We start from the raw sequence: 56022 nt of genomic DNA on the forward strand, positions 1-56022 counted from the left end.
CGGGGCTGCCGCATTGATCTGCGTGCGCAGCGCCAGCAGCGCATCGAGCTCGCAGTCGAGCGTCAGGTAGAAATGCGGAATGGTGGTCTTGGCCTCGACCAGGCGGCGCGCAATGGTCTTGCGCATATTGTCATGCGGGACGAGGTCGTAGGAGCCCTGTTCGAACAGTTTCAGCACCTGATCGTCCGACATCGCCTTTACCGGCGCGGCAGGAGCAGCAGCGGGCACGCCAGCCGGAGCCTTGGCGGCAGGCGCCGCCTGGGCGCCGCCACCGGCAATCGCCGCGTCGACATCCGCCTTCACCACCCGGCCATGCGGACCGGTGCCGGTCACGGCAGACACATCGACACCGGCTTCCTTGGCTATGCGACGTGCGAGCGGCGACGCGAAGGTGCGTCCTTCCGGCGACTGGCTGATCTCCCCCCTTGTGGGAGAGATGGCCGGCAGGCCAGAGGGGGGCGTCTCGCGCTGAGAGGACGGCGGGACAGCGCCCCCCTCTGTCGACTTCGTCGACATCTCCCCCACGGGTGGGGAGATTGGCGCCTTGTCCTGCTTGGCCTCGGCTTTCGCTGGAGCAGCATCGCCCCCGCTTTTCGCGGCAGCGCCTGCATCCTCACCTTCGGCAGCGAGCACGGCGATCAGAGCGTTGACCTTGACGCCTTCGGTGCCGGCGGGAACGACGAGCTTTGCGACCGTGCCCTCATCGACAGCCTCGACTTCCATCGTCGCCTTGTCGGTCTCGATCTCGGCAATGACATCGCCCGGCGAAACCTTGTCGCCTTCCTTGACGAGCCACTTGGACAGATTGCCCTCTTCCATCGTGGGCGACAGGGCCGGCATGGTGATGTTGATTGGCATTTTGTCCTCCCGCCCGGTTCAGCGATATGTGACGGCTTTGACCGCCTCGATGACTTCGCCGACGTTCGGCAAAGCCAGTTTCTCGAGGTTGGCGGCATAGGGCATCGGCACATCCTTGCCGGCGATGGTGATGACCGGCGCGTCGAGGAAATCGAAGGCGCGCTGCGACACCTGGTTGGCGATATGGTCGCCGACCGAGTTCTGCGGATATCCCTCTTCGACAACGATCAGCCGGTTGGTCTTCTTGACCGAGGCGATGATGGTGTCGAGATCGAGCGGCCGGATCGTGCGCAAGTCGATGATCTCGGCATCGATGCCCAAGCCGCGCAGCTCGGCTTCCGCCTTGACCGCATAGGTCATGCCGATGCCGAAAGAGACGATGGTGACGTCCTTGCCGGTCTTGTGGATGCGCGCCTTGCCGATCGGCAGCACGAAATCATCCAGCTTCGGCACGTCGAAGGACTGGCCATAGAGGATCTCATTCTCGAGGAAGATGATCGGATTGGGATCGCGGATCGCCGCCTTCAACAAGCCCTTGGCGTCGGCGGCGGTGTAGGGCATCACCACTTTCAGGCCCGGAATGTGGCTATACCAGGCGGCGTAGCACTGCGAGTGCTGCGCGGCGACGCGTGCGGCAGCGCCGTTCGGTCCACGGAAAACGATCGGCGCACCCATCTGGCCGCCCGACATGTAGAGCGTCTTGGCGGCGGAGTTGATGATCTGGTCGATCGCCTGCATGGCGAAGTTGAAGGTCATGAACTCGACGATCGGCTTCAGGCCGGCCATCGCCGCGCCGACGCCGACGCCGGCAAAGCCATGCTCGGTGATCGGCGTGTCGACGACGCGCCGCGGCCCGAATTCCTGCAGCAGCCCTTGCGTGATCTTGTAGGCGCCCTGGTATTCGGCGACCTCCTCGCCCATGACGAAGACATCGCCGTCGCGGCGCATTTCCTCGGCCATCGCATCGCGCAGCGCTTCGCGTACCGTGGTCGAGACCATCTCTGTGCCGGCCGGAATGTCCGGATCGGCGGCGATTTCCGTCTTCGGTGCAGCAGCCACCGGCGCGGCAGCCGGTTTTGCGGCCTCCGCCTTGTCCTCCGCCGCGGCTGGAGCCTCTGCCTTTGCCGGTGATTCCGCCTTGGCGGGAGCCGAGGACTTGCCGATATCGCCGGCACTTTCGCCGTCCTGCAGCAAAACGGCAATCGGTGTGTTGACCTTGACGCCTTCGGTGCCGGCGGCGATCAGGATCTTGCCAAGCGTGCCTTCGTCGACGGCCTCGACTTCCATCGTCGCCTTGTCGGTTTCGATCTCGGCGATGACGTCGCCGGCGACGACCTTGTCGCCCTCATTCTTCAACCACTTGGAAAGATTGCCCTCTTCCATGGTCGGCGAGAGAGAGGGCATGAGAATTTCGATCGGCATGTCCTTGCCCTCCCGTTACAATACGATATCGGTCCAGAGCTCGGACGGATCCGGCTCTGCATCGTTCTGGGCAAATTCGGCGGCGTCAGCGACGATGTCGCGGACCTCCTTGTCGATGGCCTTAAGCTCGTCCTCGGTTGCCCACTTCTTCTCGATCAGCCGCGCCTTGACCTGTTCGATCGGGTCATGGTCGGAGCGCATCTTCTGCACTTCTTCCTTTGAGCGGTATTTCGCCGGATCGGACATCGAGTGACCGCGATAGCGATAGGTCTGCATTTCGAGAATGATCGGCCCGTTGCCGGCGCGGCACCATTCGGTCGCCTGGTCGCCGGCGGCCTTGACAGCGCGCACGTCCATGCCGTCGACCTGGATGCCGGGAATCTTGAACGAAGCGCCACGGTGCGAAAAATTGGTTTCCGCCGAAGAGCGCGACACCGAGGTGCCCATGGCATACCGGTTGTTCTCGATGATGTAGATCACCGGCAGCTTCCACAGCGAGGCCATGTTGAAGCTTTCATAGACCTGGCCCTGGTTGGCCGCACCGTCGCCGAAATAGGTCAGCGAGACATTGTTGTTGTCGCGGTAGCGGTTGGCGAAGGCCAAGCCCGTGCCGAGCGACACCTGCGCGCCGACGATGCCGTGGCCGCCATAAAAGTGCTTTTCCTTGGAGAACATGTGCATGGAGCCACCCTTGCCCCGTGACAGGCCGCCGCGACGCCCGGTCAGCTCGGCCATGACGCCGCGCGGCGACAGCTCCATCGCCAGCATGTGGCCGTGGTCGCGATAGGCGGTGATCATCTGATCGCCGTCGATCAGCGCCATCTTCATGCCGGTGACGACCGCTTCCTGGCCGATATAGAGGTGGCAGAAGCCGCCGATGAAACCCATGCCGTAGAGCTGGCCGGCCTTTTCCTCGAAACGACGGATGAGCAGCATGTGCCGGTAAGCGGCAAGCTCTTCGTCCTTGGTGAATTCGACAGGTTTGGGGGTCGAAAGCCCCGATTTGCCGTCGGATTTGGATTTGGCAGGCGCTTTTCTGGCGGCGGTGGCCATGCATCACTCCCTGTTGGCGTCTCTTCGTGGACATTAGAGCAGGATGAAATCTGCTCTGGGGAGATCAGCTCCTCCCCACCGATTTTAGGGAGGCTAACACGCGTCAAAGCGTTGCGCCATGCCGAATTTGCATAGCTGGCATGCGCCTAAGCGATTAAAATCATTGAAAATATTGGTGATTAACTTGAAATCAGTTATTTCGCCGAGGTCGGCAACATAATGGTGATTTCGTCAGCTTGGGACAGATTGAGCGCCTTGCGCGCCTGCTCATCGAGCATGTCCTTCTCGAGCGTGCCTTCATGCATCAGCCGAACGCGGCGCTCGAGCTCCATGCGGCGCGCCTTGATCGCATCGAGCTGGCCTTGCAGCGCAACCGTCTGGGCTTCCAGCTGATATTTCGAGTAGATACCGAATTCGCCGTGATAGGCATGAAAGCCGAAATAGGCCAGGAACGCCACGCAAAGCGAGGGAATGATCAGCCGGCCGGTGTTTCTCTGCTTGTGCTGACGCGTCCACATCGCCCGATTCCTCTAGAGCATGATGCCGAAAAGTGTGAAGCGGTTTTCGGACGACATCATGCTCTATCTCTTTGATTTAGAGTCGGATTCAGATTTCAGGTCGAACAGACCTGAGATCATCCGGCTCTAGCCCGCGAACTCAGGCGGCTCACGATCTTTCTCGCCCGATTGTGCTTAACGGACGGTTACGGGTGACCTGTTTGGCGGCGCCGAAACGAAAAAGGGCGGGAATGCTCCCGCCCTTTTGTCCGGTATCGATGAGCCGGTGTTTCCGGATCAGCCCTTGACCACCGACTTGCCGGCGTAGCTTGCCTGCTTGCCGAGCTCTTCCTCGATGCGGATCAGCTGATTGTACTTGGCCATGCGGTCCGAGCGCGACAGCGAGCCGGTCTTGATCTGTCCGCAATTGGTGGCGACGGCGAGATCGGCAATGGTCGAATCCTCGGTTTCGCCCGAGCGGTGCGACATCACGGCGGTGTAGCCGGCCTTGTGCGCGGTCTCGACGGCGTCGAGCGTTTCCGTAAGCGAGCCGATCTGGTTGACCTTAACCAGGATCGAGTTGGCAACCCCCATGCGGATGCCGTCGCGCAGCCGCGCCGTGTTGGTGACGAACAAATCGTCGCCAACCAGCTGCGTCTTCTTGCCGATCAGGTCGGTCAGGTACTTCCAGCCTTCCCAATCGTCCTCGGCAAGACCGTCCTCGATCGAGATGATCGGATAGTCGGCGGCAAGCTTGGCCAGGTATTTGGCCTGGGCCTTGGGATCGCGCGTCTTTTTCTCGCCTTCATAGACGTAGTTGCCGTCCTTGAAGAACTCGGTCGCGGCGCAATCGAGGCCGAGCGCGATCTCGTCGCCCGGCTTGAAGCCGGCCTGCTCGATCGATTCCATGATGAAATCGAGCGCCACCGGAGCGCTTTTCAGGTTCGGGGCAAAGCCGCCCTCGTCGCCGACATTGGTGTTGTGGCCGGCATCCTTCAGTTTCTTGCGCAGCGTATGGAAGATTTCCGAACCCCAGCGGACACCTTCGCGCAGCGTCGGCGCGCCGATCGGCAGGATCATGAATTCCTGGAAATCGATCGGGTTGTCGGCATGCGCGCCGCCATTGATGATGTTCATCATCGGTACCGGCAGGAGATGCGCCTTGGTGCCTCCGACATAACGGTAGAGCGGCAGGCCGGCGGCATCAGCGGCCGCCTTGGCCACCGCCAGCGAAACGCCGAGAATGGCGTTGGCGCCAAGCCGGCTCTTGTTGGGCGTGCCGTCGAGCTCGATCATGGTCTGGTCGATATGAATCTGGTTTTCGGCTTCCATGCCGCCGATGGCCTCGAACAGCTCGCCGTTCACCGCCTCGACGGCTTTGAGCACGCCTTTGCCGAGATAGCGGGCGCCGCCGTCGCGCAGTTCGACGGCCTCGTGGGCACCGGTCGAAGCACCCGACGGCACCGCCGCGCGGCCCATCGAGCCGTCTTCGAGAATGACATCGACCTCGACGGTCGGATTTCCACGGCTGTCCAGGATTTCACGCCCGACAATGTCGACGATGGCGGTCATTTGCGATGTCCTCGATTGATCTGAAGAATGCCGCACGTCTTAGCCAAAGTGCTGCAAAAGGCAATCGGCCCGCTGGCAATTGTTGCCGCGGCAACAGCGTCCGAACGATTCACGAAGCGCAAATCGCTGTCATCATAAGTCATGTACGGTCGGCTGACTTCCGGTTAAGGTGCAGCGCGCGGGGCGAAACAGGAGGAGTTTCGCCATGTCTCAGTTGAGCGGTATCGTGAGTCTGTTTCTGATCGCGGCGGCATTCCTGACGTCATGCGACAATCAGCAGTCGCCGCCGAAGGCGATGGCCCCCTTACACGTCAGCGAATAAGCCGGAATCCAAAGCGGCCCCGTCTCTCTCGACGGGGCCGCTTTGTCGTTGTTGTTAATGCCAGTAAGGCGTGACCTTGTAATAATTGTAGGATTCGTCGCGCGCCGCCTCGCCATCGGCACCGGTCAGTTCGTTGATCGAATAGGCCGGTGCCGCCATGAGTTGTTCCTTGGAAAACGGCACGACATAACCGCCCTTGTCCTCATCATAGTCGAGGCTTGCCCAGGGAATGGCGTGATATTTCTCGCCGATGCCAAGGAAGCCGCCAAAACCGATGACCGCGAACATGATCCCGTTCGTCATCTTGTCGAGCATCACATCCTCTATGCTGCCGATGCTTGTGCCTTCGGTGTTGTAGACCGATGTGCCGATGACCCGCGAAGCGGCAATGGCTTGGGTGTGGCCAGTCTGGGTTGCCATGATTGTGCTCCTCATTGTGGTTTCGAACCATAATTGGACAATGAGGGGCGCGGGCGAAGGTTCCCGACTTTTTCGGCGTCGACCGATCACTCCGCGAGGATGAAGGTAACCTTCATGTTGACGCGATAAGCAACGATCTTGCCGTCCTGGACGACGATCTTCTGGTCCTGGATCCAGGCGCCCTCGACGTTCTTCAGCGTTTTGGATGCGCGCGCAATTCCCTGTTCGATGGCGTCCTGAAAGCTCTTCTTCGACGACGATGTGATTTCGGTGACGCGGGCGACAGACATGGCTTCCTCCTGCCAAAACGCTCATTTGCCGGTAGAGCGTACAGGCGGCTTGCGCCGTCCACAAGCATCGGCGGTCGACAGAGGATATTGTCCGGCCTAGAGACCCTTGGCGATGCGGTCGAATGCCATCAGCCGCTCGAGTAGAGCGGGCATGTCCTTCAACGGCAGCATGTTGGGGCCGTCGGAAGAGGTCGAGTTGCCAGGATCCTGATGGGTCTCGATGAAGACGCCGGCAACGCCGACAGCGACGGCCGCGCGCGCCAGCGTCTCGACAAAACGACGTTCACCGCCCGAGGAACCGCCCTGCCCGCCCGGCTGCTGCACCGAATGGGTCGCATCGAAGATCACCGGCGCGCCGATCTCTGCCATGACAGGCAAAGCGCGCATGTCGGAGACCAGCGTGTTGTAGCCGAAAGAAGCACCGCGCTCGGTGGTCAGCACATTGGCATTGCCGGATCCGGTGATCTTGGCGACGACGTTCTTCATGTCCCAGGGGGCAAGGAACTGTCCCTTCTTCACGTTGATGACCTTGCCGGTTTTCGCCGCGGCGACCAGCATGTCGGTCTGGCGCGACAGGAAAGCCGGAATCTGCAGGACATCGACATGCGGCGCCACGATGGCGCACTGCTCCTCGGTGTGGACATCGGTCAGCACCGGGAGCGAAAATTCCTTGCGCAGTTCGTCGAAGACGGGAAGTGCCGCGTCCATGCCGGCGCCGCGCGTCGCCGACAGCGAGGTGCGGTTGGCCTTGTCGTAGCTGGTCTTGTAGACGAGGCCTATTCCGAGCCTGCCGGTCAGTTCCTTCAGCGCGCCGGCCATGTCGAAAGCGTGCTGACGCGACTCGAACTGGCACGGGCCGGCGATCAGCGACAGAGCCGCCTTGTTGTCGAAGACGACATTGCCGACAATTACCGCTGAATTGGGCGCGACGGGCTTGTTCATTTGGTCTCCCGGAAGATGAAAGCCGCGCCCTGTCCGGGTGCAGGCTGCACGACAATATCATTGCCCGCTATATCGTGTTGGATGGAATTGGCCGCAAGCAGCCTCGATGTCACATTGGCGTTCCGAACCGAAAAGACCACCGCTGCGAAGCGTAGATCTGTCGGCGCGCCGGCCGGCAGGCCAAAGCGCGCGGTGAAAGCCGCGCGGTCAAGCACGCTCAAATCTGCATTCGGCAGGGAAAACATGCCGCCCTGCCTTTCGGCGGCCGGATTATCCACCGAGATAGAAATCAACTCATGCTGCTTTCCAGGCGCATCGCTGACCGCCAAGATCTCGACAATTCCGGTCGCGCCGTTGGCGTGGGCCTGCAAAGCCGCGCGGTCGACATCAGGCGCGTTGACCCGCTCGCAGGCAAACAGGAAGGCGTCCGTGGCTTTGGCTCCGGCCGCGAAAGCGAGCTTGAACGATGCGATGTCGCTCTTGCCGGCCGGGTCGGTGAAAGCGCGCGAAAAACCCAGCATGTCTCCCGCCGAGATGCCGGCATCGACATAGCGTGCATGGTCGGCATCGGCATTGCCCGTACCTAGAACAATGGCGGAAAACCCCTCGTCGCCGTTGCTGTCGCGATAGGCGCGATCACGCGTGACGAAGACATTGCCGTCCGCGATAGCCTTTGCCGCCACCTGCTCGTCGCCGACCGCCAGCGGTTCGAGATACGTGCCGTCGGCCAGGAAAACACAGCAGTTTTCCGTTCCGAAGGGATGGATGCCGGTCGGGGCCACGACGAAGCCAAGCGCGGCGAGCCGGGCTCGCGCCACCTCAAGGCTCTGCGTTGGCAGCACCAGGTGATCGAGCGGATGAGTGCCAGTGATGGTTCGGGTCATGCAGCCGCGATGTGCATCATTCCGCAAATCGGTTCAAGACTTGATCGCAATCCCGGCCATTTCGCCCCCGCCAGTTCACCGGACGTCGAAAAAGGCACCAGTTGGGACAAAGCCTCGATCAGCTTCCGGCAATGACATCGGCGGAATAGCGCAGTTCGCGCATCGGTTTGACCTTGCTGGTGGTCTGCGCATAGAGCGGGTGCGCCTTGTAGGCGGCCAGCGCGGCGTCATCGGCGAACTCCGCATAGACGACCACGTCGACCTCGTCCGACAGCGGATCCACCTTGGTGTTGAGCGTGACCTCGAACAGGCTGGAATGAGGAATGTTGCCGAGCGCCAGCAAGCCGGTGCGCACAGCCTCGACATCCTCTTTTCGCCGCGCGCTGAAGAAAACGATATGCCGGATCAACCCCGCCTCCTCGATCAAAATGCTGGGGTCTTTTGTGACGGCAGGACGTTGGCGTCAATCGACTAGGATGTCGCGGCTGCCGCCACTGGAGTTAAGCTCTGCCGGTAACATATCGCACAACATGGCTAAGCTCTCTCACTGTTGTGTCGAGATAGCGGCCCTGATTGTACATGCCATCCCAGATCAGGAAAAACGCGATGGCGGCAATGACGATTACATAACGCATGGCTAGATCTATCGCACGAGCAATTCTGCGACCATAGGCGTTTTTTGCGCGCTCGGCCTTTGCTGTGCAAAAAAGCGGATTCTCGCTGGCGCAAGCATTCCGCGTGGCACAGCCCCGCTTGCGGCCTGCCTCTTGAAGTTTCGCCGCATGACGTGGAAGATCGCCGCAGGGATTCACTGGGAAGCGCTAAAGCTCTGGTAAAAGAGCGCGTGTTTCATTCGAGCCCGCCCGTCACTGAGCCGGTCAGCGCCCGGGACCGGCAACGGCGTTCGAAGCTGGCGAATGATCCAAGAGAACCGTGGCTCGGCAATCTGCCCCGACACCGCGGAAATCCAGGGGGCACGAGATGGCACAAAAGGAACTTTTTGGCGCAGCATTGAGCGACGCGGTCAGGCTCGATGAGTTCAATTTCGCCGAGATCGTCAAAGGTCTGCCGGCGAAAGCGCGCATGGTGCTGTCGGCGGCGATGAACCTGCCGCGCGGTTCGCTCAAGGTGAGGCTGCCGGACGGCCGCGCCGTCCTCGTCGGCGGCAAGGGACCTGGCCCAGATGCCGAACTGGTGCTGAAGAATTGGCGCTTGCCCGGCCGCGCCTTTTCCGGCGGCACGATCGGCGTAGCCGAATCCTACATGGACGGCGATTGGGAAAGCCCTGATGTGACCAGCTTCCTGGAGCTGTTCGTGGTCAATTCGGTCATTGGCGAGCGTATCGCGGGCGGCACCAGTTGGCTGATCAACACCGTCCAGCGCATCCGCCACTGGTTCAACCAGAACACCCGCACCGGTTCGAAGCGCAATATCTCGGCGCATTACGACCTCGGCAACGCCTTTTACAAGCAATGGCTCGATCCGAGCATGACCTATTCCTCGGCGCTCTACACGACCGGCGCCAACGACCTGGAAAGCGCCCAGGCCGCCAAATATCGCGCGCTGGCGAAAGACACAGGGATCGGCCCGAAGGACCATGTGCTGGAAATCGGCTGCGGCTGGGGCGGCTTCGCCGAATTCGCCGCGCGCGAGATCGGCTGCCGCGTCACCGGGTTGACGATCAGCCGCGAGCAGCACGATTTTGCAACGGCTCGCATCGCCAAGGCTGGCCTTGCCGAAAAGGTCGACATCAAGCTGCAGGACTATCGCGACGAAACCGGCACCTATGACCGCATCGCCTCGATCGAGATGTTCGAGGCGGTCGGCGAGAAATACTGGCCGGTGTTTTTCGGCAAGATGAAGGCTTGCCTGAGACCCGGCGGCACCGCCGGCCTGCAGATCATCACCATCAACGAAGCCGCCTACGACACGTATCGCGCAAGGCCGGATTTCATCCAGCGCTATGTTTTCCCGGGTGGCATGCTGCCGACACCGTCGATCCTGAAGACACTGGGCAAGGATCATGGCCTTGCCCATCTGCGCGAGCGCGTGTTTCCGGATGACTATGCGCGCACGCTTGCCGAATGGCGCCACCGGTTCTGGGCGTCATGGGAGAAGATCGTCCCGCTCGGCTTCGACGACCGCTTCAAGAAGCTCTGGGAGTTCTACCTGCACTATTGCGAGGCCGGATTCCGCGCCAGCTACATCGACGTGCGCCAGGTGGTCTACAAGGCGTAAGTCGACACGTTCTTCGATTTCATTGCCGCCGACCAGGCGATATCGAGGATGATCTCGATGTCGCCGCCCGGTCGCCGTCAAAAAGTCCGATCGCAAAGCAGGATGCCGCGCAGGACGGACGAATCGGAAATCACTTGATGCGCAAACGGACGATCTTCTTCGGCATCATCGTTGTCGCCGCGGCGGGCATCTGGCTCAACAACACCTCGCTGTTGTCGAGCCGCCCCGCCGGCAAGCCGGAAGTGCTTGCCCATCGCGGCCTTGCCCAGGACTACGCACGGGAAGGCATGACGGGTGAGACGTGCACGGCCAGTCGCATGTTGCCGCCGCGCCATGCCTACCTCGAAAACACGATCCCCTCGATGGAAGCAGCCTTCGCGCTGGACGCTGACGCGCTCGAACTAGATGTTCACCCGACGACAGACGGCAATTTCGCCGTCTTCCACGACTGGACGCTGGATTGCCGCACGGAAGGCAAGGGAGAAACACGCAACCATTCCATGGCCGAGTTGAAGACCCTCGATGTCGGCTATGGCTATACGGCGGATGGCGGCAAGACCTTTCCGTTTCGCGGCAAGGGTATCGGCATGATGCCGTCGCTGGATGAGGTTCTGGCGCACTTCCCGGCCCGCCGCTTCAACATCAACGTCAAGAGCAACGATCCAGGCGAAGGCGAAAAGCTGGCCGCACGGCTTGCCATGCTATCGCCGAACGAGCGCTTCTATCTCTCGGTCTATGGCGGCGACAAGCCGATTGCCGCAGTCAAGGCAGCACTGCCGGACATGCATACGCTGAGCCGCGCGTCGCTGACGCAATGCATTCTGCGCTATGCCGCGCTTGGCTGGAGCGGCTATGTTCCAGATGCCTGCCGAAAAGGTACCTTGCTCATTCCCGTCAACATCGCGAAATGGATGTGGGGTTGGCCGAACCGGTTTCTCGATCGCATGCAAGGCGTCGACAGCCGCGTCTATCTGCTCGGCCCGTACACCGGCGGCGACTTTTCGCAAGGGCTGGACGATCCCGAACTGATCAAGCAGCTGCCGAACGGTTATTCCGGCGGCATTTCCACCGATGCGCTGGATCTCGTCATGCCTGACATCAAGGAACGTTTCACCCAGCCGGCTCAATCCACGCCATAAGGCCGGGACTCGAGCCGACCCGAACCACCTTCAAAGCAGGATGCGGTATTTCGCGAAACCTGCCTCGCCCTCGCCTGCCGGCTCGATCTTCAGCGATTTCAGCTGCGCAATGAAATCCTTCGCCTTGGCGCCGGTTTCGAACACGGCGCTGGTTCCAGGCAGCGGCGCGAACGACCAGTTGTCGTCCGCGGACGGGTTGATTGTACCCTCGCTGACGATGTAGCGGACGATGACGTCGCGATTGGTGTCCGGCGCTTCATAGATGATCTTCGAGGCATTGATGTCGGGGAAATTGCCGCCGCCACCGGCCCGGTAGTTGTTGGTCGCGACGACGAATTTCTGTTTGGGGTCAATTGGTTTTCCATCGAAACTCAGGTCGACGATGCGATTGGCGCCAGCGTTAGCCAGCCCGCCCTTGGCATCGTATTTCGGCGGCTGCGACAGGTCTATTTTATAGGTGACGCCGTCGATGACGTCGAAATTGTAGGACGGAAAATCGGTGTTGATGAGGGCCTGGTCGGCCTTCCCTGGCTCGATCCGGTTGAAGATCCCGGCCGACATTTCCAGCCATTCCTTGACCTGCCCACCGGTGATTTCGACCGCACGCACGGTGTTGGGATAGAGATAGAGGTCGGCGACGTTCTTGATGGCGATATCGCCGGCGGGCACGTCGGTATAGTAGTCGGCGCCGTTGCGTCCGCCGGCCTTGAACGGAGCGGCCGCCGACAGCAGCGGCACATCCTTCCATTGCGTATTCTTCAGAATATCCCTGAGGTACCAGGTCTGCGCCTGGCTGACGACCTGCACCGACGGATCGTCGGCGACCAGCGCGAAATAGGAATAGAGCGGCGCGGAGGTCTTGCCGACGGGGCGGCGCACATAGGCCAGTGTTGCCTGGTGGTCCTGCTCAAGGGCCGCGATGATGCGCTTGTCGTCCGGGACAGTCGGTTTATTCTTGTTGTCGACGCGTTCGAAGATCGGCCGCGCCTCGGAAGTGGCGGAAACGACCTTCCATTTCGACCCGTCACGCTCCAGCATCAGGTCGATCAGCCCCATATGCGAGCCCCAGAAACCGCCCATGACGGCGGGTTTGCCCTGCAGCGTGCCCTTTTGCGTGTCGACACCATCGAGCGACTGGAAATCCTTCTTGCCGGGGAACACCAGATGCTGGTGCCCGGTGAACACCGCGTCGATGCCGGCGACGCCGGCGACGAAGAACGAGGCGTTCTCCATCATGTCGCCGTGCTTCACGTCGATGCCGGAATGCGACAGCGCAATGACGATGTCGGCGCCCGCCTCCTTCATCTGCGGCACCCAGGCCTTGGCCGCCTCGACGATGTCGCGCGTCTTGACGTTGCCTTCGAGGTTCTTGAGATCCCAGACCATGATCTGCGGCGGCACGAAGCCGATGATGCCGATCCTGATCGGCTGCTCGGCGCCCGAACCGTCCTTGATCTTCTTGTCGAGGATGACATAGGGCTTGAGATAGAGCTTGTCGTCGCGCGGGTTCGCGGCAAGCTCCGTGCCGCGGATCAGATTGGCGCAGACGAAGGGAAAATTGGCGCCGGCCAGCACCTTGTCCAGGAACGACAGGCCATAGTTGAACTCGTGGTTGCCCAGCGTCGAGCACTCGTAGCCGAGCAGGTTCATACCCTTCATGATCGGATGCAGGTCGCCGTCCTTCAGGCCCTTCTCATAGGCGATGTAGTCGCCCATCGGATTGCCCTGCAGCAGGTCGCCATTGTCGATCAGCATCGAATTCACCGCTTCCTTGCGCACGGCGTCGATCAGGGAGGCCGTGCGCGACAAGCCCAGCGTGTCGTTCGCTTTGTCGGCGTAATAATCGTAAGGCAGCACGTTCACATGGATGTCGGTGGTCTCCATGATCCGGAGATGCGCCTGGTTGGCCTGTGCGCGAGCGGAGAAGGGATGAAGCACGATCAGCGCCCCTGTAGCTGCGGTGCCAGCGAGGAAATCGCGGCGGGAGACGGGATGGAGCAGTTGCGACATGTTTTCTCCTTATCGACAACGTGACACGCCCTGCCCCGAAGCGAACTTCGCGCCGAAATCGGCTCAAGTCCATTCAAGAAGTTGCGTGCATCGGAAGGTCAGTCGACCAGCAACAGATGACGTGCGGATGAACGGTGCCGGTGAAGAAATCAGCCCTTGTCGTCGTCGCCCTGGGTGATCAGCCGCGCGCTGCGTTGCCCCGTCGCGTAGATCCATAGCCAGCTCAGCGAAACAGCAAGCCGGTTGCGAAAGCCGATCAGGAAATAGATGTGAGCCACTCCCCACAGCCACCAGGCGAGCCAGCCGGTGAGCTTGATCCAGCCGAAATCGATGGCGGCGGCGCGTTTGCCGATCGTCGCCAGATCGCCGGCATGCCTGTAGTGGAAAGGACGCGCGGTCGTGTCGCCGCCGAGCCTGGCCTTGATGGTAGCCGCAACATGTCGGCCCTCCTGCTTGGCGGAAGGCGCCACGCCGGGAACCGGCCGCCCGTCTGGCCGCAGCACATGAGCGGCGTCGCCGATGACGAAGATCTCCGGGCTGCCACGCACACTTAGATCGGGCTCGACCAGCACCCTGCCCGCGCGGTCCGCCTTCGCTCCCAGCCATTCAGCGGCTGGCGAAGCGGCAACGCCGGCTGCCCACAGGATCGTTCGGGCGGCCAGTTGCTTATCGCCAAACACGACACCTTCGGCGTCGCAGCGCGTGACGGCCCGCCCGAGCTCGACCGTCACGCCGAGCCGCTCGAGCGCTTTGTTGGCGTAGTCGGAAAGTTTCGGTGCGAAATTGGCCAGAATGCGGTCGCCGGCCTCGATCAGCACCACGCGCGTCTGCCGCGTGTCGATGTTGCGGAACTCGCCGCGCAGCGTGTCATGCGCCAGCTCGACGATGGTGCCGGCAAGCTCGACGCCGGTCGGCCCGCCACCGACGATCGCAATGGTCAGCAGCGCCTGGCGCTTGGCGGGATCAGCCTCCCGCTCGGCCTGTTCGAAGGCCAGGAGAATTCGCCGCCGAATGGTGGTGGCGTCCTCCAGCGTCTTCAGGCCAGGCGCGAACGGCTCCCATTCGTCATGGCCGAAATAGGCGTGGCGGGCACCGGTGGCGAGCAGCAGCGTGTCGTAGGCGACCGCGCTGCCGTCATCGAGCAGCACGCGCTTGCCGGCGCGGTCGACACCGGTGACATTGGCGAGCAGCGTCGTCACATCCTTGCGCTTGCGCAGGAGGTGGCGGATCGGCCAGGCAACCTCGGAGGTGGCCAGCGCCGTCGTCGCCACCTGGTAGAGCAGCGGCTGGAAGAGGTGATGGTTGCGCTTGTCTATCATGGTGATGCGCACGGGAGCGCCGGCAAGCGCACGGGTGAACTCGAGGCCGCCGAACCCCGCGCCGACAACGACGACATGATGCCTGGCTTCGTTCATTTCGTTCACCTTGTTAGCAAGATTGCCTGTCCTGCATGTAGGTATTTTTGTGCAATGCAACAACAGATGGCCAGTGCCCGAGACTCGTCGTTGCATGTCGTGAATGCACATGTTGTATCGTATCGCGAGGTATAGCGTCATCGAACACGCGATGAGGTGAGGCATGGCCAACGATCGTGACGACGATGCTCCGGCGCAGTATTCTTCGCCGCCCTGTTTCATGCACGAACTCGATACGGAATTCCGTGCGCCTTCGAGCGACTGGACCGATGTGAGACGCTGGCGCAAGGCTGAGCGCGAACGCCTGATCGCCGCGCGTCTTGCTGTTTCGGCCGACGCGCGAACGGTAATGTCGCAACACATCGCCGATGGCCTCGACGCGGTAATCGGCGAGATCGCCGGCCGCATGGTCAGTCTCTACTGGCCGTTTCGCGGCGAGCCGGATTTGCGGCCTTGGATGACGTCCATAAACGAACGCGGCGGCCGCACCGCCCTGCCCATCGTCATCGAGAAGGGGCAGCCGCTGATCTTCCGCGCCTACAAAGCAGGCGACCGGCTGGAGAAAGGTGTCTGGAATATCCCGATCCCGGCCGAGGGCGATCCGGTGCTGCCGGACATCGTCATCTCGCCGATCGTCGGCATCGATCCCCTGAACTACCGCCTGGGTTATGGCGGCGGTTTCTTCGACCGTACGCTGGCAGCGATGCCGTTCAAGCCACTGGTCATCGGCGTCGGCTACGAGCTGCAGCGCATCGCGACCATCTACCCGCAGCCGCACGACATTCCGATGGATCGGGTGGTAACGGAGGCCTAGGCCATTTCCGGCTTCATGCCCATGGCGGTCCTGTCGACGATTTCGCGTAGCGCAAAGGACGAATTGATCTTGGTCACATGCGGCATCGCCGACAGCCATTCCTTGTGGATGCGCTCATAGTCGACGAGATCCTTCGCCGCGATCCGCAGGATGTAGTCGTATTCGCCCGACATCAGGTGACAGGACAGCACGTTCGGGCAGCGCTTGATCGCCGCCTCGAAATCCGACAGCGTCTTCTCGAACTGCCCCGACAGCGATATGTGCACGATCGCCGTCATCTGGTGGCCAAGTGCCGCATTGGAAAGCCGGGCGTGGTAGCCGCGAATGGTTCCGGATTTCTCCAGATTGTCGAGCCGGCGCGAACAGGCCGACTGCGACAGGCCGACCTTCTCGGCCAGCGCCGCATTGGGTATCCTGCCATCCTTCTGCAAAGCCTCGAGAATGGCGATATCGATCCTGTCGAGCGGCATTATTCGTGAATCCTGCGAATATCTTGCTGTTTCGCGCAACAATTATCGAAACCGGCCGGTGGGCGCAAGCGCATTCGCAAACACCTGCGCAACGATTCGTGGTTCACTCCAGCCATACAGGGAACGAGCCCAAAAGGGCCGGATCAGGAGAAGAAAATGCGCGTCGGCTGCCCCAAGGAAATCAAGAACCACGAATACCGCGTCGGCCTCACCCCCGGCTCGGTCCGCGAATATGTCGCCCATGGCCACGAAGTGCTGGTCGAGACCGGGGCCGGTGCCGGCATCGGCGCCGATGACAACGCCTATCGCGCCGCCGGCGCCACGATTGCCAAGACGGCCGCCGAGGTGTTCGCCAAGTCGGACATGATCGTCAAGGTCAAGGAGCCGCAGCCCAGCGAATGGGCGCAGCTTCGCGAAGGCCAGATCCTGTATACCTACCTCCACCTTGCTCCGGATCCGGAGCAGACCAAGGGCCTGCTTGCGTCCGGCGTGACGGCAATCGCCTACGAGACCGTGACCGACGACCGTGGCGGCCTGCCGCTGCTGGCGCCGATGTCGGAAGTTGCCGGACGCCTGTCGATCCAGGCCGGCGCCACGGCGCTGCAGAAGGCCAATGGCGGCCGCGGCGTGCTGCTGGGCGGCGTGCCCGGCGTGCTGCCCGGCAAGGTCACCGTGCTCGGCGGTGGCGTCGTCGGCCTGCACGCGGCCAGGATGGCGGCCGGCCTTGGCGCCGACGTCACCATCATCGACCGCTCGATCCCGAGATTGCGCCAGCTCGACGATCTCTTCGCCGGCCGCGTCCACACCCGTTACTCGACTGTCGAGGCGCTGGAAGAAGAGTGTTTTTCAGCCGACATCGTCGTCGGCGCGGTGCTGATCCCGGGTGCCGCGGCGCCAAAACTGGTTTCGCGCGAAATGCTGTCGGGCATGAAGAAAGGCTCGGTGCTGGTCGATGTCGCCATCGACCAGGGCGGCTGCTTCGAGACCTCGCACGCCACCACCCATGCCGACCCGACCTATGAGGTCGACGGCGTCATCCACTATTGCGTCGCCAACATGCCGGGTGCCGTGCCCGTCACGTCGGCCCACGCGCTCAACAACGCGACGCTTCACTACGGCCTGCAGCTCGCCGACAAGGGCCTGAAGGCGCTGGTCGACGATCATCACCTGCGCAACGGCCTCAATGTCCACAAGGGCAAGATCACCAACCGCGCAGTCGCCGAGGCGCTCGGCTACGAACTGGTCGAGCCGAAAGCGGTACTCGCCGCCTGATTTTCGCGAAAAACAGCTCCTTTCAATCCAGCCCGCCGGTTCCATGCCGGCGGGTTTTTTCTTGCGAGCCTGTTTTTCAGGCAAAGCATGGCGCCGAAAGATGTGACGCAACGGCACTTTGCTCATCATTGTTGCATATTTGTCATTCCCGTGCCGGCCGGTTCCCTGCTAGAGACATTCTGGGTTTACTCATGGGGTACGGGCATATGTTCATTCGCACATCCGCGAAATCTTTTCTTCTTGGTGCTGTTTCTGCTGTGGCTTTGATATCTGCTGCTCACGCAGCAGACGTCGTGCAGCCGGTAGAAGAAGCTGCCGGCTTTAACTGGAGCGGTCTATACGTTGGTTTTGGCGTCGGCGCCGGTGCCAACGTACACAAGCTCAGCAGCGATTTTATTCCAGTCTCGCTGAACGGCATTGGTGGCGAAGGCGTCTACGGTGAGCTGACGGTTGGCTATGACTATATGGTCGCGCCGCGGTTCCTCATCGGTGGTCTGCTGGACGCTCACGTCGGCAACATCGGGACCACGCTGGACATTACGGGATTCGACGCTTCGATCAAGGAAACCTACGGTTTCGACGCTGGCCTGCGTCTCGGCTATCTCTTGACGCCAAACACTCTGGGATACGTGCTGGGTGGCTATTCCTGGCAGAAGTACAAGCTCGATACGAACGCTGGCTTCGACTTTGATTGGGATCAGAGCGGGTATTTTGTCGGAGGTGGCATCGAAACGGCCATCAACAGCAATTGGACGATCAAGACTGAGTATCGCTATACGGGCTTCGGGACCAAGGACGATCTTCTTTCCGAGGCTGGCATCGTCGGGGTTCCGGACGGTCTCCTCAATCTTGACACCTCGCGCCATACTTTCCAGATCGCAGCCAATTACCGTTTCGGTGCCCAGAACGGCGGCGGTGCTGCCTTCGAGACGCCAGCCTACAACTGGACCGGCTTCTATATCGGCGGCGCTGGTGGTGCCGGTGCGTCCGTGCACCAGATCAACGTTCCGCCGCTCGGCGACCTGGAATTCAATGGTCTCGGTGGCGAAGGTGCCTTTGGTGAACTGAACGTCGGCTACGATCATGACTTCGGCAGCTGGGTCGCAGGCGTCATGGTCGATGCACGCTACTCCGGCATGACTTCCAAGCTGGATCTCGGCGGCGGATCGATCAACGTCGATACCGACTATGGGTTCGATGTGTTGGGCCGCGTTGGCATGAAGATGAACGAATCGACCCTTGCCTATGCGCTTGCCGGCTACAGCTGGCAGCATTTCGATCTGAACGCTTCCGACCCGATCGGCGACATCCTCGACTGGGGCTCCAGCGGCTTCTCGGTCGGTGGCGGACTGGAAACGGCTCTGTCCAGCAATGTCACCGTTGGCCTCGAATATCGCTATTCGCAGTTCGCCAAGAAGGACTTTTCTTCGGAATTCGGCGCACCTGACGACACCCTTACCTCGACTTCCTCTTTCCACACCGTGCGCCTCGGCGCGAAGTACAAGTTCAACTAAAAGGCCCTCCAGCCAAACAGTTGCAGCCCGTCGGCCATGCCGGCGGGCTTTTTTCTTGCGTGGAATACGTCTGCTCCAAACGCAGGCAACAAAAAAGCGGAGCCAAAGCCCCGCTTCCTCGATGACGAGATTTGCCGCCGGTTCATCCGCGGTCGGCAAATCGATCGACAATGGCTTTCTATCGCGACTATGCGACGGGAGTACGACAGCTGTTTCCAGCGGCTAATCTCAGCCTCAAGCGCGCTCGATGCGGCACTGGTAGCAATTGTTGCGCGCCGAGCGGACATGGACGTAGGCGATCTCGTCGCGTTCCAACAAGGTCTTGGCCCGCCCGGTGATGTCTCCGGTCGGGACCACGCCGCCGCTGCCATAGACGATACGGTCATCCCTGCCATAGCCGCGCACGATGTAGTCGGGGCTGTCGAGAATCTCGGGCAGCGCCTCGCCCTCGGCAGCGCCGTCGCATTCCTCGGCATGCAGGAAGATCGGCCCGGTTTCGGCATAGGGCTGAAGCTGCGGGAATGGCCTGTATGCCAGAACAAGATAGGCATCGCCGGCTCCTATGTTCTTCAAACAATGCCGGCAAGGCATGCCGTCACCATCTGAGACCTTTCGCTCGGGCGTTTGGCCATAAGCATCGACGCCACCACGCTGCAGCGTCCTGACAGCTTCGGTCGGCAAAGCTTTGAACTGGATGGTCATGGAAAAATCTCCGGTGTCGTGATTGGAAATTATGTCCTTGAACCCTCGCCGCCCACCCGATTCCTGCCAAATGTCGAAAAGCCGATCGCCCCTCGGCGATCGGCTCTCATCAGATTCCTGTCAAAGGCGCCGGCTAATTAAAATTCGGAGCTGCGACTCAACGGATGAAATCGTCGAAGCGGCGCAGCGTCACCCGGCGATTCTGCCAGTTTTCGTTCTGCGTCTGCACCAGCAAAAACTCCTCACCGTAACCAACGGTTTCCAGTGCATGGCCGGGCACCCTAAATTCGCGCACCAATGTGCGCTTGAGCGAAGCGGCGCGTTGTTCGGACAGGGCCTGGTTCGACTGGAAGGAGCCGACGGCGTCGGTATGGCCCTCGATCAGCACGCGGGCGCCGGGATCGCGGCGCAGGATTCGCCGCAGCGCGTCGGCAATAGTCTCGATCTTGTCGTATTGCGAGTTGGCAATAGCCGCCGAACCGAAGGCGAAGTTGATCGACTGGATATCGATCGAGCGGGCCATGCGGCGCAAATCCGGGCGCCGCTTGAATTCCCGGATGGTGACGCGCTCGTTCGGCCGCAATTTCACACGCGGTGCTGCCTCGAGCTTCCGCTCGATCGTCGCGGCCGAAGGCGTTGTCGCCTGGGCTGCGGCCAGGCTTGGCATGGCAATCGCCGCGATCAGCGCGGCGGCAAGTGTACGGCGGGTCAGCATGTCTTCGTCTCCTTCGGCCTTGGCCGCATTGATGGTGCGGGCAACATGCCAAAAGCAGCCTGAAGGGCCGATGAACGACAGGTTCAGATTCGAGCTGGTGTCAGCTTCCGGCTAGGGCCGCATGACGCTGGCCGCGCGCTCGGCGAAAGGCAGCGGATGCACGATTTCCTTCTTTTGCGCCACCGGTGCAAAGCCGAGCTTCTGGTAAAGCGGCAGAGCCGCCGGATGATCGAGCGTGCAGGTCTGCACCGTCACGCGCTTCGGACCATGCGACCAGGCGGCTGCGATCGCGGAACCCAGGAACCAGCGGCCGATGCCTTGTCCCGTCGCATGTTCCATCATGCCGAAATAGGCGAGCTCGACTTCTTCCGGCAGATGCGGCTTGAGATCGAAGAAGCCGGCGGGTGCGCCGTCGAGATAAAGGACCCTGATGTCGCGATCCTCGCGATGAATGCCGGCGGCAAGCTCGTCGTCATCCAGCCTCAGCACATTGACCCAGTGCCATTTGCGCCCCACCCGGTCCATCAGATAGCGGTAGAAATGCAGCGGAATGTCCTTGGTCTTCAGCAGCGCGATCTGACGGTTGTAGGGCACCGGCGGCGAATAGGCCGGCGGCACATGCATCTCGAGAAACGTCACCGTGACGTCAATATCTTCCAGCGCGCCGTTTTCCATCGTCTTCATTCCTTGCCGATCACAACGGGGCCGGTCACGACAGGCGTGTCGGAAAGCCCGCCCCACTCCGTCCAGGAGCCGTCGTAAAGCCTGTTGTTGGTATGGCCAAGTGTTTCCAGCGCCAGCGTCACCACCGCTGCGGTAATGCCGGAGCCGCATGAGGTGACGACAGGTTTCGACAGATCGATGCCGGCCTCCTCGATCGCCTTGCGCAGGCGGTCCTTCGACAGCAGCTCGCCATTTTCCGACAGCGCCGAATAGGGCAGATTGCGCGCGCCAGGCATATGGCCGGAGCGGATACCCGCGCGCGGCTCAGGCTCGGCGCCGGTAAAGCGGCCCGGTCCCCGGGCGTCGGCGATCTGGCTTGCCCTGGTGTCGACGATCCGGCGCATGTCGGCGAGGCTGGCGACGCGCCCGGAGTCGAAATCGGCATGAAACACGCTTGGCGCGATCTTCGTCGGCTCAGCCGTCACCGGTCTGCCGGCGGCTTTCCAGCCATCGAAGCCGCCATCCAGAATATAGGTCTGGAAGACGCCCATCACCCTGAACATCCACCACGCCCGGGGCGCCGAGAAGAAACCCGGACCATCGTAGACGACGATGGTGTCATCGGCCGAAACGCCCATGGCGCCGACATACTGGGCAAAATGCTGCGGTGACGGCAGCGTATGCGGCAAGGGCGAATCCGGATCCGAAACCGCATCCTGATCCAGAAATCGTGCGCCCGGGATGTGGGCCGAATCATACTCGCCGCGCGCATCGCGCTTCTGCGCCGGGAGATACCAGGATGCGTCGAGAATCGTCAGGCCCGGCTCGCCGAGACGTTGCTGCAGCCAGTCTGCGTCGACGGTGAAGGGGCTGTCCTCGGCCATTTTGTGCTCCTGCTCGCCTTTTGGCGATCACTGTCTGTTCAGTTTGCCGGCATCGGCCCAAAGCGGATGCGGAAGCGCCGGTTTTCACGGCCCTTCTTCTCGATCTTGCCGATGTGGATTTCGCCGACTTCGCCAGTGCTCTTCACATGGGTGCCGCCGCAGGGCTGGCTGTCCACCGAGGCGTTGTCGCCGATACAGACCAGGCGGATCTTGCCGGTGCCGGCCGGCGGCCGGACGTTCTTGGATTTCACCAGGCCGGGATTGGCGGCCAGTTCCTCGTCACTGATCAGCCTGACAAAGATCGGATGATCGGCCCGCACCAGCTCCATCAGCCCGGCGGTGATGTCCTCCTTGGTGAAGCCGGCATCCGGAGCGTCGAAGTCGACACGGCTGTCGTCCTCGGAAACGGCGGCACCGGTGATTGGAAACGGACAGACGACGGTGAGCAAATGGCAAGCCGCATGCATGCGCATCAGGAGATGCCGGCGTTCCCAGTCGATGGCCAACCTCACCGTCTCGCCGACCTGTGGCACTGCTTGCTCCGGCGCCGGCACATGGATGATCTCGTCCTTGGTCTCGCCGGTGAGGGTAGCGGCAATGGCGATGCGGCTGCCGTCCGCGCGTTCGAGACACCCGGTATCGCCCGGTTGGCCGCCCGAAGTGGCGTAGAAGATCGTCCGGTCGAGGATGATGCCGCCGCGGTCGTTGACGGCAACGATCGTCGCATCCGCCGTCCGCAGATAGGCGTCGTCGCGAAACAGGGCATCCGTCCAGTTTGCCATCACGCGACCTTTTCGAACGGCACCGAAATTGTGCTCTTCAGCTCCATCCAACCCGGCACCGGCAGTTGCTTCTCGCGCAGGAATTCCGGGTTGAACAGTTTTGACTGATAGCGCGTGCCGTAGTCACAAAGAATGGTCACGATGGTGTGGCCGGGACCCAATTCCCTGGCCAGGCGGATCGCGCCGGCAATGTTGATGCCGGTCGAGCCACCGACGCAAAGCCCCTCTTCCTGGATCAGGTCGAAGACGATCGGCAGCGCATCCTCATCGGGGATCTGGAAGGAAAAGTCCGGCGTGAACCCTTCGAGATTGGCGGTGATGCGCCCCTGCCCGATGCCTTCGGTGATCGAGCTGCCTTCGGACTTCAGCTCGCCGCTGGTGTAGAAGGAGTAGAGCGCGGCCCCCAGCGGGTCGGCCAGCGCGATCTTCACATCCTTGCTTTTCGCCTTCAGCCCAAAGGCGACGCCGGCCAGCGTGCCGCCGGAACCGACCGCCGAGACAAAGCCATCGACCTTGCCGCCGGTCTGGCTCCAGATTTCCTCTGCTGTGGTGCGGATATGGCCGTCACGGTTGGCAACATTGTCGAACTGGTTGGCCCAGATGGCGCCGTTCGGCTCGGTCCGCGCCAGTTGCTCGGCCAGCCGCCCCGACAGTTTCACATAATTGTTGGGGTTCTTGTAGGGCACGGCAGGCACTTCGATCAGTTCGGCACCGAGCAGCTTGATCGTGTCCTTCTTCTCCTGGCTCTGTGTGTCGGGAATGACGATGACGGTGCGATAGCCGAGCGCCTTGGCGACCAGCGTCAGCCCGATGCCGGTGTTGCCCGCCGTTCCCTCGACGACGACACCGCCGGGTCTCAGCAGCCCACGCTGCTCGGCATCGCGGATGATGAACAGGCCGGCGCGATCCTTGACCGACTGGCCCGGATTCATGAATTCGGCCTTGCCCAGGATCTCGCAACCGGTTTGTTCCGAAGCTTTGTTGAGGCGGATCAAAGGCGTTTTGCCGATCGCGTCGATCACAGAACGGGGCATTCAGGATTCCTTGTGTAGGTGCGCCGAAACCCTAGAAACCCGAAGCTGCAGTTTCAAGGCAAGAATTTGTCTGGTCCAGTCGCATTTGCGGTACTGTAATTGCGTCAGCGCTTCCCGAAACCGACCTCTTGCGCCACAGCTCATTTTCCGGCTGACGTTGAAAAGCAGCTTTTCATTCGATTTCTTCATCGCTAGAGCAAAGCACCAACAAGTCGACAGGGCGCAGCATGACACTCTACCGGGCCAACCCGAAGCACGGCGTCGCCTGGATCACGGGCGGATCGAGCGGCATCGGCCGTGCCTTGGCCAGGGATCTTGCTTCCCAGGGCTATGCCGTCGCGGTGACGGCGCTCGACGACGATCCGATCGACACGCTTGTCGTCGAGACCGCGCAGATGCCGGGCAGCGTCACGGCCTTTCCCTGCGACGTCACCGACGAGCCGCGCATGGCAAGAACCGTCGCCGCGATCGAGAAGGAGCTCGGTCCCATCGTGCTCGCCATCTTCAATGCTGGGAATTACATTTCGACGCCGGGGGAGAATCTTGTCGTCAACGACTTTCGCCGGTCCTTCGAGGTCAATTATTTCGGCATCATCAACGGCCTCGTGCCTGCGGTCGAACGCATGCGTGTGCGGGCGCGCGGCCATGTCGTGCTGGTCGGCTCCGTGACATCCTATTTCGGCTGGCCGACAACGGCCGCCTATGGCGGCACCAAGGCGGCCATCAACATCCTGGCCGAGTCGCTGAAGTATGATTTCGACAAGATGAACGTGCGTATCCAGGTGTTCAACCCAGGCTTCATCGACACCCCGCTGACCGAGAAGAACATGCTGCCGATGCCGGGACTGATGCCGGTCAGCCGCGCATCGCGCCGCATGGCGCGAGGCATCAAGTCGGGCGGTTTCGAAGTCCATTTCCCGCGCCGGACAAGCTGGCCGCTGAAACTGCTCGCCCTGCTGCCGAGGCCGCTGTGCAGAGGGTTTATCAGCCTGATGACCAGTTGGAAGGCGCGGCCTCTGCATTACGACCGCAAGCCGCCGATCGAATAGGACGCCTGCGAAATTGGCAGGCTCCCCGTTTTCGGGCCGCCGTCGCCATGGTTGAGACAAGTGCCGCGTGGAGTCTGCGATGGGGCGACGGATCGTGCTTGCTGTGCTGGGCCTTATTGCCGTTCTCGCACTGGCCTTCGTGTTCGGCCCGCGCGTTCGCGTCGACACCACGATCCGTTTCGATCCCTCGCTCATCGGCGACGATCCGCAGGCCTATGTGGCAAAGGCGGAAGCCGCCATCCCCGGAATCCGAGACGGGCTGGAGAAGGAGATCGTCTGGGCCGATCCGTTGGTGCATGCCAGGACCCCGCTATCGATCGTCTACATCCACGGCTTTTCCGCATCGAAGGGCGAGGTCCGCCCGCTGCCTGACGAAGTGGCGGAACAGCTTGACGCCAATCTCTTCTACACACGGCTTACCGGTCATGGGCAGGATGGCGCGGCGATGACGCAAGGCAGCATCAATGCCTGGATCAACGACTATGAGGAGGCGCTCGCCATCGGCCGGGCGATCGGCGACAAGGTGATCGTCATCTCGACTTCGACCGGCGGCTCGCTGGCGGTCTGGGCGGCAACGCAGCCCGGTGCGTCGGACGGGGTGGCGGCGATTGCGTTCATCTCCCCGAACTTCGGCGTCAAGACTTCGGGCGCCGAGATCCTGACCATGCCGTGGGGCAAACAAATCGCCAGGCTGGTCGCCGGCAAGGAACATAGCTTCGTGCCGCGCAACGCGCTGAATGAAAAATTCTGGACCACCCGCTATCCGATCGAAGCAACCTTGCCGATGCAGGCGCTGACCGAGCTTGCCTATGGCGCGCCGGTGGAGAAGGCGACCGTCCCTGCTTTGTTCATCTTTTCTGATTCGGACAAAGTGGTGCGGGCCGACCGCAGCCGCGAGATTGCCGGGCGCTGGGGCGCGCCGCATGAACTGGTTCCGGTCGACGACACTGGCGACCCGGACAATCACGTCATTGCCGGCGACGCGCTGTCGCCATCGACCACGGCGTTTCTGGCGCAAAGGATCGCCGTCTGGATCGAAGCGGTGGTGAAGTAGGCGACGAAAAAGGGCGACCGAAGCATCGCTTCGGCCGCCCTTTTCTTGTTTCGTCTCGGCAATCAGCCAGCCGAAGCTTGACTGACTGCAGCGCGGTCTGGCTTACGCGGCCCGCGCAGCCGGACGCTTACCGCCGAAGCGGCGCTTGTTGTTGCCCTTGAAGGCCGGCTTGGCGCCGTCCGGCTTGCGCTCGCCGGCGAAGGCCGGCTTGTCGCCGAAGCGCTTCTTGCCAAAGCCGTTGCCCTTGTTCTCGCCACCGGGCCGCCTGCCGTCGCGACGGCCATTGCGGTCGTTGCGGTCATTGGCCGGCTCGAAACGCTCGTTCTTTTCAGCCGGATTGCGCAGCGGATCGGGGCTGCCGAGATGGTCGGCAACGATCGGCAGCTTGGTGCGGATGATGCGCTCGACCTGGCGCAGCTTGCTGTTCTCGGAAGGATCGCAAAGCGTGATCGCGATGCCGTCCATGCCGTTGCGGCCGGTACGGCCGATGCGGTGGACGTAGCTCTCGGCTTCATCCGGCAGGTCGAAATTCACGACATGGCTGATGCCGGGCACGTCGATGCCACGCGCCGCGATGTCGGTCGCCACCAGAATGCGCACCGAGCCGTCGCGGAAATCGTTCAGCGCTTTCTGGCGGGCGTTCTGCGACTTGTTGCCGTGAATGACGGCGGCCTTGAAGCCATCGCGCTCGAGGTCCTTGGTCACCCTGTCGGCACCATGCTTGGTGCGCGAGAAGATGATGACGGACTTCATCGCCTCATCGGCGAGCATCGTCGACAGCACCTGGCGCTTCTGCTTGGTGCGGGCAAAGACGACGCCTTGCACGATCTCGGCCGCTGCCGTGCTTTGCGGCGCGACTTCGACGCGGATCGGGTTCTTCAGCAGGCCCTTGGCCAGTTCGGCGATTTCATTGGGCATGGTCGCCGAGAACAGCACCGTCTGACGATCGGGCGCGGTCGCCTTGGCGATGCGCTTGACGTCGTTGATGAAGCCCATGTCGAGCATGCGGTCGCCCTCGTCGAGCACCAGCCATTTGGTGTCGGCAAGCATGAGGTCGCCCTCACGCACCAGGTCGGTCAACCGGCCGGGCGTTGCGATCAGGATATCGACGCCGGGCGCAACCTTCTTCACCTGGCTGAAGCGCGAGACGCCGCCAAGCACGAGCGCGGTCGAGACATGCGCGCCCTTGGCGAGGATCTTGATCGTGTCCTCGATCTGCACGGCGAGTTCGCGCGTCGGCGCCAGGATAAGCGCACGCGCCGTCTTCGGCCGGCGCTTGGTGCCGAGTGCGATGATCTTCGACAGGATCGGCAGAGCGAAGGCCGCGGTCTTGCCGGAGCCGGTCTGGGCGATGCCGAAAATGTCACGGCCTTCCATCTGCGGCGGGATCGCCTGCGCCTGGATAGGCTTCGGCTCGGTGAAGCCGGCGTTGTGGGTGGCCTTGAGCAGCGCGCCCGTAATACCCAGTGCCGCGAAACCGGTGAGTTCCGCAGTGTTGCTACCGGGCAAAGTGTTTTCGTTGGTCAAAATAATCTTCTTTCACGCGGCTTCTGGCCGCAAACATCGATGGCGGCAGGGCGCAACCTGCCGTCGAACAAATTTTCATGAAACGACAAGGCGGGCGGACGGGTTCGTCCACTCGGCTGCGCTGTCGTGCCCGCAGGCATCATGCCACGGGGCTTTTTCGCCGCTTTGTGATTTACCGGAAAAAGGGCCGATATACCGGAAAGAGGGAAAACAGACGCAACCAGTCTCATTCGTCGAGAAGGCCGGATAAGTCCCGGCCCAAGCGCCTATGCCGCCGCATATGGCCCAGTTCGCCACCAAATGCAAGGGGCGTCATGCTGCAGCGCAGCAAAATCCACGGAGCAAGCGGCGCTTGCGCTCGCTTGCCGGCACGATTACCACGAAATGCCGCTGGCTTGGGAGGTAATCGATGAAGGACGTGCTGAAGGAACTCGAGCGCCGCCGCGAGATCGCCCGCATGGGTGGTGGCCAGGCCCGCATCGATGCCCAGCACAAGAAGGGCAAGCTCACCGCGCGCGAACGCATCGAGGTGTTTCTCGACGAGGGCTCTTTCGAGGAATTCGACATGTATGTCGAACACCGCTCGACCGACTTCGGCATGGAGAAGACCAAGATCGCCGGCGACGGCGTCGTCACCGGCTGGGGCACGGTCAACGGCCGCCCGGTCTATCTCTTCGCCAAGGATTTCACCGTGTTCGGCGGCTCGCTGTCGGAAGCGCATGCCGAGAAGGTCATCAAGGTACAGGAGATGGCGCTGCGCAACCGGGCGCCGATCATCGGCCTCTACGATGCCGGCGGCGCGCGCATCCAGGAAGGCGTCGCAGCACTCGGCGGCTATGCCGAGATCTTTCAGCGCAACGTGCTTGCCTCAGGCGTCATCCCGCAGATTTCCGTCATCATGGGTCCATGCGCCGGCGGCGATGTCTATTCGCCTGCCATGACCGACTTCATCTTCATGGTGCGCGATACCTCCTACATGTTCGTCACCGGACCGGATGTGGTGAAGACCGTGACCAACGAAACGGTGACCGCCGAGAGTCTCGGCGGCGCTTCCGTCCACACGACGAAATCCTCGATCGCCGACGGCGCCTATGACAATGACGTCGAGGCGCTGCTGCAGATGCGCCGGCTGGTCGACCTGCTGCCGGCTTCCAACACATCGGAGCTTCCCGAGATCGAATGCTACCAGTCGGTCACCGACCATGATTTGTCGCTCGACCGGCTGATTCCCGACAACGCCAACAAGCCCTACGACATCAAGGAGCTGATCCTGAAGGTCGCCGACGAAGGCGACTTCTTCGAGATCCAGCAGAATTTCGCCAAGAACATCGTCACCGGCTTCGGGCGCGTCGAGGGCCGCACGGTCGGCTTCGTCGCCAACCAGCCAATGGTGCTGGCCGGCGTGCTCGATTCGGACGCCAGCCGCAAGGCGGCGCGCTTCGTGCGCTTCTGCGACTGTTTTTCGATTCCGATCGTCACCTTCGTCGATGTCCCCGGCTTCCTGCCCGGTACAGCGCAGGAATATGGCGGGCTGATCAAGCATGGCGCGAAACTGCTGTTCGCCTATGCCGAGGCCACCGTGCCGAAGATCACAGTCATCACCAGAAAAGCCTATGGCGGCGCCTATGACGTGATGGCCTCAAAACACCTGCGCGGCGACATGAACTATGCCTGGCCAACGGCACAGATCGCGGTGATGGGTGCGAGGGGCGCGGTCGAGATCATCTACCGCAAGGACATCGGTGATGCCGAAAAGATCGCAGCCCATACAAAGGCATACGAGGATCGCTTCCTGTCGCCCTTCGTCGCCGCCGAACGCGGTTATGTCGACGAGGTGATCATGCCGCACTCGACCCGCCGCCGTATTGCGCGGGCGCTCCGCATGCTGCGCAACAAGGACATGCAGAACCCCTGGAAGAAGCACGACAACATCCCGCTGTGAGACGCCGGCAACTCACTCCTCTTCCGCCGCCCCGAACCCCGCTCCCATGGTGGCGCGGACAGGGCTGCCCCACGGTGTCGCGTGATTGTCGATGCGCATCTGGAAGATGAAATAGGTCGGCGAGCAGAAGCCGATGCCTTTCACTTTGCCGATGCCCGGCGTGTCCGGCGGCAGCGATTGGCACATATAGTCCTCGCGGCAGAAATGATCGGCCGAACAGGCCGGCCGGTTGCCGCGATTGACGGCGCCGCCAAGGCATTGGTCGAAATTGTTGGTGGCCACGCAGATGTCGAATTTCTTGCCGCCGACCAGCCCGCAAATCTCGTTCGGCATCGGCTTGCCAGCTTTGAAGGCCGCGAAGGCACGGTCCTTGTCGTCGCAGCCGCGATAGGCGATGCCGCCCGGCACGCCGATCTTCGGCGGACGGCAGGTGTAGGCGGTGCGCGACGCGGCAGGCGCGAAGGCCGCGAACTGGCCCGATTTGCTGTAGCGGTCGTTGAAAGGCTGCGCCGCATTGCTGGCGATCGAGCCGGTCAGGCAGGGATGGCCGGAAAACAGTTTTTCGCTGTCCTTGGGCAGCAGGCATTGCGCCAGTTTCGTGTGCACGCCCGAAGCGGTGGCCAGCGGCGTGCAGACGGTGCCGCCGCCGCATTTCCAGGTCGCACCGAAGCGGTCCGCATCTTCCGGCATCAGGCACGGCATGGCCATCTCGGCCGGCGCGTAGTCGACCGCGGCGTCCGTCCAGGCTGCCGGCGGCGCAAAGGAGAGCGGACGGAAGCGGTTTGGCTCCCTGCCCTCAGCTGTAGCGCGCAGCCAGGCCTGGCGGCGCGGGATCTCGGCATGAAGATGCGGCGAGATGTCGACCTCGATGCGGTTGAGCGGCGATGTCGTCTTGTCGTCAAGGCCGATGAAATGGAAGCCGGCAGTGGAACCGGCCTGATGGCAACCTTGGCAGGCGCCATTGTCCAGCCGCTCGACCAGCGCTTCCGGCGTGCGCACCAGTTTTAGCGTGGAATAATCGAGCGATGCGAATTCCTTGGGCTGGAACAATTGCGTAAACGGATGATTGGCCTGCCGCGCGCTGCCGAAGGTCGACCATGAGATGATCTTTCTGGCCAGGAACTCGTCGGGAATCTCATAGACGCCTTCGTCAACCGCCGGCAAATTGGCGCCGACATAGACGGCGAGCCGTGCCTTCAGCGCCGCATCCTGCGAAAGCCGTGCGGTGTCGGGCGTGTTCTCCAGCGGTTTTTCGCTGATATCGGCGCCATCGATGCCGAATATCCGCATGAGATAGGCGGCCTGGCCACCGAACTCGGTTTCCTGGCCGGAGGGGAAGCGCACCACCTGTACGTTGAGCTCCAGCTGCTTGAAGGTGAGCCCAGCTCTCTCCAGCGGCCCGCCGGTCAGCCAGCCGGCATCGACGCTCTCGTCAAGCTGGGGTGTCCAGCGTCCGGCAACACCGACGCAGCCGCCATCGGCGTCGGGGGTGGCGCTGTAGACCGCATTGAAATTGAATGGCAGGCGCGACGCCAGCAGCTTGCCGTTTTTGCGAAAGCTGTAGGCCAGGCGGTAGATGAAGCGCACCTCGCCGCAGCTCCTGTCGCCTTGCAGCACCGCGAAGTCGCGACGATCGAGCCGGTTGACGACGCCGACCAGCCGGAAGCGCGCGGCGTCGGTCTTCAGCCAGCGCATGTCCATGATGCGGCCGACATTGCCGTCGGTGACTTCGTAGAGCGTCCGGCCGCCGGCTTTCATATCGGCACGCAGTGCCGCAACATCGGAGGCAACCGTTTCGACGATGGCGTGAAAGGCCGGCGCCTCGTCGTAAAGCGTCTTCAGACCGCCCTCGCCGTCGACCCCGAAAACATCGGCGAAACCGAAACCCCTGGCATCGAGTGCGGCGAGCACCGCCGGATCGTCGACGATCGTCACAGGACCTTCGGCGCGCGCCGTCGGCGCCATGAAGGCAGCGATGAGGGTGGCAAGCAACAGAACGAGCGCGCGGCTCATTGGGCAGCCGTGCGCGCGTCGAAGAGTTCGCGCAACACCGGCACCAGTGCCAACGGCAGGTCCTCGGCGATCAGACCGGGTCCGAACCGGCTGCCGGCCTCAGCATGCAACCACACCGCCGCGCAGGTGCCCTCGAAGGGCCGCATGCCTTGCGCCAGCAAACCGGCAATGATGCCCGACAGCACGTCGCCTGACCCGGCTGTGGCCAGCCACGGTGCACCGCTGGAGTTGATCGCCGCTTTGCCATCGGGTGCTGCTATGACCGTGTCGGCGCCCTTGTAGACGATGACGGCGTTGGCCCGCGTGGCGGCCGTTCGCGCCTTGTCCAATTTCGACATGGTTTTGTCCCCGGCGATATCAGGGAACAGGCGGCCGAATTCGCCCTCATGCGGCGTAACTATCAAGGCAGGCGCATTCGGCTGACGGGCAGCTTCGAACAGCGCCTGAGGCTGATGGGCCAGCGACGTGATGGCGTCGGCATCAAGAACCATCGCACTGGCGTGGTTCGCGGTCGCCTCGTCGCGTGCTTCCTCCTCCAAAGCCTTGATCAGCTGCAGGGCGAAATCGCCGACCTTGGGCTTTGGCCCAAGCCCCGGTCCGAACACCAGCGCCCCGGGATGGCGCACCGTTAGAAATTCCTGCACCTCCTCGAGCGAGCCCGCCTCGCGCAGCATGATCGAGGTCAGGTGAATCGCGTTCACCTGCATGGCGTTGCCAGGCGACAGCACGGTGACCGCCCCTGCCCCGCTTCTGGCGGCGGCCAGCGCCGACAGCCGCGCCGCGCCCGTAGCACTGGGACCGCCGGAAAAGACGCCGACATGGCCGCGCTTGTATTTGTGCGCATCCACCGTCGGCACCGGAAATTCCTGCAACCACAGGTCCGGCACATTCTCGAAGGTCGAGACGGCGAGCTGGGCGATAATGCCGTCGCCGATGCCGATATCGGCGAGCACGATCTCACCGCATTGCCCGCGCCCCGGCAGCAGCAGGTGGCCAGGCTTTTTCCGCGCGAAGGTGATGGTGACCTCGGCACGAAACGCCCTGCCCAATATGTCACCGCTCCTTCCAGAGACGCCGGACGGCAGGTCGACCGCGACCACGGGCAGGCTCAGGGCTGTCACTGTATCGATGGCTTTCGCGGCGTCGCCGGACAGCGGCTTCGACAGCCCCGCCCCATAGAGCGCGTCGATCACGATCGAGCCAGGCTTGGCGTCAAAGTCAGACAGCGGCCGGGGCTTGATCGGGCATTCCGCGGCGGCGAGCGCCGCATCGCTTTTCGGCCTCGGCGCGCCGGATGCCCAGACCGATGTGCCGACGCCGCTGCCGGCCAGGATGCGGGCAACGACATAGCCATCGCCGCCATTGTTGCCGGGCCCGCACAGCACATGGATGTGCTTTGCCGAGGGGTAGCGCTTGAGAACCTCGGCCGCGACCGCTCCACCAGCGCGCCGCATCAGGCCGATGCCGTCGGCTGGGCCGGCGGCAATCGTCAGCCGATCGGCCTCGCTCATTTCGGCCGGGGAAAGAAGTTCGTTGCTCATGGATTGCCGATCCGCATGCGATCAAGCATTGTCCGATTTCGATCCTAAGCAAACAAGGGGGAGTTGCCGAGATCTGCAGCCATAACGTTGGCACGAAAGCATCGCGGGCAGAAAATTGCCTGGGGGATAGGCAATATGCCCGATTTTTGTGCGGACGTGGGTGCTGGCGCTGTGTAGGCTCTGGCAGTCCATGCCGCTTCCGGTGCAGCGAATGACGCGAATTTGCATCCCGGTGCGGCGCGGCTTTGAAATCTTATGAGACCGCTTAGAATCCGCTGAATTGGCACAGTTCGTGCTTGATGGAGGCGCAAGCGGGGGGTCACAACCCGTTTTTTTGGCAGTGGAGGCCACTTTTTACATGAAAAAGATCGAAGCGATCATCAAGCCATTCAAGCTCGACGAAGTGAAGGAAGCGCTTCAGGAGGCCGGACTGCAAGGCATCACCGTCACCGAAGCAAAAGGCTTCGGTCGTCAGAAGGGCCACACCGAACTCTACCGCGGCGCCGAATATGTCGTCGACTTCCTGCCCAAGGTGAAGATCGAGGTCGTGCTTGGCGACGACGCGGTCGAAGGTGCGATCGAGGCCATCCGCAAGGCGGCCCAGACCGGTCGTATCGGCGACGGCAAGATCTTCGTTTCCAATATCGAGGAAGTCGTGCGTATACGCACCGGCGAAACGGGCATGGACGCGGTCTGACCGACCGCGCCATCCTCCCGAAAAACGTCATCATCAAAAAAAGTCATCACACAGGGATACATGACATGACGACAGCCAAAGACATCATGAAGCAGATCAAGGACAACGACGTGAAATTCGTCGACCTGCGCTTCACGGACCCGAAGGGCAAGCTGCAGCACGTGACGATGGATGTCATCGAGGTCGAGGAAGACATGTTCGCCGATGGCGTGATGTTCGACGGCTCGTCGATTGCCGGCTGGAAGGCCATCAACGAGTCCGACATGGTGCTGATGCCCGATCCGGAAACGGTCCACATGGACCCGTTTTTCGCGCAGTCGACCATGGTCATCCTGTGCGACATCCTCGATCCGGTTTCGGGTGAATCCTACAACCGCGATCCGCGCGGTACGGCCAAGAAGGCCGAGGCCTACATGAAGGCCGAAGGCATCGGCGACACCATCTTTGTCGGCCCGGAAGCCGAATTCTTCGTGTTCGACGATGTGAAGTACAAGGCGGATCCCTACAACACCGGATTCAAGCTCGACTCCACGGAATTGCCGTCGAACGACGACACCGATTATGAGACCGGCAATCTCGGCCACCGTCCGCGCATCAAGGGCGGCTACTTCCCGGTGCCGCCGATCGACAGCGCGCAGGACATGCGCTCGGAAATGCTGACCGTGCTCGCCGAGATGGGCGTGCGCGTCGAAAAGCATCACCATGAGGTGGCGGCGGCTCAGCACGAACTCGGCATCAAGTTCGACGCGCTGGTGCGCAACGCCGACAAGATGCTGATCTACAAGTATGTCGTCCACCAGGTCGCCAACGCCTACGGCAAGACGGCAACCTTCATGCCGAAGCCGATCTTCGGCGACAACGGCTCGGGCATGCACGTCCACATGTCGATCTGGAAGAACGGCAAGCCGACCTTCGCCGGCAATGAATACGCCGGTCTGTCGGAAAGCTGCCTGTTCTTCATCGGCGGCGTCATCAAGCATGCCAAGGCGATCAACGCCTTCACCAACCCGCTGACCAATTCCTACAAGCGCCTGGTGCCGGGTTACGAAGCGCCGGTTCTGCTCGCCTATTCGGCGCGCAACCGCTCGGCTTCCTGCCGTATCCCGTTCGGCTCGTCGCCGAAGGCCAAGCGCGTCGAGGTCCGCTTCCCCGATCCGGGCGCGAACCCCTACCTCGCCTTCTCAGCGCTGCTGATGGCCGGCCTCGACGGCATAAAGAACAAGATCCATCCCGGCCAGCCGATGGACAAGGATCTCTACGACCTGCCGCCGAAGGAGCTGAAGAAGATCCCGACCGTCTGCGGCTCGCTGCGTGAAGCCCTGCAGAGCCTCGACAAGGACCGCGGCTTCCTGAAAGCCGGCGGCGTCTTCGACGACGACCAGATCGACAGCTATATCGAGCTGAAGATGGCCGAAGTGATGCGCTTCGAAATGACCCCGCATCCGGTCGAGTACGACATGTACTACTCCGTCTGAGATTCAATCTCGGTCCAAGATTAGCTATAATGCTCAAGCCCTTGAAAGACGTCCCTCTTTCAAGGGCTTTTTGCTGCGCTCCAATAGGATTGCCAGCCGACCGGCATGCCTCGCCTGCACGGCAGCCGCGCATGGACAGCCGTATCCGCCTTTCGTCTTCGACGATCATAGGATGCCCGGATTCTTGGACCTACGGTCCATCGGAGCGGCCGGCTTTTGAGCGCGTCGCTTCAATCACAACTCGGCGGTGTTCAGTAAATGATCAAGGGAGGCGGTTCGGCCGCCAACGTCGGAGCCAGGAGCGAGCGGAGCACTGTCTCAGGCTACAGTGACCGCTCGTCCGGCGCCCACGCCAATGCCGCCGTTCAAGAAAACCCCGCCCGTCCGAACAGCATTGCGTGACGTAACCCCAAGGCCAGCGAATACGCATGCCGTAGCGTGATCTGTCAACGCCGCCAGCCGGGTGGCGAATGACCGATTCCGTTGTATGAACAGATGCTTATGGAAGATCCATCGCCCCGGACAAGGGCTGGAAAAAGGCGGTTTTCCGGGCTTTCTGGCGAGTGATCGCCGCAGACCCGCACGGCTGCGGCCGGAACTCACGGGCGATTAGCGACCGCCGGAACTGCCTGACTTTTTCTGGGTATGTTTTACCGGGAATGCAGTCCGCCGGGTAACGGCCAAAAAAGAACCCCGGCGCGAAACGCCGGGGTCCTCTTGTCATACAGTCCGAAACACTTACGCGGCGGCTGAAACCTGAGCGCTTGCCGGAACCGAGGCGATCGTCTTCAGGATTTGCGAGGCGATCTGGTAGGGGTCGCCCTGCGAGTTCGGACGGCGGTCTTCCAGATAACCCTTATAGTCGCTCTTGATGAAGGAATGCGGCACGCGGATCGAGGCGCCACGGTCGGCAATGCCATAGCTGAACCGGTTCCACGGCGCGGTCTCGTGCTTGCCGGTCAAACGCTTGTCGTTGTCCGGGCCGTAGACGGCGATGTGATCCATCAGGTTCTTGTCGAAGGCCGCCATCAGCGCTTCGAAATAGGCTTTGCCGCCGACTTCGCGCATATAGGCGGTCGAGAAGTTGGCGTGCATGCCAGAGCCGTTCCAGTCGGTGTCTCCGAGCGGCTTGCAGTGGTATTCGATGTCGATGCCGTATTTCTCGGTCAGGCGCTGCAGGAGGTAGCGGGCCATCCACATCTGGTCGGCGGCCTTCTTGGAGCCCTTGCCGAAAATCTGGAATTCCCATTGGCCTTTGGCCACTTCGGCGTTGATGCCTTCGTGGTTGATGCCGGCGGCGAGGCAGAGGTCGAGATGCTCCTCGACGATCTGACGCGCGACGGAGCCGACATTGGAATAGCCGACGCCGGTGTAGTACGGGCCCTGGGGTGCGGGATAGCCGCTCTCGGGGAAGCCGAGCGGGCGACCGTCCTTGTAGAAGAAATATTCCTGCTCGAAGCCGAACCAGGCGCCCTCGTCATCGAGGATGGTGGCGCGCTTGTTTGAGGCATGCGGCGTGACACCATCGGGCATCATGACTTCGCACATGACCAGCACGCCGTTGGTGCGGGCGGGATCCGGATAGACCGCAACCGGCTTCAGCACGCAATCGGAGCTGTGCCCTTCGGCCTGCTGGGTCGAGGAACCATCGAAGCCCCACAGCGGCAGCTGCTCGAGTTCAGGGAATTCGGCGAATTCCTTGATCTGCGTCTTGCCGCGAAGGTTGGGGACCGGGGTATATCCATCGAGCCAGATATACTCGAGCTTGTATTTCGTCATTCTAGCCTCTCGTTGCTTGATCACCGAACACTGAACGGCGTCGACATGCGTCTGCCGTCAGCAGCTGGCCTGCCGCACACTTAAAATGCAATTCGTGTGCCATTCTTGGTCCGGAGGGTGCGACAAAATTGACGCGGCATCCACCGGAAGTCGGTGAGCCGCCTAAGCAATGCGCCCGGATCCATCACGGTCCTTATTTGCACAAATAGTGTGCAAATGCTGATCTTTTCATAGGCATATTGCCTAACTTGATTGCAGACCTTATCTTCGGGCCAAGTTGAATCGAAAAGGTTCGGCGGAAGAAAGGAACCCGGCAATGGAAGTCATTTCCACACGACCGTCGGCCAAAATTTTGATGTTCCCGGCGGCAGCACGCCTCTCTGCCTCAAATTTGAGCGGAAAGGCTAAGTTTGCGGCAGAGCTTGCCTCGCTGCGTGGTGCCCGCGCGGATTTCGGCGACGGCTGGTACCATGAGGCAGCCATCGAGGAAGAGGCCCGGGGCCGCAAGAGCTGACACAAAGGGCAGCAGCCCTCGCCAACGAATTGGCCTGAAAAGAAAAAGCCCGGCGCGATCGTTCGCGCCGGGCTTTCTTTTGAACGCTGGGGCTGCCTACTCCTTGGCGTGCAGGTCGGTGCCGAGCGTATCCTTGACGAAGATCATGCCGATGACCAGCGTTATAGCCGCGATCACCACCGGGTACCAAAGGCCATAGTAGATGTCGCCTTTGTAGGCGCTGAGCGCGAACACGGTTGCCGGCAGCAGTCCACCGAACCAGCCATTGCCGATGTGATAGGGCAGCGACATGCCGGTGTAGCGAATGCGGGTCGGGAACATCTCGACCAGGATCGCCGCGATCGGCCCGTAGACCATGGTCACGAACAGCACCAGGATGAACAGGATGCCGATCGTCATTGGCCAGTTCACTGCTGCAGGATCGGCGAACATGGCGAACGCGCCGCCGCCTGGAATGTTGTAGACGGTGACTTCGGGTGCGCCCGCTGCCTCATCGGTGGTCAGCAGCTTGTCCTTGACCGCCTGGTCGATCGGCACCGTCGCCTTTTCACCGGCACGGATGGCAGCGGCGTCCAGCTTCAGTTCCGGGTTGGCGGCAACAAACGCATCGAGCTTCTGGTCCGCAACCTTGGCTGCCGCGCGCTTCAGCGGATAGCCGCCGTCCTGCAGCGACATATTGACGGCCTTGATGAAGGCCGCTTCCTTGGCCTTGGCCTGATCACCGGCGGCGATGGCGTCATAGGACTCGACCGTCTCATTGCCGATTTTGACAGATGCGGGTGTGCCGGCGGCAGCCGTCGACACCACGTCATAGGGAACCGAGTTCTTGGTCAGGAACGAAGTCGCGATATCGCAGGATGTCGTGAACTTCGCCGTGCCAACCGGATTGAACTGGAATTTGCAGTCGCCCGGCGCCGCGGTCACCGTCGCCCTGGTGTTCTGCTGCGCCGTGGCGAGTGCCGGATTGGCAGCCCATGTCAGTGCCTTGAACAGCGGGAAGGTGCAGACAATCGCCAGCGCAAGGCCCGCCATGATGATCGGCTTGCGGCCGATCTTGTCGGAGAGCCAGCCGAAGACGACGAAGAAGATCGAACCGACCGCCAGGGCGACCGCGATCATGATGTTGACCGACTGCGCGTCGACCTTGAGCACGTTGGTCAAGAAGAACAGCGCGTAGAACTGGCCATTGTAGCAGACCACGGCCTGACCGGCTGTGAGGCCGAGCAGCGCCAGCAGTGCAATCTTGGCGTTCTTCCATTGGCCGAAGGCTTCCGTCAGCGGCGCCTTGGAGCCCTTTCCCTCATCCTTCATGCGCTGGAAGGTCGGGGATTCGGAAAGCGAAAGCCGAATCCAGATCGAGATGCCGAGCAGCAGAAAAGACACGATGAACGGAATACGCCAGCCCCAGGCAGCATAGTTTTCCTTGCTCAATGAAGCCTGTACGATCAGGATCACAACCAGCGACAGGAACAGGCCGAGCGTCGCGGTGGTCTGGATCCACGAGGTGTAGTAGCCGCGCCGGTTGTCCGGCGCATGTTCGGCGACGTAAGTGGCCGCGCCGCCATATTCGCCACCCAGAGCCAGGCCCTGCAGCATGCGCAGGATGATCAGGATCACGGGAGCGGCGATGCCCAAAGTGGCATAGCCGGGCAGCAAGCCGACCAGGAAGGTCGATAGGCCCATGATCGTCATGGTGACAAGAAAAGTATATTTACGGCCGACAAGGTCACCGATGCGGCCGAACAGCAGTGCGCCGAACGGGCGCACAAGGAAGCCTGCGGCGAAAGCCAACAGCGCGAAAATGTTGCGGGTCGCTTCCGGAATGGCTGGGCTGAAAAAGGTCGAACCGATGAACACCGCCAGCGAGCCATAAAGATAGAAATCATACCATTCGAAAACGGTGCCGAGCGAGGAAGCGAAGATGACTTTCTTCTCTTCCCGCGTCATGCCGCGGCTTGTTCCGCCGGCGGTCGATGCTATTGCCATTGCGTTATCCTCCCGTGAGACCCGTTCTCAATGCTGCGCGACACTGTCCGCGTTCTCCTCCGAGCACGGACTCAACGACAGCCATTCGGGAAAAATGACAGAAAGCGCCCGCCAAAGGCAGCGCGTCTTTGGGATTATGACTTTGGTATTAGGTGCGCTGCGGGATGAAACCGGGCGAGTTGGGAAACCCCTAGCCCTTGAGCGCTTGCAGCAGGCCGGCGGCAGCCATCATGTCGCGCTTGCGAGCCGCGCGGCGGGCAACGGCCTCCGCATCCTGCCCCCAATGCTCGATCTGCCAGTCCTCGTCGACATGAGCAGCGGCCCAGGCAGCCTCAGCGTCGATCTCGCCGAAATCGACAGCCAGCGCCAGCAGCGCCGAACCGGTCAGCGACGTCATCACATGGATGGCGGCGAGCCGCAGCGGCTCGGCGCGCTGGGCAAGATGGCTGCCCAGCACGGCGATGGTCTCGCGCGGCTGCTCGACATGGATGATGCCCTCGGCCAGATTGAAGCGGGCTCCGAGCGTCCTCGCCCAGTCGATCACCGGATCCCAATGCTGGTTCTGCCGCTCCACCAGCCCTTGCGGCGCGTCGGCGCGATAGCAGGTGAGATCGGATGAGGCAAAGCGCAGGATATCCTCCAGCACCGCCTGCGGGTCGCTGGCGACGCCATCGATGGCCGTGTTGACGAGGCGCATCACCGGCATCTTCACCGGATCGATGGTCTCGCTTTGGGCGGCGAACTCGTCGGCGACGAGCGCGGCTGCTGCCTCGGTCGGCAGCACCAGCAGCGCCTTGCCCGGCGTCCGCACCGGCTTGCCGTCGAGATGCACGGCAAAGCCATTGTCGATAGGTGCCACAGAGGCGGCCTTGTAGAAGCGTTTGGGCAGAGGCGTCTTCATCTGGATCTGGGCGCGGCGCACAGGATCCGGGTCGGAGAGATACTTGCCCGCTTCGAGGTCGTTGAGGATGTCACGCATGAAGGTCTCTCTTACACCGGCGTCAGCTTGCGCGCCGGCCGGTTGACGATGATCAGGCCGGCGGCAATCAGGCCAAGTGCCAGGAAAATGCGCATGGTCAGCGGCTCATTCAAGAACATGGCTCCGCACAGCACGCCGAAAACCGGCGACAGGAAGGTGAAACTGGACAGGCCTGACGCCGGATAGCGCCGCAGCAGCCAGAACCACAGCACATAGGTGAAGGCGACGATGTAGACCGCCTGGAAAAGCAGCGCCAAGGTCGGCAGCACGGTCGGGTCGCGAACGGGCGGGCCGGCGAGAGGCAGCACCAATACGCCCACGATCGCTGCCCCGGCGAGCTGGTAAAGCAGCAGCTTCTCGGCGCTCGCCTCGACCAGCTTCGACCGCTTGATGAGGATGTTGGTCAAAGCCCAGAAGAATCCGGAGCCAAGGCTCAGCAGATCGCCGAACAGCATGTCTCCGCCGCCGCCAAGCTTGTCGGAAAACACCGCGGCAAGGCCGGCAAAGGCCAGCAGCAGGCCAAGGAATTTTCTCAACGTGATCTGCTCGCCGAGCAGGAAATGGCCGCCGAGCAGCATCCAGAACGGCATGGTGTTGACCAGCAGCGTGTTGCGGGCAACGGTCGTATGCTCCAGGCCGACATAGAGGCAAAGGAACTCGATGCCGAAAAGCGCGCCAACCAAGATGCCGGCGAGCAAGGTCCCGTCGCGCGTGAAAAGCGCGATGCCGCGCCACCGGCACCAGGCAAAGACACACATGCCGCCGATGATCGAGCGCGCGATCGACAGGAAAACCGGATCATAGCCAGCGTAGGAGATCTTGGCGGCGACGTAATTCAGCCCCCAGGAAAAGGTCAGCCCGACCATGATCGCGGCGGCGGCCAGGTCGACCGTGTCGCGCCGGTCGAGCGCGTCGGTGGCGCCGCTCACGATCAGTCCTCCGCGCTGGCGTCGTCGAAGCCGATCAGGTTCCAGCTCTGGCGCATATGCGGTGGCATTGGCGCCGTGACATCGATGACGCCCTTGTCGGGATGCGGAATGATGATGCGGCGGGCGTGCAGATGCAGGCGGTTTTGAATGCCCCCGGGAAAGTCCCAATTGGTGTCGGCCTCGAAATATTTCGGATCGCCCAGGATCGGGCAGCCGATGTAGGCGGCATGAACGCGAAGCTGGTGGGTGCGGCCGGTATAAGGCTCCATCTCCAGCCAGGTCATCGTCTGCGCCGCCTGCTCGATGATCCGGTAATAAGAGACGGCGTGGTCGGCGCCCTTTTCGCCATGCGCGGCGACCCGCACGCGGTCACCGTCCGGCGTCGGCTCCTTGATCAGCCAGGTCGAGATCTTGTCCTCGCGCTTGGGCGGCACGCCCTTGACCAGCGCCCAATAGGTCTTCTTGGTCTCGCGGGCGCGAAATGCTTCCGAGAGCTTCATGGCGGCCAGTCGGGTGCGGGCGACGACCAGCACGCCCGAAGTGTCGCGGTCAAGCCTGTGAACCAGTCTGGGCTTCTCGCCCTTCTGGTTGCGCCAGGCCTCCAGCATGTCGTCGACATTGCGGGTGACGCCCGAGCCGCCCTGCACCGCAAGGCCCGCCGGCTTGTTGAAGACGAAAACCTTAGGGTCTTCATGGATCAGCATTTTCGACAGGACATCGGCATCGCCCTGGTTGCGGATCGAGTGGCCGGTCAGCGCACTCTCGCCCTTCTTGTCAACCTCGAGCGGTGGGACGCGAACCATCTGGCCGGGCTCGACACGGGTGTCGGCCTTGACCCGGCCGCCGTCGACACGGATCTGGCCGGAGCGCAGAAGCTTCTGCAAATGGCCGAAACCAAGGCCCGGGAAATGGGTCTTGAACCAGCGGTCGAGCCGCATGCCCGCCTCGCCGGCTTCCACCGTGATCTGTTCAACGCCTGCCATGTTTTTTGTCGCTTATCCGTTTCCCGAGCCAAGCTCGGCCTGTTCTTGGCGCGGCAATAGCACTAAGGCAGGCTTCTTGCGAGCCAAAGTCCCAGAAACAGGGCGATAATGGCGCCAATGACGCTGGCAAGGGCATAACCCAGCGCAGGCAGCGTGGCTCCCCGCTCCCACAGCGTCGCGAAATCGAGCGAAAAGGCTGAGAAGGTGGTGAAGCCGCCAAGAATGCCGGTGGCAACGAACAGCCTGACCTCGTTCGATCCGCCACGGCGCATCATGGAGGCGATGAACAGCCCCATGGCGAAGGAGCCGATGACGTTGATGGCCATCGTGCCCCAGGGATAGTTGGGGCCGACAAAACGCAGCGCGCCGATGTTGGTAAGGTGACGAATCCCGGCACCGATGCCGCCACCGAGGAAGACGAGAAACAGATTGAACATGACCGTTTACTGCCCCCGCAGGGCTGCCCGGTCAATCCCTCGTTGTGGGCGCAACCGCACGGACCAGCCGAGCTCGTCACCACTCAGGCGTTGCCCATCCCGGATATTTTTTCCTGAACTCGTTATAGAGGTCATCGATCTCCGTTTTGCCGATAGGGCGCGCCTGTTCGTAGAGGTAGCCCTTGACGTCGCCGGACAGCTGGTACGCCGCGATGCGCCTGTATGCTGCGCCGATGCCTTTGCCCTCGACAATGTATTGGTCCGGTATCGAGACACAGAGCTGCGCACCCGGCTGCAGATGGGTAACGGGCGGATCGGTCACGACAACGTATTTGGACTTCAACGCCGCCGGTCTGAATCGATCGCGACTATCGACCTGACAAGCCCACTCGATGCGAGGGTAAAGGTCCTTGTCCATTTCATAGAGCAATGAGTCGCTCATGATCCCGCTGGACGCAAATACCGACAACCGGTCCCCAGGTCCCATCTTTCCAAGAAGGTCATCGATAAGACGCCTGTATTCTGGAAGATTGTCGAGTTGCAGCGGGAGCGTGGCTTCCCTGGCAAAGACGTAGCTGATCGGTGACAGCACCTGGCGGCCAATTGGGAAAAAAGTACCGAAAAACGCCAGCACGGCGGCAACGGCTATCGCGGCGTTCGACCATCGCGATCTCAGCGCCGGCATCGAAACGATCGCAACGATTGCCTGGGCGTAGGCAGGAAAAAGCCAAAGAAACATTGGCACCGAATGGTGGCGATCCGGGTCCTGCATGCGGGTGAAGAGGAAGAAGGTAAGTACCGAAGCAACGGCACAGAACAGGGAAAATCTGTTTTGGCGTATGATGGAGATGTAAGCGCCAAATACGATCAACAGCCAGTTCACATAGCTGAGCCGCGATCCTGCCTGGTCAACCTGTGAAACGAAGCTTGTCTTGTATCCGCTGTAAAGGTCGCCATAGCTGGTTCCCAGTATCTTGAGGACCAGGGGTTGCTGGAAGGTCAGCGCGGCTCCGACAACCACGAGGATCACACACAGGCCCCCGACGGCGGCATTGCGGAGTGCCGGGACGTCGCGGTCTTTCGCGACCTGCAGAAAACAGAAGAAGGCCGCGGAAGTTCCGACCCCGATGACGGGATAAGCATACCAGCGGCGCAGCACGAATGCCAACCACAGGCATACGCCGACACGCATGCCGCTGATCACCGGTTCACGGGTCAGGAACCTCGATTTCCAGAGAAAATAGGTTGCCGCGCAAAGCGCGAGACAGCCGGCAATGTCCGGCAACCCACGAAGCGTCGCCGCCCAGAAGGGCGTGTAGAGAAAGGCCGCAATCCATACGGTGAGCCAGCTTCGGCATGAAGGCGTCCCGGTCGCCGCCTCCAGATAGCTTGTTCTGCCGATGAGAAGAGCGGTCGGAACCAGGTAAACAGCGACTATTCCGGCGATGTAGGAAAACCTCGAATCGCCAAAAATGATGTAAAACGGCATCAGCGGCACCAGGATCGCCGCACTGTAGTCGTCGGTGGCGATCGAGGTCCTCAAATGGCTGAGCCACTCGAGAGGGCTCTGAACCAAGAGCGTGCCCTGCCGGCTAAACGTGTCGAAATAGGCAGCGAAGTCCCAGTAATAGACAGGCTGTTCAAGCTCTACATAGATGAGAGCAAGAGCAATTCCCACAAGAGCGGTGCACACATATGTCGTTGCCCAAAATCCGAGAGATTTGTTCTTCGTCACTTGCGGCCGCCAGAAGGAGAAGAGGCAGAACTATCAAAGCCAGCCCGGACTACCGTTTATGCAGCCAGGATCCGTTCCGGCGCATGAGCGGCCGACAAGGATTGGCCAAGTCTCACATGCAGAGCACCCAAACGCTGCCGGCAGGGCCGGCAGCGCCGATTTTCCAAAGCTCAGGTCGTCCCGGCATTCTTCGGCTTGGTCGAACCGATCATTTTCCAGTTCTTGTAGAACATGGAATTGATGCGCTCGACGCTCACCGAGACGATGGCCAGCATACCCGCGATGAGGCGGGGAACCGGCGATGGCCTGATAATGTCCATGAACACGCAGTAGCGGCGGCCGTCATACTCGTTGACCGAGCGATGCAGCAGCGTGTCGTCGAAGATGAACAGCGGATTGTCGTACCAGTAATTCTTGACGTTGCCGCACTCGACGAAAATCTCCGACTTCACCGGGATCAGATTGTAGAGGATGCGCAAGCTGAGCCGCAGCGGGCCGAAATGCCAGGACGTCGATTCGCGCTTGCTGAAGACGGAAACGGCGATGGTCTTGATGTATTTGAAATCCTTGTTGAACTCGGCGACGTTGTCGATCCTGTGCTTGCCGTACCACTGGTAGACATACATGCCGCGCCGGCCGGCGCCGAAATTGGCATCGATATCGGCGATGATCTCATCCTTGCGCGCCTTGAAGATGTCCAGGACCTCGTTGACCTCGCGCTGATAGTCGGCGGGAAACTGCTCCAGCTTCCACACGCCAGGATTTCTGTAGCACAAGAGGTCGACCAGCAGGTTGAACGGCGAAAGCAGCCAGGTGAACAGGCCGTTGCCGAGAAAATAGCCTGAGAACAGCGACAGATCCTTGCGGTCGTTGCGCAGCACGTCGATCAGGCCGCAGACGATGAAGATCGTCGTCAGGATGGGGATGAAATAGAAGCCAAGGGCGAGAAGCGGGATGGCAATGGCGAATTTGCGAAGGGATTTGCGAAGATTTTTTGTCATTTTTCCACGCGCCAAGCGCGATCCTGTTGCGAATGAGGTGCCCAAATCAAGGCAATGGCCACCGCCCGGTCGTGCGCCTTGATAAGGTTTTTTGGGTTACCACACAACGGCCCTGCTACCGCGGCCGGCTGGCTGCCTGCTGGATCTGGTCAATAGCCTCACGCAACCCGGCTATTCCCGCTCTTTGCGCAGCTTTGCCCAATAATCGAGCCGCTTCCTGATATCGCGCTCGAAGCCGCGCTCGGGCGGATCATAGAAGGTCTGGCGACCCATCTTCTCCGGAAAATAATCCTGCCCCGAAAAGGCATCCGGCTCGTCATGGTCGTAGCGGTAGCCCGCGCCGTAATCCTCCTCTTTCATCAGCTTGGTCGGCGCGTTGAGGATGTGCTTGGGCGGCAGCAGCGAGCCGTGTTCCTTGGCGGCCCGCGTGGCGGCCTTGAAAGCGTTGTAGACGGCGTTGGATTTGGGCGCGGTGGCGAGATAGACGGTGGCCTCGGCAAAGGCGAGTTCGCCCTCGGGCGAGCCGAGATAGTCGTAGGCATCCTTGGCGGCATTGGCGACGACAAGCGCCTGCGGGTCGGCAAGGCCGATGTCTTCCATGGCCATGCGCACCAGCCGGCGGCCTAGATAGAGCGGATCCTCGCCGGCATCGAACATGCGTGCGAGATAGTAGAGAGCCGCGTCAGGATCTGAACCGCGTACCGATTTGTGCAGCGCCGAGATCAGATTGTAATGGCCGTCCTGGCCCTTGTCGTAGATTGGCGCGCGGCGCTGGACGATGCGCTGCAGACCCTCGGAATCGAAGACCTCGCCGGGCTTGGCTGCTCGCCAGACTTCCTCTGCCAGGGTAAGAGAGGCGCGGCCGTCGCCATCGCTCATGCGGATGAGCATGGCCCGCGCCTCGTCGTCGAGCGGCAGCGCCCTGCCCTCGGTCTCCTCCGCCCGCGCCATCAGCTTGGAGATGCTCTCCTCGCCAAGCGAATGGAAGACCAGAACGCGCGCGCGTGACAACAAAGCGGCATTCAGTTCGAAGGACGGGTTTTCGGTCGTGGCGCCAACCAGCACGACTGTCCCGTCCTCCATGACCGGGAGGAAACTGTCCTGCTGCGCGCGGTTGAAGCGATGGATCTCGTCGACGAACAGCAAGGTCTGGCGGCCATTGGCACGGCGCAATTTGGCTGATTCGAACACCTTTTTCAGGTCGGCGACGCCGGAAAAGACAGCCGATATCTGCTCGAAGGCGAGACTCGTTTCACCGGCGAGCAACCGCGCCACGGTGGTCTTGCCGGTGCCGGGCGGCCCCCAGAAAATCATCGAGCCGAGCGAGCCGGAACCGATCAACCGGGTCAGCGCGCCGTCAGGCCCCGTCAGATGCTCCTGGCCGACGACCTCGCCAAGGTTCCTCGGCCGCAGCCTGTCGGCCAGCGGCCGCCCAGGCGGCGTCTTTTCCGGTTCATCGACGCTGAACAGATCGGCCATGCACTTCTTTTTCGTTGGAGCATGAGCCCGAATGCACGGAACCCAGCCCTAATAACGCAACACCTGACGCAGTATCTGCCCGCCGCGCTCGACCGTAAAGCGCCACCAGCGCGTATCCGTCTTGGCCGCCAGCTCCAGGGTCGCTGCGGTATCGATGGTGGTGCCGTTCACCTCGCGCACGATGTCGCCCGGCTGGAAGCCGAAATCGGCGGCCGGTGAATCGCGGTTGATGTCGACCACGGTGACGCCCTTGATGTCCGTGCGCAGGCCAAGCCGCTGCGCGAGCCGGGGCGACAGCTCCGCGACCTTGGCGCCCGAGAACGGGCTGCGGCCATGCAGCGTCACCTCGGCAGCCTTCATGCCTTCCGGAGCACGCTCCAGCGCGATATCCATCGCCGCCTGCTGGCCCTTGGTCAGAACCGCGAAATTGGCGGTGGTGCCGATCGACAGCGTCGCCATCCGGTAGTCCAGCGCTTCGATGCTCTCGACCGGCTTGCCGTTGAGCTGCAGCACCACGTCGCCGGGCTTGAGCCCTGCCTTGGCGGCCGGTCCGGTCGCCTCGACCGACGAGACCAGCGCACCGGTCGGCTTCTCCATGCCGAGCGATTCTGCGATCTGCGGCGTCACCGCTTCGAACTCGGCGCCGATATAGGGCCGTTCGAAGAAGTCGAGCCCGGCCTTGGCCGCGTCGGCAAAGGCGCGAACCATGTTCGAGGGAATGGCGAAGCCGATGCCGATCGAACCACCGCTGCGGCTGTAGATGGCCGTGTTGATGCCGACCAGCTGGCCGCCCATGTTGATCAGCGCGCCGCCGGAATTGCCGGGATTGATGGCGGCGTCGGTCTGGATGAAGAAGCTGGAATCGGAGACGCCGATATGGCTGCGGGCCAGTGCCGAGACGATGCCGCTGGTGGTGGTCTGGCCGACGCCGAAAGGGTTGCCGATGGCCAGCAGCAGGTCGCCGACCTCGAGCGCGTCGGAATCGCCGATGGCAATGACCGGAAACGGCTTGTCCGAGGTGATCTTGAGCACGGCAAGGTCGAGAGTCTCGTCCTTGAGCAGCACCTTGCTGTCGAACTCACGCCCATCAGCGGTCGCCACCTTGACCCGGTCGGCATCCTTGATGACGTGGTAATTGGTGACCACGACGCCGGTCGGATCGACCAGCACGCCGGAACCCAGTGAAGACTGCGCACGCGGCTGCGAGCGGCCGAAGAATTCCTCGAAGAACGGATCACCGTCGAAAGGCGATGTCACCTTGGCGGTCTGCGAGGCATAGACGTTGACCACCGCCGGCGCCGTCTGCTTGACCAGCGGCGCAAACGACAGCTGCACCTCCTCGCGGCCGAACGGCACGCGCTTGTCGGGACCGGACGTCGCGTTCTCGCCCTCGACGCCATGCAGCAGGTCGGTCAGCACATCGGACAGGCCGGGATCGGTCTTGGTCTCCTCGGCCAATGCCTGCCTGACCACCGGTGCGGCCGCAAACGCCATGATGGCGAAAAGCAGAACAAAGGGCAGTCTTCTGGCGCGCATTCGCGAATCCTCCAAGGCAAGTTCGGGGGCATTGTCCCGACGATTGTGCAAAATGAAAGGCTAAGCCGCTGAAATCCGACTATTTTGGGCCAAAACCCCAGGGGCATGCCCGGAAATCGGATTCCGGCGCGGTTTGCTGCTTTCAGAAAACAAAAAGGGGCCCGCAGGCCCCTTTGAACTCATTTGGGAAAACCGAGCCTTATGCGGCTGCGGCGTCCGCATCAGCGCTTTCGGCCTCGATGCGAGCGCGGTCGCCGGCGCCCTTGGCCGAGACGTCGCGATCGACGAACTCGATGACAGCCATGGCGGCGTTGTCACCGTGACGGAAGCCCGCCTTCATGATGCGCAGATAGCCGCCATTGCGGTTGGCGTAGCGCGGCGCGATGGTGTCGAACAGACGCTTGACGACGCCTTCATTGCCGATCTGGGCAATGACCTGGCGGCGGGCGTGCAGGTCGCCACGCTTGCCGAGCGTCACCAGCTTCTCGACGATCGGACGCAGGTCCTTCGCCTTCGGCAAGGTTGTGACGATCTGCTCGTGCTCGAGCAGCGACACGGCGAGGTTGGCGAACATCGACTTGCGATGGCTAATGCTTCGGGCGAAGCGGCGGCCTTTGAAACCGTGGCGCATGGCTCTTTTCCTTCTTCAGTTGTTCAAGAGGCCGCGGCCTCTGATGGTTTTCCGCATGACCGTCGGATCGAGCGGCCCACGCCGCCGATCCTTGGAATTCATGCTCAATATTGGTCTTCGTAACGCTTAGCGAGGTCTTCGATGTTTTCCGGCGGCCAGTCCGGCACTTCCATGCCGAGGTGCAGGCCCATCGCCGCCAGAACTTCCTTGATCTCGTTCAGCGACTTGCGGCCGAAGTTCGGGGTGCGCAGCATCTCGGCTTCGGTCTTCTGGATCAGGTCGCCGATATAGACGATGTTGTCGTTCTTCAGGCAGTTGGCCGAACGCACCGAAAGCTCGAGTTCGTCGACCTTCTTGAGCAGCGCCGGGTTGAAGGCGAGCTCGGTGACGGCCTCGGCAGCGACTTCCTTCTGCGGCTCGTCGAAGTTGACGAACAGGCCGAGCTGGTCCTGCAGGATGCGGGCGGCGAAAGCCACTGCGTCCTCGCCGGTGATCGAACCGTCGGTCTCGATCGTCATGGTCAGCTTGTCATAGTCGAGAACCTGGCCCTCGCGGGTGTTCTCGACCTTGTAGGAGACCTTCTTGACCGGCGAATAAAGGCTGTCGACCGGGATGAGGCCGATCGGCGCGTCTTCGGCGCGGTTGCGGTCGGCCGGCACGTAACCCTTGCCGGTGTCGACGGTGAATTCCATGCGGATTTCAGCGCCTTCGTCCAGCGTGCAGATGACGTGGTCGGGGTTGAGGATCTCGACGTCGCCAACCGTCTGGATGTCGCCGGCAAGAACCGCACCCGGTCCCTGCTTGCGAACGACCATGCGCTTGGGACCATCGCCTTCCATGCGGATGGCGATTTCCTTGATATTCAAGACGATGTCGGTCACGTCCTCGCGCACACCGGCGATGGACGAGAATTCATGTAGAACGCCGTCGATCTGCACGGCGGTAACAGCCGCACCGCGCAGCGAAGACAGAAGCACGCGGCGCAGCGCGTTGCCCAGCGTCAGGCCAAAGCCACGCTCGAGAGGCTCGGCGACCAGCGTGGTCAGCGTCTTCTTCTTCGACGAGAACTCGATCTTGTTCGGCTTGATCAGTTCCTGCCAATTTTTCTGGATCATGATGCTTTCCTTCCGTTGACCCGCCACCATCCAATCGTGGCGGGCGACCTGGAATGCCGCGGAGGAGCGCCCAAGGGCGCTCGCGCGGCGTTCGGTAAATGCTTAGACGCGACGCTTCTTGCGCGGGCGGCAGCCATTGTGCGGGATCGGCGTCACATCACGGATCGAGGTGATGGTGAAGCCGGCCGCCTGCAGGGCGCGCAGTGCCGATTCACGACCGGAGCCGGGTCCGCAGACCTCGACTTCGAGCATGCGCATGCCGTGTTCCTGGGCCTTCTTGGCAACATCCTCGGCAGCCATCTGGGCAGCGAACGGGGTCGACTTGCGCGAACCCTTGAAGCCCTGAGCACCGGCAGACGACCAGGCAATCGAATTGCCCTGCGCATCGGTGATGGTGATCATCGTGTTGTTGAAGGTCGAATTGACGTGGGCAACGCCCGACGAGATATTCTTGCGTTCGCGACGGCGAACACGAGCGGCTTCCTTGGCCATGATAGTCCTTTCAGTTGATCTCTACACCGCCGTAATGCCAGCGGCTCCACCTTCGTAAGGGAGTAGGGGAATAGGGCAGCAAGGGAGTAGGGAAAAACGCGACCCGACTGGCGGGCATTCCCTACTGCCTTACTCCCCTACTCCCTTATTCCCCTAAAAAAATTACTTCTTCTTGCCGGCGATCGACTTGGCCGGGCCCTTGCGGGTGCGCGCATTGGTATGCGTGCGCTGGCCGCGGACCGGCAGCGAGCGGCGGTGACGCAGGCCGCGGTAGCAGCCGAGGTCCATGAGCCGCTTGATGTTCATCGAGACTTCGCGGCGCAGGTCGCCTTCAACCTGGTAATCGCGGTCGATGGTCTCGCGGATCTGCAGCACTTCCGCGTCGGTCAGCTGGTTGACGCGGCGCTCGGCCGGGATGCCGACCTTGTCGACGATCTCCTGGGCGAACCGCTTGCCAATGCCGTGAATGTACTGAAGCGCAATGACAACGCGCTTGTTGGTCGGAATGTTGACGCCGGCTATACGAGCCATGTTCTTCCCTTCTCCATGTGGGCCGGCCAATCCTCAAAAACAAGGTAGGCTCGGCGCTGTCTTAAGTTGCCCCGCGTCCGGTGGAGGCCGGCCCATGCGGGAGTTTCCAGTTCAATGCGGCTGCCTTGCCCTTGCGGACAAGCAAAGCTCATGCCTGATAGGAAGACGGGCCGCCATACCGCAGCGAACCGCCTCCGTCAAGTGCAATCGTTAATTTCCCCGCACCGCGTCCTTGAGCACCGCTTCGATCTGTTCCGTCACGGCGTCGATATCGGCCATGCCATCGACACTGCGGAGCTTGCCCTTGGCATAGTAGTAGCCAATCAGCGGCGACGTCTTCTTGTAGTATTCCCTCAGGCGCTCTTCGAACACGGTCGGATTGTCGTCCTTGCGAACGGGAAGGCCGGCGGCCTGCGCCTCGTCGGCGCGTTTGACGATCCGGCCAACCAGGGCCTTGTCGTCGACCACGAGTTCAATGACGGCGTCGAGCCCCTGCGAGCGATCCGACAGCATCTGCTCGACCGCATCCGCCTGCACCAGGGTCCGCGGATAGCCGTCGAGGATGAACCCCTTGGCGCAGTCGGGCTGATCGATACGCTCAGCGACGATCGCGTTGACGATCGCGTCGGACACCAGTTCACCGGCATCCATCACCGCCTTGGCGCGCTTGCCAACCTCGGTGCCTGCCTGGACGGCAGCACGCAGCATGTCGCCCGTCGAGAGCTGGGGTATGCCGTGTTTTTCTACCAGTCTTTGTGCTTGCGTCCCCTTGCCCGCTCCTGGCGGCCCAAGCAATATCAACCTCATCTGGCTTTCTTCCCCCCGCGCAGCTTCGACTTCTTGATCAGGCCTTCATACTGGTGCGCGATCAGGTGACCCTGAATCTGCGCAACCGTATCGAGCGTGACACTGACCACGATCAGAAGCGATGTGCCACCAAGGTAGAACGGTACGCCAGTCGCCGAGATCAGGAACTCCGGCAGCAGGCACACCAGCACCAGATAGATGGCGCCGACGACGGTGATGCGGGTGAGAACGTAATCGATATAATCGGCGGTGCGCTCGCCCGGACGATAGCCCGGGATGAAGCCCGAATGCTTCTTGAGCTGGTCGGCGGTGTCCTTCGGGTTGAAGACAATCGCGGTGTAGAAGAAGGCGAAGAACACGATCATCGCCGCATAAAACAGCATGTAGAGCGGCTGGCCGTGGCCGAGCGAGGCGAGCACGGTGCTTGCCCACGCCGGCAGGTTCGTCGTCTGCGAGAAGCCGGCGACGGTGGCCGGCAGCAAAAGCAGCGACGAGGCAAAGATCGGCGGAATGACGCCCGACGTGTTGAGCTTCAGCGGCAGGTGCGAGGTATCGCCCTGGAACATCCGGTTGCCGACCTGGCGCTTTGGATACTGGATCAGCAAGCGGCGCTGGGCGCGCTCGAAGAACACGATGAGCGCAATGACGACGATAGCCAGCACGATGATCGCCAGGATCAGGCCGGTCGACAGCGCGCCGGTGCGGCCAAGCTCCAGCGTGCCGGAGATGGCGTGCGGCAGGCCGGCGACGATGCCGGAGAAGATGATCAGCGAAATACCGTTGCCGATGCCGCGGGCGGTGATCTGCTCGCCCAGCCACATCAGGAACATGGTGCCGCCGACCAGCGTGACGACGGTCGAGATGCGGAAGAACATGCCGGGGTCACTGACGATGCCGTTGCCGCCTTCCAGACCGACCGAAATGCCATAGGCCTGAACCAGCGCAAGCAGCACGGTGCCGTAGCGCGTGTACTGGTTAATGACCTTGCGGCCCTGTTCGCCTTCCTTCTTCAGCGCTTCCAATGACGGGATGACCGAGGTCATCAGCTGCATGATGATGGAGGCGGAGATGTAAGGCATGATGCCGAGCGCAAAGATCGCCATGCGCTGCACGGCGCCGCCGGCGAACATGTTGAACATGCCGAGCACGCCCTTGCTCTGCGAAGAGAAGGCCTGGGCGAAGGCGTCGGGATTGATACCGGGAAGCGGGATGTAGGTGCCGAGGCGATAAACCAGCAGCGCGCCGATCGTGAACCAGATGCGCTTCTTCAAATCCTCCGCCTTGGCGAAGGCCGAGAAATTCAGATTCGAGGCTAATTGTTCAGCAGCCGAAGCCATGCCTGATTCTCCGCTTGGTAACGCTTGATGGCCCTGAGGTCAGGCGGCGCGTTTCACCGAAGCTCACGAGATAAGCTCCGGGCTCTAAACATGCAAGCGGCCGCGTTGACGCGGCCGCCTCGTTGAGCAGATCAAAGCGAAATCGTGAGCAAAAACGGATCCCACTCCTGCCGATCGCGCTTCAAATTGCCGTTACTCGGCAGCTGCTTTTTCCTGCGGCAGCTTGACCGAACCGCCGGCCTTTTCGATCTTCTCGATCGCGGCCTTGGAGGCGCCGGCGACGTCAAAGGCGAGCTTCGCCTTGATCTCGCCATCCGAGAGGATGCGCACGCCGTCCTTGACGCGGCGGATGACGCCGGCGGCAACCAGCGATTCAGCCGTCACGGTTGCCTTGGCGTCGAGCTTCTTGGCGTCGATGGCCACCTGGATGCGGGCCAGCGACACGACGGTGAAGCTCTTGGCGAAGATGTTGTTGAAGCCACGCTTCGGCAGGCGCCGGTAGAGCGGCATCTGGCCACCCTCGAAGCCGTTGATGGCGACGCCGGAGCGCGCCTTCTGGCCCTTGACGCCGCGACCGCCGGTCTTGCCGGAGCCGGAGCCGATACCACGGCCGAGACGCTTCTTGGAGTGCGTCGCGCCGTCCTTGTCACGCAGATCGTTGAGTTTCATCTGACTTCTCCTGCGCTCTGGCTCAGCCCTCGTCCACGACGCGGACGAGATGCTGGACGGCAGCGATCATGCCGCGCACGGAGGGCGTATCTTCCAGCGTGCGCTGCTTGTGCATCTTGTTGAGGCCGAGGCCGACCAGCGTCGCGCGCTGTTCCTTCGGACGGCGGATCGGCGAACCGATCTGCTCAACGGTGATGGTCTTGGTTGCTTTCTTGGCCATGGTCAAAATCCCTGGTCAGATCGACTATTCTTCAGCCGCAACGGCGGTGCCGCGGCGGGCCTGAAGGGTCGAATACTTGATGCCGCGAGCAGCAGCCACATCCTTGGGATGCATCTGGCTCTTCAGCGCGTCGAAGGTGGCGCGAACCATGTTGTAGGGGTTCGACGAACCCATCGACTTGGCGACCACGTCATGCATGCCGAGCGTCTCGAAGACAGCGCGCATCGGGCCACCGGCGATGATGCCGGTACCTTGCTTGGCGGCGCGCAGCAGCACGCGTCCAGCACCCCAGCGTCCTTCGACGTCGTGATGCAGCGTACGGCCCGAGCGCAGCGGCACGAAAATCATGTCGCGCTTGGCCGATTCAGTTGCCTTGCGGATAGCTTCCGGCACTTCGCGCGCCTTGCCGTGACCAAAGCCGACGCGGCCCTTCTGGTCGCCGACGACGACGAGTGCTGCAAAACCGAAGCGACGGCCGCCCTTGACGACCTTGGCGACGCGGTTGATGTGGACGAGCTTGTCCACCATGCCGTCATCGCGTTCTTCACGATCGCGGCCGCGGCCGCCATCCCTACGTTCCTGTGCCATATCCTGTTCCTTGTTTTTTTCCGGAAGCACGGTTGCTGATAAGATCCGGTGCCTCGCCCCGATTAAATCGGGAAACGGTCACCGGGGGCGAAATCATTTCCTTCGCATAATCTTTATCCGAAAAGTCTGCAACTTTTCGGGATCATGCTTAGAAGCTCAAGCCACCTTCGCGGGCAGCCTCGGCGAGCGCCTTGACGCGGCCGTGATAGATGTAAGCGCCGCGGTCGAAGACGACTTCCTTGACGCCGGCCTTGGTGGCGCGCTCGGCGATCAGCTTGCCGATCGCGGTGGCGGCAGCGGTGTCGGCGCCGGTCTTGAGCGAACCCTTGAAGTCCTTCTCGAGCGTCGAAGCGGCGGCGATGGTGTGGCCCTTGGCGTCGTCGATGACCTGCACATAGATGTTCTTCGACGTGCGGTGAACCGACAGACGCGGACGCTCGCCGGCGACCTTCTTGATCTGACGACGGACGCGCTGCGCGCGGCGCTGCGTGGATTCCTTGGTACCCATGATGGTCTTCCTTGCCTTCAAAAAACGGGGGCCGCCATATGCGGTAGGCGAAAGCGCCTCCCGCGACCGCTCCCCGCGGCGTTACACTCTTGGCTTGGCCCTTTCCGAAAAGTCTTCAACTTCTCGAGGCCAGGCCTACTACTTCTTCTTGCCTTCCTTGCGGACGATCTTCTCGCCGGCGTAGCGGACGCCCTTGCCCTTGTAAGGCTCGGGACCACGATACTCGCGGATCTCGGCCGCAACCTGGCCGACCTGCTGCTTGTCGATGCCGGCCACAGTGATTTCAGTCGGCTTCGGCACGGTGATGGTGATGCCCTGCGGCGTCTCATAGACGACGTCATGGCTGAAGCCAAGCGCCAGCTGCAGGTTCTTGCCCTGAAGTGCCGCGCGATAGCCGACGCCGGTGATCTCGAGCTTCTTCTCGAAACCGTCCTTGACACCCTGCAGGATGTTGACGATCTGCGTGCGCGACATGCCCCACTTGGAGCGGGCGGTCTTGGTCTGGTCGCGCGGCTGGACAGCGATCTCGCTGCCTTCCATCTTGACCAGCACTTCG

Annotated in this window: 54 protein-coding genes (1 of these 54 only partly in view); 11 read left to right on the forward strand and 43 right to left on the reverse strand. The window is 61.9% G+C overall.

Going from position 1 to position 56022, the window contains the following annotated elements:
* From EOC83_RS27865 to EOC83_RS27915, 10 genes are all read right to left on the reverse strand, one after another.
* Positions 1-858: biotin/lipoyl-containing protein (locus tag EOC83_RS27865; RefSeq protein WP_127224179.1), on the reverse strand; the 858-nt coding region annotated here is incomplete at its 3' end.
* Positions 859-876: 18 nt separating this feature from the next.
* Positions 877-2280 (reverse strand): pyruvate dehydrogenase complex E1 component subunit beta, encoded by a 1404-nt coding sequence (locus tag EOC83_RS27870; RefSeq protein ID WP_063168050.1) that lies wholly within the window; start codon positions 2278-2280, stop codon positions 877-879.
* 15 nt (positions 2281-2295) lie between these two features.
* Positions 2296-3333, reverse strand: a complete 1038-nt coding sequence (pdhA, locus tag EOC83_RS27875; RefSeq protein WP_063168051.1) for a pyruvate dehydrogenase (acetyl-transferring) E1 component subunit alpha — start codon at positions 3331-3333, stop codon at positions 2296-2298.
* A gap of 194 nt (positions 3334-3527) precedes the next feature.
* Positions 3528-3851 (reverse strand): septum formation initiator family protein, encoded by a 324-nt coding sequence (locus EOC83_RS27880; RefSeq protein ID WP_027038975.1) that lies wholly within the window; start codon positions 3849-3851, stop codon positions 3528-3530.
* 276 nt (positions 3852-4127) lie between these two features.
* Positions 4128-5402, reverse strand: a complete 1275-nt coding sequence (eno, locus tag EOC83_RS27885) for a phosphopyruvate hydratase (RefSeq protein ID WP_013531479.1) — start codon at positions 5400-5402, stop codon at positions 4128-4130.
* 376 nt (positions 5403-5778) lie between these two features.
* Positions 5779-6144: a PRC-barrel domain-containing protein gene (locus EOC83_RS27895; RefSeq protein WP_024505095.1), complete on the reverse strand. Its 366-nt coding sequence runs from the start codon at positions 6142-6144 to the stop codon at positions 5779-5781.
* Positions 6145-6230: 86 nt separating this feature from the next.
* The gene (locus tag EOC83_RS27900; RefSeq protein WP_013531476.1) at positions 6231-6434 is read right to left on the reverse strand and encodes a dodecin family protein; all 204 of its coding nucleotides are present in this window, start codon (positions 6432-6434) and stop codon (positions 6231-6233) included.
* 96 nt (positions 6435-6530) lie between these two features.
* Positions 6531-7376, reverse strand: a complete 846-nt coding sequence (gene kdsA / locus EOC83_RS27905) for a 3-deoxy-8-phosphooctulonate synthase (protein ID WP_063168052.1) — start codon at positions 7374-7376, stop codon at positions 6531-6533.
* Positions 7373-8260 carry a VOC family protein gene (locus tag EOC83_RS27910; RefSeq protein WP_063168053.1) on the reverse strand — a complete coding sequence of 296 codons (888 nt, stop codon included), beginning with the start codon at positions 8258-8260 and terminating at the stop codon, positions 7373-7375. Before EOC83_RS27910 ends, kdsA begins: the two co-directional genes overlap by 4 nt.
* A gap of 118 nt (positions 8261-8378) precedes the next feature.
* A complete protein-coding gene (locus tag EOC83_RS27915; RefSeq protein WP_027163379.1) occupies positions 8379-8669 on the reverse strand; it encodes a Dabb family protein in 291 nt (96 codons plus the stop codon).
* A 572-nt stretch (positions 8670-9241) separates the two neighbouring features.
* Here EOC83_RS27915 and EOC83_RS27920 point away from each other — a divergent pair.
* Together EOC83_RS27920 and EOC83_RS27925 are read left to right on the forward strand one after the other, a co-directional pair.
* Positions 9242-10498 (forward strand): cyclopropane-fatty-acyl-phospholipid synthase family protein, encoded by a 1257-nt coding sequence (locus EOC83_RS27920; RefSeq protein ID WP_063168054.1) that lies wholly within the window; start codon positions 9242-9244, stop codon positions 10496-10498.
* A gap of 137 nt (positions 10499-10635) precedes the next feature.
* Positions 10636-11637: a glycerophosphodiester phosphodiesterase family protein gene (locus EOC83_RS27925; RefSeq protein WP_027163378.1), complete on the forward strand. Its 1002-nt coding sequence runs from the start codon at positions 10636-10638 to the stop codon at positions 11635-11637.
* A gap of 30 nt (positions 11638-11667) precedes the next feature.
* On the opposite strand, the gene EOC83_RS27930 is transcribed toward EOC83_RS27925, so the two are convergent.
* On the reverse strand, positions 11668-13647 hold the full coding sequence (locus tag EOC83_RS27930; RefSeq protein WP_063168055.1) for a bifunctional 2',3'-cyclic-nucleotide 2'-phosphodiesterase/3'-nucleotidase: 1980 nt from the start codon (positions 13645-13647) through the stop codon (positions 11668-11670).
* Positions 13648-13796: 149 nt separating this feature from the next.
* Complete coding sequence (locus EOC83_RS27935) at positions 13797-15062, reverse strand: NAD(P)/FAD-dependent oxidoreductase (protein WP_063168056.1); 1266 nt, start codon at positions 15060-15062, stop codon at positions 13797-13799.
* Positions 15063-15225: 163 nt separating this feature from the next.
* On the opposite strand from EOC83_RS27935, the gene EOC83_RS27940 reads away from it, so the two are divergent.
* A complete protein-coding gene (locus tag EOC83_RS27940; RefSeq protein WP_082826460.1) occupies positions 15226-15876 on the forward strand; it encodes a 5-formyltetrahydrofolate cyclo-ligase in 651 nt (216 codons plus the stop codon).
* On the opposite strand, the gene EOC83_RS27945 is transcribed toward EOC83_RS27940, so the two are convergent.
* On the reverse strand, positions 15873-16346 hold the full coding sequence (locus EOC83_RS27945; RefSeq protein ID WP_013531467.1) for an Lrp/AsnC family transcriptional regulator: 474 nt from the start codon (positions 16344-16346) through the stop codon (positions 15873-15875). The two genes, EOC83_RS27940 and EOC83_RS27945, sit on opposite strands and share 4 nt — an antisense overlap.
* A gap of 156 nt (positions 16347-16502) precedes the next feature.
* Here EOC83_RS27945 and ald point away from each other — a divergent pair, with 156 nt between their 5' ends.
* Together ald and EOC83_RS27955 are read left to right on the forward strand one after the other, a co-directional pair.
* Entirely contained in the window at positions 16503-17618 is a 1116-nt protein-coding gene (ald, locus tag EOC83_RS27950; RefSeq protein ID WP_013531466.1) for an alanine dehydrogenase, read from the forward strand.
* 206 nt (positions 17619-17824) lie between these two features.
* The gene (locus EOC83_RS27955; protein WP_063168057.1) at positions 17825-19132 is read left to right on the forward strand and encodes an outer membrane beta-barrel protein; all 1308 of its coding nucleotides are present in this window, start codon (positions 17825-17827) and stop codon (positions 19130-19132) included.
* A 234-nt stretch (positions 19133-19366) separates the two neighbouring features.
* Here EOC83_RS27955 and EOC83_RS27960 read toward each other — a convergent pair whose 3' ends face one another.
* From EOC83_RS27960 to EOC83_RS27985, 6 genes are all read right to left on the reverse strand, one after another.
* Positions 19367-19834, reverse strand: a complete 468-nt coding sequence (locus EOC83_RS27960; RefSeq protein WP_013531464.1) for a DUF1203 domain-containing protein — start codon at positions 19832-19834, stop codon at positions 19367-19369.
* 157 nt (positions 19835-19991) lie between these two features.
* Positions 19992-20549, reverse strand: coding sequence for an OmpA family protein (locus EOC83_RS27965; protein ID WP_013531463.1), 558 nt, complete (start codon positions 20547-20549; stop codon positions 19992-19994).
* Positions 20550-20660: 111 nt separating this feature from the next.
* Positions 20661-21224, reverse strand: a complete 564-nt coding sequence (locus EOC83_RS27970) for a GNAT family N-acetyltransferase (protein WP_013531462.1) — start codon at positions 21222-21224, stop codon at positions 20661-20663.
* A gap of 5 nt (positions 21225-21229) precedes the next feature.
* Positions 21230-22096 carry a 3-mercaptopyruvate sulfurtransferase gene (gene sseA, locus EOC83_RS27975; protein WP_063168058.1) on the reverse strand — a complete coding sequence of 289 codons (867 nt, stop codon included), beginning with the start codon at positions 22094-22096 and terminating at the stop codon, positions 21230-21232.
* Between the two features lie 38 nt (positions 22097-22134).
* The gene (locus tag EOC83_RS27980) at positions 22135-22878 is read right to left on the reverse strand and encodes an alanyl-tRNA editing protein (protein ID WP_063168059.1); all 744 of its coding nucleotides are present in this window, start codon (positions 22876-22878) and stop codon (positions 22135-22137) included.
* A complete protein-coding gene (locus tag EOC83_RS27985) occupies positions 22878-23912 on the reverse strand; it encodes a cysteine synthase A (protein ID WP_013531459.1) in 1035 nt (344 codons plus the stop codon). Before EOC83_RS27985 ends, EOC83_RS27980 begins: the two co-directional genes overlap by 1 nt.
* 227 nt (positions 23913-24139) lie before the next feature.
* Here EOC83_RS27985 and EOC83_RS27990 point away from each other — a divergent pair, with 227 nt between their 5' ends.
* Both EOC83_RS27990 and EOC83_RS27995 read left to right on the forward strand, forming a co-directional pair.
* Positions 24140-24961, forward strand: a complete 822-nt coding sequence (locus EOC83_RS27990) for an SDR family oxidoreductase (protein ID WP_024505081.1) — start codon at positions 24140-24142, stop codon at positions 24959-24961.
* Positions 24962-25040: 79 nt separating this feature from the next.
* On the forward strand, positions 25041-26015 hold the full coding sequence (locus EOC83_RS27995; protein WP_063168060.1) for an alpha/beta fold hydrolase: 975 nt from the start codon (positions 25041-25043) through the stop codon (positions 26013-26015).
* Positions 26016-26117: 102 nt separating this feature from the next.
* On the opposite strand, the gene EOC83_RS28000 is transcribed toward EOC83_RS27995, so the two are convergent.
* Positions 26118-27542 (reverse strand): DEAD/DEAH box helicase, encoded by a 1425-nt coding sequence (locus EOC83_RS28000; RefSeq protein WP_024505079.1) that lies wholly within the window; start codon positions 27540-27542, stop codon positions 26118-26120.
* A 409-nt stretch (positions 27543-27951) separates the two neighbouring features.
* On the opposite strand from EOC83_RS28000, the gene EOC83_RS28005 reads away from it, so the two are divergent.
* Positions 27952-29484, forward strand: coding sequence for an acyl-CoA carboxylase subunit beta (locus EOC83_RS28005; protein WP_013531455.1), 1533 nt, complete (start codon positions 27952-27954; stop codon positions 29482-29484).
* 12 nt (positions 29485-29496) lie between these two features.
* Here EOC83_RS28005 and EOC83_RS28010 read toward each other — a convergent pair whose 3' ends face one another.
* Together EOC83_RS28010 and EOC83_RS28015 are read right to left on the reverse strand one after the other, a co-directional pair.
* Positions 29497-31497 carry a hypothetical protein gene (locus EOC83_RS28010; protein WP_063168061.1) on the reverse strand — a complete coding sequence of 667 codons (2001 nt, stop codon included), beginning with the start codon at positions 31495-31497 and terminating at the stop codon, positions 29497-29499.
* Positions 31494-33038 (reverse strand): bifunctional ADP-dependent NAD(P)H-hydrate dehydratase/NAD(P)H-hydrate epimerase, encoded by a 1545-nt coding sequence (locus EOC83_RS28015; protein WP_063168062.1) that lies wholly within the window; start codon positions 33036-33038, stop codon positions 31494-31496. The genes EOC83_RS28010 and EOC83_RS28015 overlap by 4 nt, the downstream gene beginning before the upstream one ends.
* A gap of 358 nt (positions 33039-33396) precedes the next feature.
* Between EOC83_RS28015 and EOC83_RS28020 the strand changes: the two genes are divergently transcribed.
* Together EOC83_RS28020 and glnA are read left to right on the forward strand one after the other, a co-directional pair.
* Entirely contained in the window at positions 33397-33735 is a 339-nt protein-coding gene (locus tag EOC83_RS28020) for a P-II family nitrogen regulator (protein ID WP_006205430.1), read from the forward strand.
* A 65-nt stretch (positions 33736-33800) separates the two neighbouring features.
* A complete protein-coding gene (gene glnA, locus EOC83_RS28025) occupies positions 33801-35210 on the forward strand; it encodes a type I glutamate--ammonia ligase (protein WP_013531452.1) in 1410 nt (469 codons plus the stop codon).
* Between the two features lie 738 nt (positions 35211-35948).
* Here glnA and EOC83_RS28035 read toward each other — a convergent pair.
* Entirely contained in the window at positions 35949-36989 is a 1041-nt protein-coding gene (locus EOC83_RS28035; RefSeq protein ID WP_013531450.1) for a glutamine synthetase beta-grasp domain-containing protein, read from the reverse strand.
* A 316-nt stretch (positions 36990-37305) separates the two neighbouring features.
* Here EOC83_RS28035 and EOC83_RS28040 point away from each other — a divergent pair, with 316 nt between their 5' ends.
* Positions 37306-37503, forward strand: coding sequence for a DUF2735 domain-containing protein (locus tag EOC83_RS28040; protein WP_063168063.1), 198 nt, complete (start codon positions 37306-37308; stop codon positions 37501-37503).
* A gap of 96 nt (positions 37504-37599) precedes the next feature.
* Here the strand turns inward: EOC83_RS28040 and EOC83_RS28045 are convergent, their stop codons facing one another.
* The 20 genes from EOC83_RS28045 to rplF all read right to left on the reverse strand — a co-directional run.
* Complete coding sequence (locus EOC83_RS28045; protein WP_127325999.1) at positions 37600-39489, reverse strand: MFS transporter; 1890 nt, start codon at positions 39487-39489, stop codon at positions 37600-37602.
* A 190-nt stretch (positions 39490-39679) separates the two neighbouring features.
* Complete coding sequence (locus tag EOC83_RS28050; RefSeq protein WP_063168064.1) at positions 39680-40468, reverse strand: ATP12 family chaperone protein; 789 nt, start codon at positions 40466-40468, stop codon at positions 39680-39682.
* Between the two features lie 11 nt (positions 40469-40479).
* Entirely contained in the window at positions 40480-41397 is a 918-nt protein-coding gene (locus EOC83_RS28055; protein ID WP_063168065.1) for a DMT family transporter, read from the reverse strand.
* A gap of 2 nt (positions 41398-41399) precedes the next feature.
* A complete protein-coding gene (locus tag EOC83_RS28060; protein ID WP_024505072.1) occupies positions 41400-42380 on the reverse strand; it encodes an RluA family pseudouridine synthase in 981 nt (326 codons plus the stop codon).
* A 62-nt stretch (positions 42381-42442) separates the two neighbouring features.
* Positions 42443-42817 carry a fluoride efflux transporter CrcB gene (gene crcB, locus EOC83_RS28065; RefSeq protein WP_063168066.1) on the reverse strand — a complete coding sequence of 125 codons (375 nt, stop codon included), beginning with the start codon at positions 42815-42817 and terminating at the stop codon, positions 42443-42445.
* Between the two features lie 76 nt (positions 42818-42893).
* Positions 42894-44552, reverse strand: coding sequence for a hypothetical protein (locus tag EOC83_RS28070; protein ID WP_063168067.1), 1659 nt, complete (start codon positions 44550-44552; stop codon positions 42894-42896).
* A gap of 170 nt (positions 44553-44722) precedes the next feature.
* Positions 44723-45553: an aspartyl/asparaginyl beta-hydroxylase domain-containing protein gene (locus tag EOC83_RS28075; protein WP_063168068.1), complete on the reverse strand. Its 831-nt coding sequence runs from the start codon at positions 45551-45553 to the stop codon at positions 44723-44725.
* A gap of 171 nt (positions 45554-45724) precedes the next feature.
* Entirely contained in the window at positions 45725-47032 is a 1308-nt protein-coding gene (locus tag EOC83_RS28080) for a replication-associated recombination protein A (protein WP_063168069.1), read from the reverse strand.
* Positions 47033-47080: 48 nt separating this feature from the next.
* Positions 47081-48568 carry a DegQ family serine endoprotease gene (locus EOC83_RS28085; RefSeq protein WP_013531440.1) on the reverse strand — a complete coding sequence of 496 codons (1488 nt, stop codon included), beginning with the start codon at positions 48566-48568 and terminating at the stop codon, positions 47081-47083.
* 199 nt (positions 48569-48767) lie between these two features.
* Positions 48768-49199 (reverse strand): 50S ribosomal protein L17, encoded by a 432-nt coding sequence (gene rplQ, locus EOC83_RS28090; RefSeq protein ID WP_013531439.1) that lies wholly within the window; start codon positions 49197-49199, stop codon positions 48768-48770.
* Between the two features lie 104 nt (positions 49200-49303).
* Positions 49304-50314 carry a DNA-directed RNA polymerase subunit alpha gene (locus EOC83_RS28095; protein ID WP_013531438.1) on the reverse strand — a complete coding sequence of 337 codons (1011 nt, stop codon included), beginning with the start codon at positions 50312-50314 and terminating at the stop codon, positions 49304-49306.
* A gap of 102 nt (positions 50315-50416) precedes the next feature.
* Positions 50417-50806 (reverse strand): 30S ribosomal protein S11, encoded by a 390-nt coding sequence (rpsK, locus tag EOC83_RS28100; RefSeq protein WP_006205444.1) that lies wholly within the window; start codon positions 50804-50806, stop codon positions 50417-50419.
* A 162-nt stretch (positions 50807-50968) separates the two neighbouring features.
* Positions 50969-51337 (reverse strand): 30S ribosomal protein S13, encoded by a 369-nt coding sequence (rpsM, locus tag EOC83_RS28105; RefSeq protein ID WP_013531437.1) that lies wholly within the window; start codon positions 51335-51337, stop codon positions 50969-50971.
* 210 nt (positions 51338-51547) lie between these two features.
* Positions 51548-52144: an adenylate kinase gene (locus EOC83_RS28110; protein WP_013531436.1), complete on the reverse strand. Its 597-nt coding sequence runs from the start codon at positions 52142-52144 to the stop codon at positions 51548-51550.
* Positions 52141-53481: a preprotein translocase subunit SecY gene (gene secY, locus EOC83_RS28115; RefSeq protein ID WP_013531435.1), complete on the reverse strand. Its 1341-nt coding sequence runs from the start codon at positions 53479-53481 to the stop codon at positions 52141-52143. The genes EOC83_RS28110 and secY overlap by 4 nt, the downstream gene beginning before the upstream one ends.
* A 192-nt stretch (positions 53482-53673) precedes the next feature.
* Positions 53674-54150 (reverse strand): 50S ribosomal protein L15, encoded by a 477-nt coding sequence (gene rplO, locus EOC83_RS28120; protein ID WP_013531434.1) that lies wholly within the window; start codon positions 54148-54150, stop codon positions 53674-53676.
* 22 nt (positions 54151-54172) lie between these two features.
* Positions 54173-54370: a 50S ribosomal protein L30 gene (gene rpmD / locus EOC83_RS28125; RefSeq protein ID WP_006205449.1), complete on the reverse strand. Its 198-nt coding sequence runs from the start codon at positions 54368-54370 to the stop codon at positions 54173-54175.
* 24 nt (positions 54371-54394) lie between these two features.
* Positions 54395-54958, reverse strand: coding sequence for a 30S ribosomal protein S5 (gene rpsE, locus EOC83_RS28130; protein WP_006333394.1), 564 nt, complete (start codon positions 54956-54958; stop codon positions 54395-54397).
* Positions 54959-55106: 148 nt separating this feature from the next.
* Positions 55107-55466 carry a 50S ribosomal protein L18 gene (gene rplR, locus EOC83_RS28135; protein ID WP_013531433.1) on the reverse strand — a complete coding sequence of 120 codons (360 nt, stop codon included), beginning with the start codon at positions 55464-55466 and terminating at the stop codon, positions 55107-55109.
* Between the two features lie 138 nt (positions 55467-55604).
* Positions 55605-56022, reverse strand: partial view of a 50S ribosomal protein L6 gene (gene rplF / locus EOC83_RS28140; RefSeq protein ID WP_013531432.1) — the 3' portion only. 116 nt of this gene lie beyond the right edge of the window; the window shows 418 of its 534 coding nt (coding positions 117-534); the start codon falls outside the window, past its right edge; the stop codon is at positions 55605-55607.

It is taken from the genome of Mesorhizobium sp. Primo-A (assembly GCF_003997175.1).
In the GTDB taxonomy this organism is placed as follows: domain Bacteria; phylum Pseudomonadota; class Alphaproteobacteria; order Rhizobiales; family Rhizobiaceae; genus Mesorhizobium; species Mesorhizobium ciceri.

Bases quoted from the DNA above. Each gene is read 5' to 3' on its own strand.
- EOC83_RS27870 (WP_063168050.1), bottom strand. From the start codon at position 2,280: ATGCCGATCGAAATTCTCATGCCCTCTCTCTCGCCGACCATGGAAGAG.
- pdhA (WP_063168051.1), bottom strand. From the start codon at position 3,333: ATGGCCACCGCCGCCAGAAAAGCGCCTGCCAAATCCAAATCCGACGGC.
- EOC83_RS27880 (WP_027038975.1), bottom strand. From the start codon at position 3,851: ATGTGGACGCGTCAGCACAAGCAGAGAAACACCGGCCGGCTGATCATT.
- eno (WP_013531479.1), bottom strand. From the start codon at position 5,402: ATGACCGCCATCGTCGACATTGTCGGGCGTGAAATCCTGGACAGCCGT.
- EOC83_RS27895 (WP_024505095.1), bottom strand. From the start codon at position 6,144: ATGGCAACCCAGACTGGCCACACCCAAGCCATTGCCGCTTCGCGGGTC.
- EOC83_RS27900 (WP_013531476.1), bottom strand. From the start codon at position 6,434: ATGTCTGTCGCCCGCGTCACCGAAATCACATCGTCGTCGAAGAAGAGC.
- kdsA (WP_063168052.1), bottom strand. From the start codon at position 7,376: ATGAACAAGCCCGTCGCGCCCAATTCAGCGGTAATTGTCGGCAATGTC.
- EOC83_RS27910 (WP_063168053.1), bottom strand. From the start codon at position 8,260: ATGACCCGAACCATCACTGGCACTCATCCGCTCGATCACCTGGTGCTG.
- EOC83_RS27920 (WP_063168054.1), top strand. From the start codon at position 9,242: ATGGCACAAAAGGAACTTTTTGGCGCAGCATTGAGCGACGCGGTCAGG.
- EOC83_RS27925 (WP_027163378.1), top strand. From the start codon at position 10,636: ATGCGCAAACGGACGATCTTCTTCGGCATCATCGTTGTCGCCGCGGCG.
- EOC83_RS27930 (WP_063168055.1), bottom strand. From the start codon at position 13,647: ATGTCGCAACTGCTCCATCCCGTCTCCCGCCGCGATTTCCTCGCTGGC.
- EOC83_RS27935 (WP_063168056.1), bottom strand. From the start codon at position 15,062: ATGAACGAAGCCAGGCATCATGTCGTCGTTGTCGGCGCGGGGTTCGGC.
- EOC83_RS27940 (WP_082826460.1), top strand. From the start codon at position 15,226: ATGGCCAACGATCGTGACGACGATGCTCCGGCGCAGTATTCTTCGCCG.
- EOC83_RS27945 (WP_013531467.1), bottom strand. From the start codon at position 16,346: ATGCCGCTCGACAGGATCGATATCGCCATTCTCGAGGCTTTGCAGAAG.
- ald (WP_013531466.1), top strand. From the start codon at position 16,503: ATGCGCGTCGGCTGCCCCAAGGAAATCAAGAACCACGAATACCGCGTC.
- EOC83_RS27955 (WP_063168057.1), top strand. From the start codon at position 17,825: ATGTTCATTCGCACATCCGCGAAATCTTTTCTTCTTGGTGCTGTTTCT.
- EOC83_RS27960 (WP_013531464.1), bottom strand. From the start codon at position 19,834: ATGACCATCCAGTTCAAAGCTTTGCCGACCGAAGCTGTCAGGACGCTG.
- EOC83_RS27965 (WP_013531463.1), bottom strand. From the start codon at position 20,549: ATGCTGACCCGCCGTACACTTGCCGCCGCGCTGATCGCGGCGATTGCC.
- EOC83_RS27970 (WP_013531462.1), bottom strand. From the start codon at position 21,224: ATGGAAAACGGCGCGCTGGAAGATATTGACGTCACGGTGACGTTTCTC.
- sseA (WP_063168058.1), bottom strand. From the start codon at position 22,096: ATGGCCGAGGACAGCCCCTTCACCGTCGACGCAGACTGGCTGCAGCAA.
- EOC83_RS27980 (WP_063168059.1), bottom strand. From the start codon at position 22,878: ATGGCAAACTGGACGGATGCCCTGTTTCGCGACGACGCCTATCTGCGG.
- EOC83_RS27985 (WP_013531459.1), bottom strand. From the start codon at position 23,912: ATGCCCCGTTCTGTGATCGACGCGATCGGCAAAACGCCTTTGATCCGC.
- EOC83_RS27990 (WP_024505081.1), top strand. From the start codon at position 24,140: ATGACACTCTACCGGGCCAACCCGAAGCACGGCGTCGCCTGGATCACG.
- EOC83_RS27995 (WP_063168060.1), top strand. From the start codon at position 25,041: ATGGGGCGACGGATCGTGCTTGCTGTGCTGGGCCTTATTGCCGTTCTC.
- EOC83_RS28005 (WP_013531455.1), top strand. From the start codon at position 27,952: ATGAAGGACGTGCTGAAGGAACTCGAGCGCCGCCGCGAGATCGCCCGC.
- EOC83_RS28010 (WP_063168061.1), bottom strand. From the start codon at position 31,497: ATGAGCCGCGCGCTCGTTCTGTTGCTTGCCACCCTCATCGCTGCCTTC.
- EOC83_RS28015 (WP_063168062.1), bottom strand. From the start codon at position 33,038: ATGAGCAACGAACTTCTTTCCCCGGCCGAAATGAGCGAGGCCGATCGG.
- EOC83_RS28020 (WP_006205430.1), top strand. From the start codon at position 33,397: ATGAAAAAGATCGAAGCGATCATCAAGCCATTCAAGCTCGACGAAGTG.
- glnA (WP_013531452.1), top strand. From the start codon at position 33,801: ATGACGACAGCCAAAGACATCATGAAGCAGATCAAGGACAACGACGTG.
- EOC83_RS28035 (WP_013531450.1), bottom strand. From the start codon at position 36,989: ATGACGAAATACAAGCTCGAGTATATCTGGCTCGATGGATATACCCCG.
- EOC83_RS28040 (WP_063168063.1), top strand. From the start codon at position 37,306: ATGGAAGTCATTTCCACACGACCGTCGGCCAAAATTTTGATGTTCCCG.
- EOC83_RS28045 (WP_127325999.1), bottom strand. From the start codon at position 39,489: ATGGCAATAGCATCGACCGCCGGCGGAACAAGCCGCGGCATGACGCGG.
- EOC83_RS28050 (WP_063168064.1), bottom strand. From the start codon at position 40,468: ATGCGTGACATCCTCAACGACCTCGAAGCGGGCAAGTATCTCTCCGAC.
- EOC83_RS28060 (WP_024505072.1), bottom strand. From the start codon at position 42,380: ATGGCAGGCGTTGAACAGATCACGGTGGAAGCCGGCGAGGCGGGCATG.
- crcB (WP_063168066.1), bottom strand. From the start codon at position 42,817: ATGTTCAATCTGTTTCTCGTCTTCCTCGGTGGCGGCATCGGTGCCGGG.
- EOC83_RS28075 (WP_063168068.1), bottom strand. From the start codon at position 45,553: ATGACAAAAAATCTTCGCAAATCCCTTCGCAAATTCGCCATTGCCATC.
- EOC83_RS28080 (WP_063168069.1), bottom strand. From the start codon at position 47,032: ATGGCCGATCTGTTCAGCGTCGATGAACCGGAAAAGACGCCGCCTGGG.
- EOC83_RS28085 (WP_013531440.1), bottom strand. From the start codon at position 48,568: ATGCGCGCCAGAAGACTGCCCTTTGTTCTGCTTTTCGCCATCATGGCG.
- rplQ (WP_013531439.1), bottom strand. From the start codon at position 49,199: ATGCGCCACGGTTTCAAAGGCCGCCGCTTCGCCCGAAGCATTAGCCAT.
- EOC83_RS28095 (WP_013531438.1), bottom strand. From the start codon at position 50,314: ATGATCCAGAAAAATTGGCAGGAACTGATCAAGCCGAACAAGATCGAG.
- rpsK (WP_006205444.1), bottom strand. From the start codon at position 50,806: ATGGCCAAGGAAGCCGCTCGTGTTCGCCGTCGCGAACGCAAGAATATC.
- rpsM (WP_013531437.1), bottom strand. From the start codon at position 51,337: ATGGCTCGTATAGCCGGCGTCAACATTCCGACCAACAAGCGCGTTGTC.
- EOC83_RS28110 (WP_013531436.1), bottom strand. From the start codon at position 52,144: ATGAGGTTGATATTGCTTGGGCCGCCAGGAGCGGGCAAGGGGACGCAA.
- secY (WP_013531435.1), bottom strand. From the start codon at position 53,481: ATGGCTTCGGCTGCTGAACAATTAGCCTCGAATCTGAATTTCTCGGCC.
- rplO (WP_013531434.1), bottom strand. From the start codon at position 54,150: ATGAAACTCAACGATCTGCGTGACAAGGACGGCGCGACGCACTCCAAG.
- rpmD (WP_006205449.1), bottom strand. From the start codon at position 54,370: ATGGCCAAGAAAGCAACCAAGACCATCACCGTTGAGCAGATCGGTTCG.
- rpsE (WP_006333394.1), bottom strand. From the start codon at position 54,958: ATGGCACAGGAACGTAGGGATGGCGGCCGCGGCCGCGATCGTGAAGAA.
- rplR (WP_013531433.1), bottom strand. From the start codon at position 55,466: ATGGGTACCAAGGAATCCACGCAGCGCCGCGCGCAGCGCGTCCGTCGT.